We start from the raw sequence: 54353 nt of genomic DNA, 5'->3' as shown, positions 1-54353 counted from the left end.
CCCCTTGTGGGAGTGAGCCTGCTCGCGATGAGGGCGTTAAATTCAACGAATGCGCTGGCAGACAGACCGCTATCGCGAGCAGGCTCGCTCCCACAGTTGATGGGGGTGGCAGCTGATTTTTGTGCCCGCCGCAGACCCCTTGTGGGAGTGAGCCTGCTCGCGATGAGGGCGTTAAATTCAACGAATGCGCTGGCAGACAGACCGCTATCGCGAGCAGGCTCGCTCCCACAGGGGATCCGGTTTCTGCAGATGGAATGTTTGTTCATAAGGTACGTCCCGGTTCGCGGGTGATGTGCTGGCCGGGTTCGAGCTGCGTCGAGCAGGCGCGCACGCGTCGGCCATCGCCCAGTCGAACCCAGCAGTCCTGACAGGCGCCCATCAGGCAGAAACCGGCCCGGGGCTGGGCGCTGAAATCGCTGCCGCGCAGGTGTTCGCTGCTGGTCAGCACCGCCGTCAGCAGTGTGTCACCGAGCAACCCGCTGGCCGGTTGGCCGTCGAGGGTAAAGGTCACGGCCGGGCGGTCGCCTTCGGCCAGTCGTTTCAGCAGAGCCATGGCGCCCTCATTGTTTACCCACCAGAACCCGATCCAGGCCGTAGACCCGATCAAGCAAAATCATGGTCAGCGCAGTCAGCGCAATCACCAGGGCCGACACCGCCGCCATCATCGGATCGATGGATTCGGTGGCGTACACATACATGCGCACCGGCAGGGTTTGCGTGGCTGGCGAGGTGACGAAAATCGACAGCGTGACCTCGTCAAAACTGTTGATGAACGCCAGCAGCCAGCCTCCGGCAACCCCCGGCAGAATCATCGGCAAGGTGATTTCCCGAAACAGCGTGAAGCGTCCGGCACCCAGCGATTGCGCGGCGTGTTCGGCGCTGCGGTCCAGGCCGATGGCCGAGGCCAGCACCAGGCGCAACACGTACGGTGTAATCACCAGCACATGGGCGAAGATCAGCCAGGCAAAACTGCCGTTGACGCCCATCAGTGCAAACAAACGCAGCAATGCAACGCCCAGCACCAGGTGCGGAATGATGATCGGTGACAGGAACAGCCCGTTGAAAAAATCCCGTCCGGGAAACTCGAAGCGGGTGATCGCCAATGCCGCCGGCACCGCGATCAACGTCGCCAGGCTGGCGGCGCAGAACGCCAGGATCAGGCTGTTGTAAAACGCATCGATAAAGTCGGCACGCTCGAACACCGCACGGAACCAGCGCAAGGAAAACTCGGTGGTCGGCAGGCTCAGGGTATTTTCCGGGGTGAAGGCCACCAGGCACACCACCACCAGTGGCGCCAGCATGAACAGCACCACCAGGGTATGGAACAGCAGGGCGAAAGGACCGTTCTTGGACATGATGAGTTATCCCAATGACTTCTTGTAGCGGCCTTCGATCATCCGGTTCCACGACAGCATGATCAGCAGGTTGAGCAGCAACAGCGCGACAGCGATGGCAGCGCCCATCGGCCAGTTGAGCTCCGACAGGTATTGGTCGTAGATCAGCGTGGCGACCATCTTGATTCGACGCCCGCCCAGCAAGCCGGGAATGGCAAACGAGCTGGCCGCCAGCCCGAACACGATCAAGGTGCCGGACAACACGCCGGGCATGATCTGCGGCAACACCACCTGGCGCATCACGGTGAAGTGGCTGGCGCCCAACGACATCGCGGCCTGTTCCGCGGCGGGGTCGAGTTTCTGCAGCGAGGTCCAGACCGGAATGATCATGAACGGCAGCATCACGTGAACCAGTGCAATCACCACCGCGAACGGCGTGTACAACAGCTTCATCGGTGAGCCGCCGAACGCTTGCAAGGTCTGGTTGACCAGGCCGTCGGCACCGAGCAAAAGACTCCAGCCGAAGGCGCGCACCACCACCGAAATCAGCAGCGGGGTGAGGATCAGAATCAGGAAGATCGAGCGCCACGGCGCGCCCATGCGGCTGAGGATGTAGGCCTCGGGCACGCCGATCACCACGCAAAGAAAGGTGGTCAGGGCGCTGATCCACATCGTGCGCAGGAAGATTTCGTAGAAGTACGGATCGCCCAGCAAGCTGCTGTAGTGACCCAAGGTATAGGCGTCGCCGTTGATGCCCGAGCTGTAGTCGAAGACGTTGAATGACAGCACCAGCGTCAACAGCAGCGGGATGGCCAGCAGACTGATGTACAACGCCAGGGCTGGTGCCGACAACAGATAGCCTTGGCGTCCCTGGCGAATGGCGGCGAGCGTGCTCATGCCGGCACCTCGTCGACGGTCAGCACCCGCAGCAGTGTCGCATCCCAGTCGAGCCCGACGGCCGTGCCTTCGTTCAAGGGCGCCGAACCATCGTTGCGGCGCACCACGCTGAGTTCGCCCAGGGGCGTGGAAACGCCATACAACCATTGGCTGCCGAGAAAGAAGCGGCTGACGATGTGGCCTTGCAAACGGCCTTGGCCTTTTTCCCGCAAATCGATTTTTTCGGGGCGCAGACTCAAGGTCAGTTCGCCGCCGCTGTTCACTTGAACCACGCCAGCGCCGTCACGTTCGCCAGGCAGCAGATTGGCCTTGCCGACGAACCCGGAAATGAACTCGGTGCGCGGGTGCTCATACAGCGTGTAGGGCGCGTCGATCTGGGTGATGCGCCCGGCCTGCATCACCACCACGCGGTCGCTGATCGACAACGCTTCGGACTGGTCGTGGGTGACCATCAGCGTGGTGATCCCGACTTCACGTTGGATGCGGCGGATCTCGAATTGCATCTCTTCGCGCAGGTTGGCGTCGAGGTTCGACAGCGGCTCATCGAGCAGCAGCACCGGTGGCTCGATCACCAGCGCTCGGGCCAGGGCCACACGCTGGCGCTGGCCGCCGGAAAGCTCGCGCGGGTAACGCTCGGCATGCTGGTTCAGGCGCACCAGTTTCAATACCCGATCCACCCGCTGCTGCAACTCGGCCGTGGGCACTTTGCGCATCCGCAGGCCGAAGGCGACGTTGTCCTTGACGGTCATGTGCGGGAACAGCGCGTAGCTCTGGAACACCACCCCCAAGCCACGGCTGGCGGGTTTGGCATGGGTGATGTCGCGGCCGTCCAGGATGATGCGTCCGCTGCTGACTTCGACGAAGCCGGCGATCATCTGCAAGGTGGTGGTTTTGCCACAGCCGGAGGGGCCGAGCAGGGAGACGAACTCGCCTTTCTCGACCGAGAGGTTGGTGGCGACGACGGCGTCGATCTCGCCGTAACGTTTGCCGAGTCCTTCAAGTTGCACAAAAGCCATAACTGCGCTCCACCTGAGATTGTTATGCGTCGCCCGAAGGCGCGCTTTTTTGTATGGGCAGATACGAAAAGATCTTGCTGGGTGCGTTGGCGCTCGACTTCAGTCGGCTGCCGCTGTTGTTCGAATCGCCCCTGTCTGGACGCAGAGTAGGACGAAGACTAGGATGGCTCAATGGCCTATTTCACTGAAGCGATGACTATTTTCAGTTTCATTCAGTGAGTAAATTTATTGTCGAGAAATTCCATGACTGATTCCGATGAACGGAATGAAAACAAAAATGAAGTCGGTGTCGGCGCTGTCTCCAGATTGTTTGCGGTGCTGCGCAGCCTGGGTGACTCCGTCGAGGGCGGGGAGCGAGTGACGCAGCTCGCGCAGCGCATCGGTTTGTCGCAACCGACGACGCACCGTTTGCTGCGCAGCCTGATGGATGAGGGCATGGTCGAGCAGGATGCGCGCAGCAAACGCTATCGCCTGAGCCTGGAGTTCTTTGCCTTGGCCGCCCGCGCCGGCAACACCGGTAATCTGCGCGAACTGGTGCGCCCATCGTTGCTGCGGCTGTCGGCGTCTTTGGGGGATTCGTTGTTTTTACTGGCGCGCAGCGGTTTTGATGCGATCTGCCTGGACCGCAGCGAAGGACCGTTTCCGATTCGCACGTTTACCGGCGATATCGGCGGTCGGGTGGCGCTGGGTGTGGGGCAGGGCAGCCTGGCGATCCTGGCGTTTCTGCCGCAGGAGGAGCGCGAGACGGTGATTCACTACAACTTGCCGCGGCTCAAGGATTTTCACCTGTACGACGAGGTGTTCCTGCGCTCGGAGGTCGAAAATGTGCGCACGCTGGGTTACGCCGGGCGTAACACGGGCGTGCTGCAAGGCATGGCTGGGGTGGCGGTGCCGATTCTGGATCGCGAAGGGCGGGCGGTGGCCGCGTTGAGTGTGGCCACGGTCAGTGACCGATTGGGGCCGGATCGTCTGCCGACCGTGGTCGAGATGCTCAAGCGCGAAGCGGCGCTGATCGGGCCGCGAATCAACCCGTTTGATCCGCTGCTGCGCAGGCCTTCGCAGGTGTTTGGGCAGGGGTGAACACGGTGACAAGTTGATCGTTCCCACGCTCTGCGTGGGAATGCCTCACTGGACGCTCCGCGTCCAATGCGGGGGACGCAGAGCGTCCTGGGCTGCATTCCCACGCGGAGCGTGGGAACGATCAGTATCTGGAGTCAGAACTGGACAGTTTGTTTGAGCCTCTGCGCCGCCGGCAGGTTACTCGGGCTGACCATCGCGTAGTTGTAACCGGCGCCAGACCAGTACTCGGCCTGCAATTCGCCATCGCTGCGACTGCCCCGAGGCAGCAGGTTGTTCTTCGGTCCGGGCGGACGCACGTAGAAGCTGATCTTGTGGCCGCTCTGATCCTCATAAACAACCATCGCCGCCGGCCCTTGCTCGGTGCTGAGCAACCGGCCACTGACCGGTCTGAAACCTGAGTCCGACAGATCCGGCAGGCGATTGGCTCGAGAGAAATAACGGTCGAGCCAACCTTGCATGTCACCGTCGTCGCTGACCTTATAGTCCGCTGGCAGGATGCCTTGCTGGGCAATCAAGCGATAGGCTTGCATCGCATCGGTCATCGGCGCCGAAGCGCTGACCAGCGTCATTTCCCGCGCCTGCCACCCACTCAATCCGCCCACACCAACCGCGATCAACAGCACGGCAGCGCTGGCCAGATGTCGGCGTGTCTGACGTTTGAGGCGCTGGCGTATCAGCGCCGGGTCGAGTTCGGGGTTGGCTGTGTGATGCAAGGCGCCGCTCATGGCCGCGCGCAGTTGTTGGGCGTCCTGCTGCCAGGCGCGCACTTGCGCGGCCACTTCAGGGCTGCTGGCCAGGTAAGTCTCGACCAGGCGCCGGTCAGCGTCGTTGAGTTGGTGGTCGACGTAGGCGTGCAGGTCACGCTCGCTCGGGGGCATGCTGATCATTTGAGTATCCGCAGAGAAGGGCTGGTGATTTCGCCGTCGCTGAGTTGGCGCAAGGCCTGGCGGGCGCGGGACAGGCGGGACATCACGGTGCCGGTGGGGACGTCGAGAATGACAGCGACCTCTTTATAACTCAATCCTTCCACCGACACCCAGAGCAACAGCGCGCGCTGCTCGGTGGTGAGTTGATCGAAGGCTTGCAGCGTTGATTGGGCCATCACGGTGCGTTCGACTGAGGGCTGCGCATCGTCACGGCCAGTGAAGAATTCGAGCATGCGCGCGTAACGCCGGGAGCGCCGGTGGGCGTCGAGAAACTGTCGATAAAGGATCGAAAACAGCCAGGCGCGCAAGTCGCCTTCGGGACGCTTGTCGCCCCAACTCGAGAGGGCTCGTTCCAGGCTCGACTGCACCAGATCGTCAGCGCTGCTGGGGTTGCGCGTCAACGACACGGCGAAGCGCCGAAGCCTTGGAATTATTTCGCGCAACTGTTCGTCGATTTCGTTCATGAAAAGGGGCGTGTCTCTGTCTGTGAAGGGCGGCAGTGACAAGGAAGACGCCGGTCACAGCAGATTATTCCCTCTGCCGGAAAAGAAAATCCCATCGTGAGTTCCTGTAGGACTTTTCTCCGATGGTTGTCATCCCTGTAATGGCATCACGCGTCGCGGCTCAACCCTCACAGCAAGCGCAAACGGCACTCGGCCAGCCTGATCAACAGGCCCGACAGCATCGCCGGATGTGCGCTTTCACATTGAGCCCGATGAGATTTTCGATATGCAAGAACATGCAAAAACACTGAAGCCGGCATTGGCTTGTACCCCTTTGCTGATGTCACCTGTTGATCAGGATCGCTGGCAGCCATTCGGTCATGGGCCGACGGTTACGCCAGCGTTTTCCTTGATCCATCACGCCATTGAAGCGCAAGCCGCGACCAGCCCCCAAGCGATTGCTGCCCATTGGCAGGGGGAAACCATTACCTACAACGAGTTGAACAGGCAGGCCAATCGACTGGCTGGGTTGTTGATCAGCCAAGGTGTCAAACCAGGCGATCACGTTGCGTTGTTTGTAGAGCGCTCGATCCCCATGCTGGTGGGGATGTTGGCCGTATTGAAAGCGGGCGCGGCCTACATCCCTCAGCATGTGGGCATTACACCCGCGCCACAACTGCGCCACATCATGCAGGTTGCCGATTCACGTGTGGTGCTGACGCTGTCGAGTCTTCAATCACGGCTTCCCCTGACGCCAACGCAGCACTGCATTTGCCTCGATGAGTTCATGAGGTTGCCGTCAATCCTCTCAGACGAAGTGAACGTGGCCGGTTCGCTGTCGTCGACCCCGGATCAACTTTGCTTCGTTCTGTTTACTTCCGGTACCACCGGATTGCCCAACGGGGTTCGGGTCACCCACCGCAATGTCTGCAATATCCTGCTGACCGAACCTGGCAACCTCGGCATGAAGCCTGGGATGAAAGTCGGGCAGATTCTGAACATCGCTTTCGATATGGCCGCTTGGGAGACGCTCGGTTGCCTGGCCCACGGCGCGACATTGATGATCCGTGGCAAGGACATTGATCAGACCGCCGAGCAATGCGATGTGCTGATCGCCACGCCATCGATTCTCGGCACCCTCGATCCGGCGCGCTGCCAGCAGGTCAAAGTCGTGGCGGTTGCCGGGGAGCCATGCCCGCAACCCCTGGCTGATCGCTGGTCGTCGTTCTGCACATTCTTCAATGCCTGCGGCCCGACCGAGACCACCATCGTCAATACCATGCAGTGCTATCGGGTTGGAGAGGCACTGACCATTGGCAAACCTACGCCGAACAATACCGTGTACGTACTCGATGAAGCCGGTCAACCCTGTGCGGTCGGGGAACAAGGGGAAATGTGGGCTGGCGGCGTCTGTGTGACGGCGGGCTATCTGGGCAATGCCGCACTGACTGCCGAACGGTATCGCCCCGATCCATTTCTCGGTCAGGGCCGTATGATGTTTCGCACGCGCGACTTGGGACGCTGGACAGCACAAGGCGATCTTGAGCACTTGGGGCGCGTCGATGATCAGGTCAAGGTGCGCGGCTTTCGCGTTGAGCTCGACAGTGTTTCCGCGGTGCTGGAGTCGTGCGACGCCTGCGAGCGGGCGGTGACGCTAAAACTCGACCATCGCCATCTGGTGGCCTTTGTCAGTCCAGCGACGACGAATATCGATGAGGCCAGACGTCTCTGCGAGGAGCGGCTTGCCTACTATTGCGTACCTTCGTTGATCATCGCCCTGGACGTTATTCCGCTGACATCACGGGGCAAAGTCGACAAGCGACTGCTGCTGGACATGGCATTGGCGCATCAGGCCGGGTCTGACACCAGCACAGCCCCTGTGGTGAGCGCATGAGCGCCGCTCGCGGTTTACCCGCCAAGCGAGCACTGTGGCGACGGCTTGGAACGCTGCCGATGTTTTCCCATTACAACCGTCTTGTGGCGTTGGTACTGGGACTCAATGGTGCCGCGCTGCTGCACGGGCTGAATGCCGGGCAATGGTGGACACGCTCCGGTGTTGAACTGGAAACATTAGCCGGGCTGGTATTGGCGAACCTGTCGATGGCCATTCTGATTCGCCAGCAATACATCATCAATCTGCTGTTCTGGCTGGCAACCCGGGCTCCCACCTCGTGGCCGCTGGCGGTTCGTCGCTCGCTGGCCAAGGTGTATCACTTCGGTGGACTGCACAGTGGCGCAGCGTTGGCGGCCATTGGTTGGTTCGTGGCGTTACTCGGCTCATTGAGTTGGCATTGGATGGAGAGCCTGGGCGGTGTTTCACCCGCGCTTCTGTGGGTGAACGGCGGGCTGCTGGGCGTTTTGTTGGCGGTGGCGATCATGGCTCATCCACGGATTCGCGCGCGCTTTCACAATGGGTTCGAACGCACACACCGCTTCGGTGGCTGGACAGCGCTCGTGCTGTTCTGGGTCTCGACGCTGCTGTTTGCCCAGGATCAGAACCCGCAATCGCCGTTGCCGGAAGTGCTGGTGGCGTCGGTGCCATTCTGGATGCTGGTGGGGCTGACCTTCAGTATTGCCCTGCCGTGGATGCGTTTGCGCAAAGTGCCGGTGCAATTGATCAGAACTTCACCTCATGCAGTGATTGCCCGGTTCGGGCATGTCACGCCATTTGCAGGTTCGTCCAATGCCATCAGTCTCAATCCGCTTCTGGAATGGCACTCGTTCGCCAACATTCCCACCCCGGGAGAGGCCGGTTTCCGCCTGATTATTTCCCGAGCAGGAGACTGGACCGGCGAGTTTATCGAACAGCTGCCGACCCACGTCTGGGTCAAGGGCATCACCACCGCCGGCGTTGCGCACATCGAAACCTTGTTCAAATCGGTGGTGTACATCGCCACCGGCAGTGGCATCGGCCCGGTGCTTCCCCATCTGCTGGCCAGACAAGTTCCGATACGTCTGATCTGGTCGACCCGCAGTCCACGAAAAACCTACGGTAACGAACTGGTCGAGGAAATCCTGCGGGCCGAGCCCGATGCCTTGATCTGGGACACCGACCTGCTCGGCAAACCTGACCTGGTGCAACTGGCCTATGACGCGGTTCAAACGTTCGGAGCAGAGGCGGTGATCTGCATTTCCAATCAGGCGCTGACTCAGCGGGTGGTCGAGGAAATGGAAGGACGGGGCATTGCGGCCTACGGCGCTATCTGGGACTCCTGAGGCGTACGTGAGCGCCCGCCATCCAAGTATTCGACATTATTTAATGAGGTCACCATGTACACACTGATCGAACGTCATGATCGAGTCGTCCTGATTCGTCTCAATCGTCCGCAAGCGCGCAATGCACTGAGTTACGAGGTCATGCGCGAACTGCTGGACCACCTGCAACGCCTGGACAGGGATCCGTCGGTGGGGTGTTTTGTCATTACCGGAACGGCGGATTTTTTCGCGGCCGGCGCCGACATCAAGGAGATGAGCGAAAAGTCCTACCTGGACATGGTCCATGAAGACTTCTTTGCCGAGTGGGAAGCCTTTGCTGCTTTACGGACGCCCAAGCTGGCGGTTGTCGCCGGTTATGCCTTTGGCGGCGGTTGTGAGTTAGCCATGATGTGCGATTTGATCTTTGCTGCCGATACCGCGCGATTTGGCCAACCGGAAATCAAGTTGGGTGTGATGCCCGGGATGGGCGGCACCCAGCGCCTGACGCGCCTGATCGGTAAATCGAAAGCCATGGACATGATCCTGACGGGGCGCTCGATGTCGGCCCATGAGGCTGAGCGGGCAGGGCTGGTATCCAGAGTGATAGACGCAGCTGATCTGCTCGAACAATCCATGGCGGCGGCGCACACCATCGCCGGGTTCGCCAAAAGCGCCACCGTGGCCGCTCGCGAAGCCGTTGATCGCGCGCTGGAACTCGGGTTGCGCGAAGGCTTGTTGTTCGAGCGAAGGAGCTTTCATGGATTGTTTTCCACTCCCGGGCAAAAAGAAGGCATGGAGGCTTTTCTGGATAAGCGTGAGGCGTGTTTTAACCAGGTCTGACGGGGTTAGGGCATTCGTCGCACGCGTTGCTTTGAAAGAAACTACAGTTCAGAGGGAATAATCCTACGTGACGTTCGTCTCATAGCTCCTTCCCCCTGCGGCCTACGGCCCTGGAGTTTTTCATGGTTGATCGCTCAACACCGCCAACCGGGCCCTCCCGGCCACCGCTGAGTGCCGCGAGCCTGACGTTGCGACTGACTGGCATTGCTGTGGTGGTCGCCGCCATCGCCGGGGCATTTGCTTACGTCAACGGCACACTCGACCCACAGCGCCTGACGCCGAAAAAGCTGATCAATGTGCTGGAAACCAACAATGGCGTGCACCCCGGCTTCCGACGGAACCACTCCAAAGGCGTGTGCGTGATCGGGCATTTCGAGAGCAGTGGCGAGGCCCGCAGCTATTCGAGTGCTCAGGTGTTCAATGAAGCCCGAACCCCGGTGGTGGGGCGATTCGCGCTGCCGGCCGGCAATCCTTACGCGCCGGACAACAGCGTGCCGATTCGAAGCATGGCGCTGCGCTTCACCCAGGCCAATGGTCAGCAGTGGCGCACCGGGATGAACAGCATGCCGGTGTTCCCGGTGGGCACGCCCGAAGCGTTCTACCAATTGCAGCAGGCGCAGTCACCCGATCCGGCCACCGGCAAGCCCAATCCTGCCGCTGTGCCGGCGTTCTTCGGTGCGCATCCGGAAGCCGCACCCTTTCTGGCGTGGATCAAGACGGCCAAACCGTCAGCCAGTTACGTGACGGAAACCTATAACAGCGTCAATGCGTTTTACCTGGTGAACGCCGCCGGACAGCGGCAAGCGGTGCGCTGGAGCATGGTGCCGGTGGCGAAGGATGCAGCCGGCGCAACGGCGCCGGAGGGCGGCGACTTTCTGGAGAAAGACCTGGTGCAGCGCATTGCCGCGGGCCCATTGCGTTGGCAATTGAACATCACCCTGGCCAACCCCGGGGACCCGGTCAACGACGCCAGCAAGGCCTGGCCCGATGGCCGCAAGGTCCTGAACGCCGGCACCCTGGTTCTGGAAAGCACCCAGCCGCAACTCAATGGTGAGTGCCGAGATATCAATTACGACCCGCTCGTGCTGCCTGCCGGTATAGAAGGGTCCGACGACCCGCTGCTCGCAGCTCGTTCAGCCGGTTACGCCAGTTCCTACTTGCGTCGTACCAGTGAAGTCAACCAGTTGCCTGCCGCTAAACAGGAGGCTCAACAATGAGCGCTCAACCGAATCATTTCGCTCCTTTGGCGCGACTGCTGCACTGGCTGATGGCGTTGATGATCATTGCCATGCTGTTTATCGGTGCGGGCATGGTGGCCTCGGTGTCCGAACGACATGAATGGCTGATCCATCTGCACAAGCCTTTGGGTGTCGCGATTCTATTGTTGGTGATTGTGCGGCTGGTGGTGCGTTTCTCCACGCAGCAACCGCCGCTGCCGGCGGACCTGCCAGGCTGGCAAGTGTTGGCGGCGAAGGCCTCGCATGTCTTGTTGTACGCCCTGATGCTGATTTTGCCGCTGCTGGGCTGGGCGATGATTTCAGCCGCCGGCGACCCGGTGATGCTGAGCAGTTCGATCCAGTTGCCGTCGATCCTGCCCGCCAATGCGCAGGTGTTTGCGTTTCTGCGCAAGTCTCACCGGTATCTGGCATATCTGCTGTTTCTGACGGTGCTGGTGCATCTGGCGGCCGCGTTGTTTCACGGCTGGGTGCGTCGCGACGATGTGCTGGACAGCATGTTGAGAGGAAAGGATCGCGTCTGAGTGAGTCATGGCTGCATGCCCGGCATGCAGCCATCGAGGTCGATCAGCGCAGGGTGTCGACCATCTCGGCAACGGTCGTCAGTACGTCCTTGCCCAGTTGCTTCGAGCGCTTGCCCGACCAGCCGGTGAGCGCATTTGGCGCGTCATCGTTGTCCTTGAAAGGCATTTCCAGGGTTAGCGAGAGGCAATCGAATTTCTGGCCGACGCTGTTGCAGGCCAGCGTCATGTTGGCTTTGCCCGGCTCGTCACGGGTGTAACCGTGCTTGGTCTGGAAGTCCTTGGTCTGATGTTTCAGGTGATTGCGGAAATGCTCTTCGAGTTTTTCAATCCGCGGCGTATAGCCCGGGTTGCCTTCACAACCAGCGGTGAACACATAAGGGATTTCTTCGTCGCCGTGAATGTCGAGGAACAGATCGACGCCGTATTTTTCCATTTGTTGCTGAACAAACCACACTTCCGGGCTGATTTCCGGGCTAGCGCTCTGCCACGCACGGTTCAGGTCCTGGCCCATCGCATTGGTGCGCAGGTGGCCGTGGAAGGCGCCGTCGGGGTTCATGTTCGGCACCAGATACAGATCGGCGCTGGCCAGGAGTTTGTTCAGCACAGCATCGTCTTGCCGTTCCAGGCGTTCGATCACGCCCTCCATGAACCATTCGGCCATGTGTTCGCCGGGGTGTTGCTGGGCGATCATCCAGATCTTGCGCCGACCTTCGGTGCCGGTGCCTTTGCGCAATAACTGAATGTCTCGACCTTCTACGCTTTTGCCTGTGGCCAGCAGTTCCATGCCGGCCTTGGTCAGCGCCTGTTCGATCAGCCAGTCGTGACGGCCTCGGCTGTAAGGTTCGAAGTAAGCGAACCAGGCGTGGGTGGCCGTGGCTTCAAGGCTGAAACGCAGGCAGTCGCCTTCAAAGATGGTCGGCACGCGGAACCAGTTGACGTGGTCGTAGGACGCTACCGCCTGATAACCATCCCAAGCCTTGTTGTACGAAGACTTGCTGGCATTGTTCAGGCGAAACCAGTGCTCTTGACCGACGTGCAGACCGCTGGCCTTGAAGTGAAACCATTGGAAGTGTTGGCTGCGGGTGTCCGGCTTGATGGCCAGCAATGCTTGCAACGGGTTGCTGATGTCCAGCACTTCAATGTTGCCACTGTCGAAGTTGGCGCTGATGTCGAAGGAAGATTTGGCCACGCTCATAGTCGATTCCTGAATATGATTTATGGCTGATACTTTACACGCTGGGAAGGGAAATACCGGGGAAATTGTGGGGCGCAAAAGGGGGGGCGTCTTCCTTGACGCTGACGCAGCTTAGAGACTGTGTAATCGATTCTCAAGTGCTATTTTTCATAAGTTTCGGTCAATGATACCGGGCTTATTTCGCTGATGTGTGTTCTTTCGCTATCAATCGCCCATTCGAATTTACTGCACGTAACGTCTTCATTTAACTGAAGCCAACGTCAAAATAACGGGCAAAAAAAAACCCGGCAAAAGAGCCGGGTCAAAAACCGTGATTAGCCTGATGAGGAGATAGTCCAGAAGACCGACCTAAGGTCTCTTGACCATCCACTGATCTCGCGACCAGCTGCATGCAATAATAATCATTCTCGTTTGCAAGTCAAATGATTTTATCTGCTCGATTGGAAAATTCTTTCCCGCCTCTGATCAGGCAAGTCCGTCTCATAGCGCCTGAGCGCCTTGCAGAGACCGATCTATCATCGCCTTGGCCATGTCGATCATGTGCACCGTTGAAAACGCCAGGTCACGGCTCGCGCCATTCAGGTTGTTGGCTGATTCGTACGCGGTGGCCGCTGCGCATCGCAACAGGTCCGAGGCATGAACCAGTGCTTCTTCTGCGCTGATGTCCGGTTTCACGTCGAAGAAACGCTCCTCGACGGCCGCCTCTGACACAGCTGGTTTCAAGTAATAGTCCAACGCTCGCTGCGCTGCGGCATAGCCTTTGGTGGAGGTTAGGGTGGTGTCGATTTGCAGGTCCGACAAGTCGTTGCTGGGGTTGGTCATGACGATGGCAAGCTCCGTGAAAGATTCAGATCCGTGAATCAATCCTAGTACGATCTGTATTTGTGACCGGAATTTAAATACTACAATTTGTGTTTTGTTGGTCGGAGTACCCCACGTATCGTGCCGCACATGGATAAATGGATTGAGTTGGTCAAAGCCAAGATGAGTGAGCTCAAAGTCACTCAGGAAGTACTCGCCGACCGCCTGGGGATGTCCCAGGGTGGCGTGGGTCATTGGCTGAATAAACGCCGTCAACCGAGCATCGAAGACATGAACCGTGTCTTGCGGGCGCTCGGGATGGAATTTCTGGAAGTGGCGATGGTGATCCGCGAGCCTGTGGTCCTGCTGGACGATGAGGTCTCGCTGACACACAAGTACAACCCGTACTTCCGATACCCGGTCAGCGGCTGGCGAGAGCCTGCCCGATTGCATGAGGGTGAGCTGCCGGAATACGGCAAGCCACGGTTTGAACTCACGGATTACCATGCGCAGGGCAAGGCGTTCTGGCTGGTGGTGGTCGGCGACGCGATGACTGCACCCACCGGCATCAGCATCGCCGAAGGCATGATGATTCTGGTGGACCCGGCCATCGTGCCGGAACCTGGAAAACTGGTCATCGCCCAATGGCCAGACAGCGACGAGGCGACCTTTCGCAAGCTGATCGAAGAGGGCGGGCAGCGTTATCTGGTCCCGCTCAATCCGACGTATCCGAAAGCCCTGTACACCGAGGAATGCAGAATCCTTGGCGTGGTGGTTCAGGCAACGGCCAGATTCTAATCAGATCGGTCCTCGCAGAGCGTAGGACCGATCTTCATTTCAAGCTTCTTCCAGCTCGACCAATGCACTGCCTTCGCTGACCATCTCGCCTTCCTGGCAATACAGCGCCTTGATCACCCCGGCGTGTGGCGCACGAATGCTGTGCTCCATCTTCATCGCTTCCAGCACCACCAGTTGCGCCCCGGCTTCAACGGTTTGCCCGGCCTCTACCAGCACGCGCACGATGCTGCCGTTCATGGGCGCGCTCAGCCCGCCCTGATGGCTGTGGCTGGCTTCGACGGCGCTGATCGGGTCGTAGGACTCGATACGACGCAACTCCCCGTTCCATTGCAAATACACCACATCGCCCCGGCGGATTGCCCGATGCTGGCGGCGTACGCCGTCATGCTCGGTCAGCAGTTGCTCGCCCTTGAGTTGTGCGGTGTGGGCATCAACGTTACCCAGTGTCAGCGCCCGGTCCTGGCCCTCGCAGGTTAAATGCAAGGTGATTTCTCGCGGCAGACCGGCACGCAGACCGTTGCTGATGCTCCACGGCGAACTCACATCATCGGCGCGCACAGAGCGCGGCAGGCTCTGGGCAAACGCTTGAGCGGCGGCTTGCCAGAATTCGTCGCCCAGATCCGCAGGTGCCGGCAGCAATTGCTCCTGATAACGCGGGATGAACCCGGTATCCAGCTCTGCCGCAGCGAACGCCGGGTGAGCGATGATCCGACGCAGGAAGTTGATGTTGGTCTTGAGCCCGCCGATGGCAAACTCATCAAGCATGCTCAACAAGCGCAAGCGCGCCTGCTCACGGTCCTCGCCCCAGGCAATCAGCTTGCCGAGCATCGGATCGTAGAACGGCGACACCTCGTCGCCTTCTTCAACACCGCTGTCGACCCGACGTCCCGGTCCTGGCGCAGATTCGCGGTACAGCTCCAGGCGTCCGGTCGCCGGCAGGAAATCGTTGCCCGGGTCTTCGGCATACAGGCGAACTTCGATGGCGTGTCCGATCAGCGGAACCTGCTCTTGCGTCATCGGTAACGGTTCGCCGCGTGCCACGCGAATTTGCCAGGCCACCAGGTCGAGGCCGGTGATGGCTTCGGTGACCGGGTGCTCGACCTGCAGGCGCGTGTTCATCTCCATGAAGAAAAACTCGCCGCGCGAATCCAGCAAAAACTCCACGGTGCCGGCACCGACATAACCGATGGCCTGTGCCGAACGCACCGCCGCTTCACCCATCGCACGACGCAACTCCGGGCTCAAGCCTGGTGCGGGTGCTTCTTCAACGACTTTCTGGTGCCGACGCTGGATCGAGCAGTCTCGCTCATTGAGGTACAAACAGTTGCCATGCTGATCGGCGAAGACCTGGATTTCCACGTGACGCGGTTTGAGCAAATATTTCTCGACCAGCATCCGCGAATCGCCAAACGAGGATTTAGCTTCACGCTGGGCCGAGGCAAGGGCTTCGGCCAGTTGGCTGACGTCCTCGACGACTTTCATGCCCTTGCCGCCGCCACCGGCCGTGGCTTTGAGCAACACCGGGTAACCGATGCGTTCGCAAGCATCGCGGAAGGTGTCGAAATCCTGAGCTTCGCCGTGGTAGCCAGGCACCAACGGCACACCGGCGGTTTCCATCAAGGCTTTGGCGGCGGACTTGCTGCCCATCGCATCGATGGCGGAGGCTGGCGGGCCGAGGAAAATCAGGCCTGCTTCTTCAATCGCACGGGCGAACCCGGCGTTCTCCGACAAGAAGCCATAACCCGGATGAATCGCCTGGGCGCCGCTGGCTTTGGCGGCAGCAATCAGTTTGTCGATTTGCAGGTAACTGTCGGCGGCTTTGCTGCCACCGAGGTCGACGCGGATATCCGCTTCGCGGCTGTGTCGGGCATCGCGGTCGGTGGCGCTGTGCACGGCCACGGTGGTCAGGCCCAGGGCCTTGGCGGTACGCATCACCCGGCAGGCAATCTCGCCGCGGTTGGCCACCAGCAGGGAAGTAATGACAGGTGCGCTCATCAACGCGGCTCCTTGGTGGTGGTTGCTTGCCAACTCGGCGGACGCTTTTGCAGAAAGGCACGCAAGCCTTCCTGACCTTCGGGGCTGACGCGGATTCTGGCGATGGCGTTTTCGGTATAGCGGCGCAGCGCCGGGGTCAGTGCGCCGTTGCCGACTTCACGCAGCAGGTCCTTGCTGACCCGCATGGCGGCGGGGCTGTTGAGCAGCAAGTTGTCGATCCACTGTTCGACGTTCTGTTCCAGCTCGACGGCCGGAAAGCTCTCCGACAACAGGCCGATTTCCCGTGCCCGTTGACCGCCGAAGCGCTCGGCGGTCAGCGCATAACGGCGCGCGGCTCGTTCGCCGATGGCTTGCACCACGAACGGACTGATGACGGCCGGCGCCAGGCCGATGCGCACTTCCGACAGGCAAAACTGTGCCTCGTCCGTGCCGATTGCCATGTCGCAGCAACTGATCAGACCCAGTGCGCCGCCGAATGCCGCGCCTTGGACCACGGCCAATGTCGGGATCTTCAGCTTGGCGAGGTTGTACATCAACTCCGCCAGTTCCCGCGCGTCGTCGAGGTTGGTGTGGTAATCGAGCTCGGCCGATTGCTGCATCCAGGCCAGGTCGGCGCCGGCACTGAAATGCTTGCCGCGCCCCCGCACCAGCAAGAACCGCAGGCTGGCATCGGTCGCAACCTTGTCTAGCGCGAGGATCAGTTCACGGATCATCTCGGCGTTGAAGGCGTTGTTCTTTTCTTCGCGGCTGAGCCACAGGGTCGCGAAACCCCGCGGGTCGGTCAGCAGCTCAAGGGTGTTGAAGTCGCTCATGGTTTTCTCCCGATCACATCCGGAACACGCCGAAGCGGCTCGGTTCGATTGGCGCGTTCAACGACGCGGACAAGGCCAGGGCCAGCACGTCGCGGGTTTGCGCCGGGTCGATGACGCCGTCGTCCCACAACCGTGCGCTGGAATAGTAAGGGTGGCCCTGTTCTTCATATTGATCGAGGATCGGTTGTTTGATTTCGGCTTCCTGTTCGGCGCTGAAACCCTGGCCACTGCGCTCGGCCTGCTCGCGTTTGACCTGCACCAATACGCCGGCCGCTTGCTCGGCGCCCATCACGCCGATGCGTGCGTTCGGCCACATCCACAGGAAGCGCGGGTCGTAGGCACGCCCGCACATGCCGTAGTTGCCGGCACCAAAACTGCCGCCGATGATCACGGTGAATTTCGGCACCTTGGCGCACGCCACGGCAGTCACCAGTTTCGCGCCGTGCTTGGCGATGCCGCCGGCCTCGTATTTCTGGCCGACCATGAAGCCGGTGATGTTTTGCAGGAACAGCAACGGAATGCCGCGCTGACAGGCCAGCTCGATGAAGTGCGCGCCTTTCTGCGCGGCTTCGGCGAACAGGATGCCGTTGTTGGCGAGGATCGCGATCGGGTAGCCGTGCAGGTGGGCAAAGCCGCACACCAGCGTGGTTCCGAACAGCGCTTTGAATTCGTCGAACACCGAACCGTCGACCAGCCGCGAGATGACTTCGCGCACGTCGAACGGTTGCTTGGCGTCCGCCGAGACCACGCCGTATAACTCGTCGCTGCTGTAGAGCGGGGCGATGGGCGTACGTTGTTGCAGTTCACCGAGCTTGCGCCAGTTGAGGTTGGCAACACTGCGTCGGGCAATGGCCAGGGCGTGTTCGTCGCTTTCGGCATAGTGATCGGCGACCCCGGAAATCTTGCAGTGCACATCGGCTCCGCCGAGGTCTTCGGCGCTGACCACTTCACCGGTCGCGGCTTTCACCAGCGGTGGGCCGGCGAGGAAAATCGTTGCTTGCTGGCGCACCATGATCGCTTCGTCCGCCATGGCCGGCACGTAGGCGCCACCGGCGGTGCACGAACCCATCACCACCGCGATCTGTGGGATGCCCATGGCGCTCATGTTGGCCTGGTTGAAGAAGATCCGGCCGAAGTGTTCGCGGTCCGGAAACACCTCGTCCTGACGCGGCAGGTTGGCGCCGCCGGAATCCACCAGATAGATGCACGGCAAGCGATTCTGTTGGGCAATGGTCTGGGCGCGCAGGTGTTTTTTCACGGTCAGCGGGTAATACGAGCCGCCTTTTACCGTAGCGTCGTTGGCGACGATCATGCACTCGACGCCTTCCACGCGGCCGATCCCGGCAATCACGCCAGCGGCCGGAACGTCTTCGCCGTAGACCGCATAGGCCGCCAGTTGGCTGATTTCGAGGAATGGCGAGCCTGGATCGAGCAGGCGATTGATCCGCTCACGGGGCAGCAATTTGCCCCGCGAGGTGTGGCGTTCTTGCGCCTTCGGGCCGCCACCTTGCTGCACTTGGGCGAGCAGGGTGTGCAGGGCGTCGACCTGTTTGAGCATCGCCGCGCTGTTGGCCGCGAACTCCGCTGAACGAGGGTTGAGCTGGGTATGCAGAATCATGGCTTACTCCGTAAGCAGCTGTAAGCGGCAAGTTACAAGCGGCAAGTCAAAGCTGTTCTCTTGCAGCTTGAAACTTGCCATTTGCAGCTGACGAAATTCATTTCGTCTCGTTGAACAGTTCGCGACCGATCAGCATGCGACGGATTTCACTGGTGCCGGCACCGATTTCATACAGCTTGGCGTCACGCAGCAGACGTCCGGCCGGGAATTCGTTGATGTAGCCGTTGCCACCGAGAATCTGGATCGCGTCGAGGGCCATTTGCGTGGCGCGTTCGGCGCTATAGAGGATCACGCCAGCGGCGTCCTTGCGGGTGGTTTCGCCGCGCTCGCACGCCTGGGCCACGGCATACAGGTAGGCGCGGCTGGCGTTGAGTTGGGTGTACATGTCGGCGACCTTGCCCTGGATCAGCTGGAATTCGCCGATGCTCTGGCCGAACTGCTTGCGGTCGTGGATGTACGGGACGATCAGGTCCATGCAAGCCTGCATGATCCCGGTCGGGCCGCCGGACAGCACGACGCGCTCGTAGTCGAGGCCGCTCATCAGCACTTTCACGCCGCCGTTGAGGATGCCGAGGATGTTTTCTTCCGGTACTTCGACGTCGTCGAAGAACAATTCGCAGGTGTTGGAGCCGCGCATGCCCAGCTTGTCGAACTTGTTGCTGCGGCTGAAGCCTTTCCAGTCACGTTCGACGATAAACGCAGTGATGCCGTGCGGGCCTTTTTCCAGGTCGGTCTTGGCGTAGATCACGTAGGTATTGGCGTCCGGACCGTTGGTGATCCAGGTTTTGCTGCCGTTGAGCACGTAGTGATCGCCGCGTTTATCGGCACGCAATTTCATCGACACCACGTCGGATCCGGCATTCGGCTCACTCATGGCCAGGGCGCCGATGTGCTCGCCGCTGATCAGTTTTGGCAGGTACTTGGTTTTCTGTTCGTGATTGCCGTTGCGGTTGATCTGGTTCACGCACAGGTTGGAGTGGGCGCCGTAGGACAGGGCGACCGAGGCTGAGCCACGGCTGATTTCTTCCATGGCCACGACGTGGGCCAGATAGCCCAGGCCAGCGCCGCCGTATTCTTCCGCCACGGTGATGCCCAGCAGGCCCATGTCGCCAAATTTGCGCCACAAGTCGGCGGGGAACAGGTTGTCGATGTCGATCTGGGCCGCGCGCGGCGCGATCTCTTTGGCGACAAAGGACTGAACCTGATCGCGCAGCATGTCGATGGTTTCACCGAGGGCAAAGTTCAGGGATGGGTAGCTCATGGGTCACCTTTTGGCTTTTTTGTAGGGTGGGGAGGGCAGTTATTCAGCTCTCACCTTTACGTTAACGTAAGTCTGTGACGAATGGCTGTCAATCACCCTTTACGTTAACGTCAACTTGAGCGAGAGTAGAGGCACATTTTCTGTATCAACCCACTAATAAAGACAATAGGGGTCGTCATGGATCAACCCAGTGCAAACCCGCAGCGCAGCTACACCCGTGGATCCCAGGATAAAGCCTTGCTGGCGATGACCATCGGCGAGAAGTTCGACCAGACCGTCGCGCAGTATCCGACCGGGGAGGCGCTGGTCGTGCGCCACCAACAGTTGCGCTACACCTGGCAGCAGCTCGCTGAAGCCGTCGACCTGCACGCCAAGGCTCTGTTGGCGCTGGGGTTGCAGGCCGGTGACAGGCTCGGCATCTGGGCACCGAACTGCGCGCAGTGGTGCATCAGCCAGTTCGCCAGCGCGAAAATCGGCGTGATCCTGGTCAACATCAACCCGGCGTATCGCAGCTCCGAACTCGAATATGTGTTGAAGCAATCCGGCTGCCAATGGCTGGTCTGCGCGGGTTCGTTCAAGACCTCCAATTATCACGGCATGCTCCAGGGCCTGGTGCCGGAGCTGGCTGAGCAATCCATCGGAAAATTGCACAGCGAGCGCCTGCCCGAGTTGCGCGGTCTCATCAGTCTGGACGCACAGCCGCCATCGGGCTTCCTGCCGTGGTCGCAACTGGCCGATCTGGCGAGCAGTGTGTCGACAGAGCAATTGCACGCGCGTCAGGACAGTTTGCATTTCGACCAGCCGGTGAACATCCAATACACCTCCGGCACCACGGGCTTCCCGAAAGGCGCGACCCTCAGTCACTACAATATTCTCAACAACGGTTACATGGTCGGCGAAAGCCTCGGCTTGACGGCCAGCGATCGACTGGTGATTCCGGTGCCGCTGTATCACTGCTTCGGCATGGTCATGGGCAACCTCGGTTGCATCACCCACGGCAGCACCATGATTTACCCCAACGACGCGTTCGATCCGCTGCTGACCCTGACGACAGTGGCGGAAGAAAAGGCCACGGCGCTCTACGGCGTGCCGACCATGTTCATCGCCATGCTCGATCAGCCGCAGCGTGCCGAGTTTGATCTGTCGAGCCTGCGCACCGGGATCATGGCTGGAGCGACGTGTCCGATTGAGGTGATGCGCCGGGTCATCAGCGAAATGCACATGAGCGAAGTGCAGATTGCCTACGGCATGACAGAGACCAGTCCGGTGTCATTGCAGACCGGGCCGTCTGACGATCTGGAATTGCGCGTCACCACGGTCGGCCGCACCCAGCCGCAACTGGAAAGCAAGATCATCGACGAAGCGGGCAATCTGGTGCCGCGCGGCACCATCGGTGAACTGTGCACACGCGGCTACAGCGTGATGCTCGGCTACTGGAACAACCCGCAAGGCACCGTCGAAGCCATCGATCAGGCCGGCTGGATGCACACCGGCGACCTGGCGAGCATGAACGAGGAAGGCTACGTCTGCATTGCCGGGCGCAACAAGGACATGATCATTCGCGGCGGTGAGAATATTTACCCGCGTGAGCTGGAAGAGTTTTTCTTTACCCACCCGGCGGTGGCCGATGTGCAGGTGATCGGGATTCCGTGCTCGCGCTATGGCGAGGAGATTGTTGCCTGGATCAAGTTCCACCCGGGCCACAGCGCCACGGAACAAGAGCTGCAGGCCTGGTGCAAAGAGCGCATCGCGCACTTCAAGACGCCGCGTTACTTCAAGTTCGTGGAAGAGTTTCCGATGACGGTAACCGGCAAGATCCAGAAATTCCGCATGCGCGAGATCAGTATCGAGGAGTTACGCGAAAAGCAGGCCTGACAATTTCGTCCCTGTGGGAGCCAGCCTGCTGGCTCCCACAGGGACGGTGGTGAAAGCCCGAATCGCAGAAAGCACAAAGGGGAGCCGAAGCTCCCCTTTAATTTTGTCGTTGCGCATGCTCTTTTTTTATTATTGAGGGGCGGTCTGTTGTTGTTTTTAGGGACCGTGACCCTTTACCGCTGTTTTTGTCGATCCCCATCCGGGATCAAGAGCAAACGTATTTTTTTGAGCGCTGATCTACTTTTTCGCTGAGCGATCCAACCAGTTCGGGAGCTACCTGAAGGTAGTTTTATTGTTCTCTGCCCGGTTGCGGGTTACTCCGAAAAGCACCCTGAAAAGCACATCCTCTCCAAAAAAATCTGTTAGCTGCGTCTCTGCCGTGTTGTTTTTGTTATGTCAGAGTCGTTACGTCTTATTTTTATTAGGTTTGCTGCTTTTTTTGTTCTTGTTATGCCATAGAGATAGCAGAAGCCGTGCCAACTTTTTAAAAGCCTTTAAAATCAAGGCTTTGAATTTTTTGTAGGGATTCTCCCTCAGGCAAACCCCTACAATTTGTTTCCGTGTTACTCGCTTATCCCCCACATTTCAGATGAAGCGGTAACACCTGGACACATCACTGGGCGCTGCGAGCCTTGGCCACGCGCGAACCGGTCGGACGTCCCAGTACGGAGCAAATCTGCTGGCCGGCCAGAATCAAGGCGTCCAGGTCTATTCCGGTGTCGATGCCCAGACCGTTGAGCAGGTAAACCACGTCTTCGGTGGCGACGTTACCGCTGGCGCCCTTGGCGTACGGGCAGCCGCCGAGGCCGGCGATGGAGCTGTCGAACACTGCGATGCCTTCCAGCAGGCTGGCGTAGATGTTGGCCATGGCCTGGCCATAGGTGTCGTGGAAATGTCCGGCCAGTTTTTCCCGCGGCACCTGGGCCGAGACCACTTCGAACATCTTGCGGGTCGCGCCAGCGGTGCCGGTGCCGATGGTGTCGCCCAGGGAGACCTCATAGCAGCCCATGGCGTAGAGCTCGCGGGCGACCCGGGCGACTTGCTCAGGCGCAACGTTACCTTCGTAAGGACAGCCCAACACGCAGGACACATAACCGCGCACGCTCACGCCGTGTTGTTTCGCCGCGTCCATGATTGGCACGAACCGCTCAAGACTTTCGCTGATCGAGCAGTTGATATTGCGTTGGGAAAACGCTTCGGAGGCCGCCGCGAACACCGCGACTTCCTTGACCCCCGCCGCAATCGCATCTTCAAACCCGCGCAGGTTGGGGGCGAGTGCGCCATAGGTCACGCCGGGCTTGCGCTGGATCTGCGCGAAAACTTCGGCGGAACCGGCCATTTGCGGCACCCACTTGGGCGAGACGAAACTGCCGACTTCAATGTAGCCAAGGCCTGCGGCGGTCAGTGCGTCGACCAGTTGCACCTTGTCGGCAACGCTGATCGGTTGGGCTTCGTTTTGCAGGCCGTCGCGGGGACCGACTTCGACCAGGCGTACGTGGGTGGGTAGAGACATGGGATTCGACCTGTGCTGATTGTCTGAATGTTCAGAAAACCCTGTGGGAGCGAGCCTGCTCGCGATGAGGGCGTGACATTCAACATTGATGTTGGCTGACAGTCCGCCATCGCGAGCAGGCTCGCTCCCACAGGGGACTGTGTTGATCTACTGAACCACTTGCTGGCTCTTGATCGTTTGCTCCAGCGCCTGGGTGCAGCGCTCTTGCGCGGTGTCCAGTTCCAGCTTCATCTGCTCGATATCAAGCATCTGCTGCTCCAGCTGTTCGCGGCGCTCGGCGATCTTGCTCAACATGGTTTGCAATTGTTTCTGATTGCCGCCGGTGGGGTCGTAGAGTTCGATCAGCTCGCGGCATTCAGCCAGGGAGAAGCCAATGCGCTTGCCCCGCAGGATCAGCTTCAGGCTGACCTTGTCGCGCGGGGTATAAACGCGCTCCTGGCCACGACGCTCAGGGCTGAGCAGGCCTTGCTCTTCATAAAAGCGAATGGCCCGCGTGGTGATGTCGAGCTCGCGGGCGAGGTCGGAAATGCTATAGGTCTGGCTGCTCATGGAAGCGCTCGAAAAAGGTCATGGCGCTAAGCTAATGTCAGGTTGACGTTTACGTCAAGGGGCTTGGATCTTTGGTGTTGCCGTTGGCCTCATCGCGGGCAAGCCCGCTCCCACAGGGATCGCGCTATACCTGTGGGAGCGGGCTTGCCCGCGAAGAACGATAACGCCGTGCAAAGTCCTACACCTTATCGAGCTTCTTCTCATGCGCCGTCACTTGTTGGCACAACTCGATCATCTGTTCGCGCATCCAGCGGTTGGCCGGGTCCTGGTCGGTGCTTTCGTGCCAGTAAAGGTGGGTTTCCACCGGCGGAACGTCGTTGACCGGCAGGTTCACCGAATACAGCTCATGGCGACGAGCGAAACGCTCGGGCACGGTCATGACCATGTCGGTCTGCTGCAACACCTGTGAGGCCATCAGGTAATGCTGGGAACGCAGGGCGATCTTGCGCTGGATGCCCATTTTCCCAAGGGCCAGGTCAACGTGGCCCAATCCGCTGCGACGGCTGGAAATATGAATGTGGGTCAGTGACAGATAGTCGTCGAGGGTGAATTTTTCCTTGCCTGCCAGCGGATGGCCCTTGCGCATGGCGCACACGTAACGGTCCTCCATCAGCTTGACGTGGCGCACCTGCGGGTCGGTGTTGAGTGGTGCATCGACGGCAAAGTCGAGCCGTCCGGCCGCCAGCTCCTTGGTGGTCTCGCGGCGTTTCGACAGGAAACTCTCGATGATCACTGTCGGCGCCAGGCGGCGCAGGCGCTGGAACAGCGGCGGCAGAATCACCGCCTCGGTGAGGTCCGTCATGCTGATGCGATACGTCTTGACCGCCTGCAGCGGGTTGAAAATCCGGCTTTCCTGCACGGACACGCGCAGCAGCGAGAGGGCGTTACGCACCGGCCCGATGATGTTCTGGGCCATTGGTGTGGGCACCATGCCTTGCGCGGTGCGCACGAACAACGGGTCGTTGAAGGTCTCGCGCAGGCGGGCCAGGGCGTTCGATACCGCAGGCTGAGTAATGCCGACAATCTGCCCGGCACGGGTCAGATTGGCTTCGGTGTAGATCGCGTCGAAGACGATGAAAAGGTTGAGGTCGACCTTGCTCAGATTCATTGCGCGGCACTCTTATTGTTTGGGGCTTTTTGTTGTGGCCGGAGGCCTTTGCGATCACCCGATCATATATCGGTGATGAATGTTAATACACGCCGAGAATAGGCTAGGTAAATTTTCGTAGCTGTTCTAGCATCGATTGCATGACCTAAACAACCTCTTCCCAAGAAGGTAATTGCTCATGGATTTCGCTTATTCGCCCAAGGTTCAGGAACTGCGTGAGCGCGTGACCGCGTTCATGGACACTTACGTTTATCCCGCCGAAGCGGTGTTCGAGCGCCAGGTTGCCGAAGGCGATCGCTGGCAGCCGACCGCGATCATGGAAGAGCTCAAACTCAAGGCCAAGGCTGAAGGCCTGTGGAATTTGTTTCTGCCTGAGTCCGAACTCGGTGCAGGCCTGACCAACCTCGAATACGCGCCACTGGCGGAGATCATGGGCCGCTCGCTGCTTGGTCCAGAGCCGTTCAACTGCTCCGCGCCAGACACCGGCAACATGGAAGTCCTGGTGCGTTACGCCAATGAAGAACAGAAACAACGCTGGCTCGAGCCGCTGTTGCGCGGTGAGATCCGCTCGGCGTTCGCCATGACCGAACCGGACGTGGCATCGTCCGACGCTACCAACATGGCTGCCCGCGCCGTGCGTGATGGCGACGAGTGGGTGATCAACGGCAAGAAATGGTGGACCTCAGGCGCTTGCGATCCGCGCTGCAAGATCCTGATCTTCATGGGCCTGAGCAATCCGGATGCACCGCGCCACGCCCAGCACTCGATGATTCTGGTGCCGGTGGATACCCCGGGCGTGAAGATCGTTCGTCCGTTGCCAGTGTTCGGTTACGACGATGCACCGCACGGTCACGCTGAAGTGCTGTTTGAAAATGTGCGCGTGCCGTACGAAAACGTCCTGTTGGGTGAAGGACGCGGCTTCGAAATCGCTCAGGGTCGTCTTGGCCCAGGCCGTATTCACCACTGCATGCGCTCGATCGGCATGGCTGAGCGTGCGCTGGAATTGATGTGCAAACGTGCGGTGAACCGCACCGCATTCGGTAAACCGCTGGCCCGTCTGGGCGGCAACATCGACAAGATCGCCGACTCTCGCATGGAGATCGACATGGCGCGTCTGCTGACGTTGAAAGCGGCTTACATGATGGACACTGTCGGCAACAAGATTGCGAAAAGCGAAATTGCGCAGATCAAAGTGGTCGCGCCGAACGTCGCCTTGCGGGTTATCGACCGGTCGATCCAGATGCATGGCGGGGCAGGGGTGTCCAACGATTTCCCGCTGGCCTACATGTACGCGATGCAACGCACCCTGCGCCTGGCCGACGGCCCGGACGAAGTGCACCGCGCGGCGATTGGCAAGTTCGAGATCGGCAAGTACGTGCCCAAAGAGATGATGCGTAGCGGGCAGTAAGACCGCGCTATCGTTTATCGTCGGAACGCCGCCCGGAGCCGGTTCGCCCGCACATTTGATCTCCAGCATTCACTCGATCAATGTGGGAGCGAGCCTGCTCGCGATGGCGTCCGCCTGTTCAACACACCAACATCTGACTCAATACACCCAAACCTCAACCCGCCGATTCTTGATCCGCCCCTCATCCGCGTTGTTTGTCGCCACCGGCATCTCGGCGCCAAAACCGCGTATCTCGCGAAACACCACGCCGCCTTTCACCAGTTCGCGCCGCACCGCCATGGCCCGCAATTTCGACAACAGATCGGCGCGCGCCGGGTCACTCTTTGCATCGCCAAATCCCACCAGCGTCACTTGCCGAGCGGTCTTGTCGTGCTGCTTTATATAGTCGAGTACCCGCGACAAGTCCTGTCGGGCCTTGTTGTCGAGGGTCGCGCTGCCTTCCTCAAAGCGAAAATTCACCGACAGGCGTTGTGCATGACGACTGAGCGCCTGGTAGGCCTCGGGCATCAGGGCGTTTGGTGTCACGGTCATGGCCTGCACGGTCTGGGCAATGAAGCCGTTGGCCGCGACAATCGCCTGGCCTTCGCTGCTTTGCGCAAACGTCACCAGCGCTTGGGCCCAGGGATTTTTCCCCTGCGGCGGCAAGTAAAAGAACAGCCGCCGGGACAGCGGATAGTCTTCCGTGGCAATCAGGTTATTTAGCGGCAGCATGGCCTGGGATTGCCCATCGGCAATCGCCACGGCTTTGGCCTTGAGCACATAAGGCAAACCGATGAAGCCAATGCCTTGTGGGTCCTGGCTGACCGCGTCGGATAACTGCTCGCTGGATTCGAAGCGTTTCGCGGCGCTATTCAGGGTTTTCCCACGACGACTGAGGACCAACTCCTTGAAGGTGTCGTAGGTGCCCGATTGGTCATCGCGCGCGTACAGATGAATCGTCCCGCCACGACCGCCCAACTCTTCCCAGGTTTTAGCCTCGCCGCTGAAGATGCGCGCCAGTTGTTCGGTGTCGAGTTGATTCAGCGGGTTTTGCGGATGGAGGATGATTGCCAGGCCATCGATGGCAATGACTTGCTCGGCGTCGGGGCTTTTAAAGTCGCCGAGCGTTTCGAGTTCCAGGCGTTCGCTGTCCTTGATCGGACGCGACGAGGCGGCGAGATCGGCCGAGGCGTTTTTCAGGGCGCTGAACCCGGTGCTCGAACCATGGGCCGCGACATCCACCGCCACCCGTTGTCCTTGAACGGTTTCGCCGACGACACGCAGTTCGTTGGCTTTGTCCAGGACTTCGCGATGAACCTTGAGCAGGCCCTGTTCGCGCATTAACCCCTCGACCAGCGCCGGCCCCAGCGCCGCACCGATGGTGTTGGAGCCCTGGATGCGCAAGACCGGACCATTGTCGGAGACCGGCAAATCGCTAGCCGAAGTCGTCAATGGCAAACCGGCGCACAGCATCAACAGGAACAAAACGCGCAGCGTCATGCCGGCACCTTATATAGCCAAGGAAAGTGCCGGGAGAATAAGTCAGTAAAGCTTCCGAAAGATGACAGTGATCGTTCCCACGCTCTGCGTGGGAATGCCTCCAGGGACGCTCCGCGTCCAGTGACGCGGAGCGTCACGGGCTACATTCCCACGCAGAGCGTGGGAACGATCATTTGAAGGCGGGGGGGATCAGCTCAACTCAAGCCAGATCGGCGCGTGATCCGAGGGCTTTTCCATGCCGCGCAATTCGTAATCCACACCCGCATCCTTCACCCGTGGCAACAAGCCATGAGACGCCATGATCAGGTCAATCCGCAGTCCGCGCTTGGGCTCGTCTTCGAAGCCGCGGCTGCGATAGTCGAACCAGCTGAAACGGTCGGCCACGTCTGGGTTCAAGTGGCGGAAACTGTCCACCAGGCCCCAGTTCTTCAGGCGGGCCATCCACTCGCGTTCTTCCGGCAGGAAGCTGCATTTGCCGGTCTTGAGCCAGCGTTTCATGTTGTCCGGGCCGATGCCGATGTCGCAGTCTTCCGGGGAAATGTTCACATCGCCCATCACCACTACCGGCTGTTCATTGGTGAACTGCGATTCCAGCAACAGTTGCAGGTCGCTGTAGAAACGCTCCTTGGCCGGGAACTTGGTGGGGTGATCGCGGCTTTCGCCCTGTGGGAAATAGCCGTTCATGATGGTCACCGGCACGCCATCGGCATCGGCGAACGTGCCCCAGATGAAGCGCCGTTGAGCGTCTTCTTCATCGGTGGCGAAACCCTTGTGCAGCGAGAGCGGTTCTTTACGCGAGAGCAGGGCGACGCCGTAATGGCCTTTCTGCCCGTGGAAATACACGTGATAGCCCAGCGCCTGAACCTCGGCCAGCGGGAACTGGTCGTCGTGAACCTTGGTTTCCTGCAGCCCGATGACGTCCGGCTGATGCTTTTCGATCAGCGCCGCCAGCTGATGCGGACGAGCGCGCAGCCCGTTGATGTTGAAGGAGACGATCTTCATGGTCGGCAGTCCTGGCAAAAGGGCGATGCTAGCTGACCTGTAGGAATCGGGCCAGTGTTGCGGCAGGGGAGTTACCTTGTTCTGTCAGACATGTGGCGTCTTTACTGGGCTGACTGATTTCTCAAGTCTGGTCTATACCTTGTGGGAGCGAGCTTGCTCGCGATGACGGCTTACGCAACGGCACTGATTTGGATCAGCAAGGAACTGTGCCGGCGCTATAGGCTCGTAACCAGAAGAGCGCAGTCATTTGAACAGCGCCCCGGGGAGAAATACCGTTATGCCCGAAACCTCGACCGCCATTGCCGATATCCACATGCTCGACAGCGGCTACGCCCACGAAGCACGCTCCCTTCTTTACCACGCCTACCGACACGAGCCGACTTTCGGTTACCTGTTCGAAGCCGAACGCCCCGGCTATGAACATCGTGTGCGAGCGACCGTGCGCGAGCTGGTCAAACAACATTTTCTGCAGGATTTGCCGGCCATCGGCCTGCTGGTCAACGACCGGCTGATCGGCATCGCCCTGATTGCACCGCCGCAACGCCGGCTGGGCATTACCGAAAGTTGGGCGTGGCGCCTGCGCATGGTGCTCAGCACCGGGTTTCGGTGCACCCGTCGCTACCTCGATTACCACGCCGCGGTGGCCGCCTGTGTGCCGACTGACTCGGTACACGTCCTGCCGTTGCTGGGGATCCATCCGCAGTTCCAGGGCCAGCATTTCGGCGAGCAACTGCTGCAAGCGGTGCACAACTGGTGCGCGGTGGATGAAAACTCCCAGGGCGTGATCCTCGACACCGGGAATCCTCGTTATCTGGAGTTCTATAAGCGTCAGGGCTATGAGGAAATCGGCGAGGTCGCCGTAGGACCGGTTCGCGAGCACGTGTTTTTCCACGCCAATCCCCAGGTGTTACAAACAGCAACGGCATAAAGGTAGAACTTTGACTCCACGCCAGGCTCTATCACGCTCCCAAGCTCGTGATAGCATCCGCGCCTATGAAGTTTCCAGGAAGATTCACCAGTGGCGTGCTGATGCTGTTAACCAGCTGCGCGGCGCTGGCGCAAAGTGAATTGGATGTGCGGATCAAACCGTCCAACGATGAACTGAAGGCCAATATAGAGGGCTATATCGGCAGCCTCGGCGATCGTGACGAGCAAGCGTTGCTGCGCTTCAGTCGCGGCGCCGAGGAGCAGGCGCGCAAGGCTGCCCAGGCCTTGGGTTATTACCAGCCGCACATCGACAGTGACGTGAAGGGCGGCAAGAACCCACGCCTGGTGCTCAATATCGATCCCGGCGAGCCGGTGCATTTACGCAATGTAACGATTCGCATCGACGGCCCTGCCGCGTCCCTCAAGGCCTTTCGTGTCCCCCGAAGCCATGCGTTGCAAACCGGCGCGGTGCTCAACCACGGTAACTATGAAGACGCCAAGCGGCTGATTCAGAACCAGGCGTCGCGCTACGGCTTTTTTAGCGGTCATTTCACCCGCCAGACACTGTCAGTGGACCCGCGAGCGGGCGTCGCCGACATCGAGCTGATTTTTGACAGCGGCCCGCGTTATGCCCTGGGCAAGGTCAGTTTCGAAGGTGACACGCCTTTCCACGAAGACCTGCTGCAGCGTATGGTGCCGTTCAAGCAAGGCGCACCTTACGATTCCGAACTGATCGCCGAACTCAATCAGGCCATGCAGGCCAGCGGCTATTTCGAGAGCGTGCGGGTGGATGCGGCACCCACGGCGGCCAAGGACGATGTGATTCCGGTCGACGTCAAAATTGAAACCCGCAAGCCGCGGACCATGGGCCTGGGGCTGGGTTTTTCCACTGACGTCGGCCCACGGGTCAAGGCTAACTGGACCCGGCACTGGGTCAATCCGCAGGGGCACAGCTATGGCTGGGAGACAGAAATCTCGGCGCCGCGGCAGAACGTTGGTGTGTTCTACGACATTCCCCTGGACCCGCCGCTGACCGACAAACTGCGCTTCGCCGGGGGTTATCAGAACGAAGAAATCGCCGACAAGGACTCTCTGAGCAAACTGCTGACACTCGGGCCGGAGTGGCACAGCAAGTTGCCCAGTGGCTGGCAGCGCGTGGTCTCGCTCAAATGGCAGCGTGAGGAATACCGGCTCGGCGACGATTCGGGGCTCAGCACCTTGCTGATGCCGGGCATCACCTATTCGTATTTGAAAAGCGACAACCGCATCGATCCGCACAACGGCTATCGCCTGCAGTTCGAGACCAAAGTGGCCAAGGAAGGCCTGGGTTCGGACACCAACCTGGTGTACGGCACCGCGCTGGTGAAAGGTCTGACCACGGTCTTCGATAAACACCGTTTCCTTGGTCGGGTGCAGGTCGGCGGTAGCGCCACCAACGGCTACAAATCGGTGCCGCCGTCGTTGCGCTTCTTCGCCGGTGGTGATCAGAGTGTGCGCGGATACGACTATCAGAGCTTGTCTCCGGAAAACTCCGACGGCGACCGTATCGGTGGCCGCTACATGGTCGCCGGCAGCGTCGAGTATCAGTATTCCATCGCCGAAAAATGGCGGGTCGCGACCTTTGTTGACCAGGGCAACTCCTTTAATACACTCGACCTGCCGAACCTCAAGACCGGCGTTGGTGTCGGCGTTCGCTGGGTTTCGCCAGTGGGGCCGATTCGTCTCGACCTGGCCCACGCGCTAGACGACGACGGCGGCATTCGCTTGCACTTTTCCATGGGGCCTGAGCTGTGAAGCGTGGTTTGAAAATAACGCTGCTGGCGATTCTGGCGCTGCTGATGCTGGTCGTCCTGGCGGTGAGCACAGTATTGGGCACGGCGACGGGCAGCCGTTGGGCGCTCGGTTTTGTGCCGGGTTTGACCGTCGAGAATTTCCAGGGCCGTTTGGGCGGACAGTGGAGTGCAGATCATCTGTTGTGGCAGCAGGACAGCAGCCAGGTTGAGCTCAGCAAGCCGATTTTCGCCTGGTCGCCGCTGTGCCTGATGCGCATGACGTTGTGCATCGAGCAATTGAAGGCCGATCAGGTCAGCCTGCAATTGCCGCCGGGCACCGAAGAAGCCAGCAGTGGACCCATCGCACTGCCGGATCTGAAATTGCCACTGACCATCGAACTGGGCGATGTGCAGGTCGGCAGCCTGCTGTTCAATGGCAGCGAAGAACTCAAAGGCTTGCAACTGGCTGCACACTGGACCGCGCAAGGCTTGCAGATTGATTCGGTGAAGTTGCAACGTGACGAACTCAGCCTGAATCTGTCCGGCCTGTTGCAACCCAGCGGCAATTGGCCGCTGAAGGCCGAAGGCACACTGGCCCTGCCGGCCCCCCAGCCCTGGAGCCTGGCCCTGAAGGTCGACGGTGACTTGCTGAAAACCCTCAACCTGAAAGCTGACAGCCGCGGTTACCTCAACGGGCAATTGAGCGGCGAAGTACAACCGCTGACCGAGAATCTGCCCGCAAAAGTGCACATCACCGCCGACGGCTTCAAGCCCAGCGCTGATCTGCCGGACACCTTGCAACTCAATCAACTGGAACTCACCGGCGACGGTGACCTGAAAAACGGTTACCAATTGCTCGGCAAAGCGACATTGCCTGCAGAAAAAGGCCCGGTCGCCTTGTTGCTGCAAGGCAAGGTCGACGCCCAGGGCGCACAGATTGCCGCGCTCGACCTGACCGCCAACGACAAGCAAAGCCTCAAGCTCACCGGGCAACTGGATTGGAGCAAAGGCCTGAGCGCCGACGCGAAAATAGACTGGCAGGATTTCCCGTGGCATCGCCTCTATCCGTTGATCGATGAGCCAGAAGTTGCGTTGCGCAGCTTCAACGGACAAGTCTCCTACACCGATGGCAAATACCTGGGCAGCTTCAAAGCGGCGCTGGATGGGCCGGCGGGCGCGTTCAATCTGAGCAGCCCGTTCAGCGGCGACCTGACAAAAATCTATCTGCAACAAATCCAGCTCGAAGCCGGGCAGGGCAAGGCCGAGGGGCATCTGAACCTGCAATTTGCCGATGGCATTGCCTGGGACACCGCCCTGGATCTGTCGGCGATCAACCCGGCGTACTGGGTCGCGGAGTTGCCGGGCACACTGGCCGGACCGCTGCGCAGCAAAGGCGAGATGAAGAATGACAAGCTAACCCTGAACGCCGACCTCGACCTCAAAGGCAAACTGCGCGGCCAGCCGGCGGTGATTCAGGCCAAGGCCGATGGCGGCGGCGATCAATGGAACCTCAACGCGCTGCAAATCCGCCTCGGCGACAACAGCATTAGCGGCAAGGGCAGCCTGCAGCAGAAACTGGCCGGCCAGCTAGATATCAAGCTGCCGCGCCTGGCCCAACTCTGGCCACAACTGCGCGGCCAGATCAACGGTCGCCTGGATGTCGCCGGCACGCTCAAGGCACCGCAAGGCAAACTCGGGCTGCAAGGCACGCAACTGGCCTTCAAGGACAATCGCCTGCAAAGCCTCAACGTGGACGCGAACCTCGACAGCGCGCAACGAGCGAAAATCGACCTCAAGGGCAGTGGCATTCAGGCCGGCGACACCGCACTGGGAACGCTGACCGCCAGCGGTCAGGGCGATATCAAAAACCAGAAACTCACCCTCGATCTGCAAGGGCCGAAACTGAAACTGGCGCTCGGCCTCGACGGTGCGCTGGACAAGGGCAACTGGCGCGGTCGCCTGGCCAGTGGTGATATCCAGGCCGGTGGTCAGGACTGGAAGCTGCAAGGCCCGGCCAGGCTCGAACGATTGGTCGACGGCAAAATCAATATTGGCGCCCATTGCTGGATGTCCGGCCCGGCCAGCCTGTGCGGTGAAGACCAGCGCCTGATGCCTGAACCGAAGCTGCGTTACCACCTCAAGCAATTCCCGATCGAAAGCCTCGCGCAGTGGTTGCCAAAGGATTTCGCCTGGAACGGCAAGCTCAACGCCGACCTGCAACTGGACTTGCCGGCCAGCGGCCCGAACGGCCAGATCAGCATCGATGCCAGCGGCGGCACCTTGCGCATGAAGGAAAAGGATCAGTGGCTGGACTTCCCTTACCAGACCCTGCTGCTGACCAGCAAACTCACGCCCAAACGCATCGACACCGACCTCAATTTCGTCGGCGGCAAGCTCGGCGAATTGCGGGTGCAGGCGCAGATCAATCCGTTGCCCGCTAACAAACCGCTGACCGGCTCGTTCCGCCTCAGTGGCCTGGACCTGTCCGTCGCGCGGCCGTTTGTGCCGATGGTCGAGAAACTCACCGGCCGCCTCAATGGCAGCGGCACGCTCTCCGGCACGCTGCTGGCGCCCCTGGTCAATGGCAACCTGCTGCTCAGCGACGGTGAAGTGTCCGGGCCGGAACTGCCGATGGAGTTGCAAGCCTTGCAACTACAAGCGGTGATTGCCGGCGAGACCGTGCAACTGAACGGCGGCTGGAAAAGCGGCAAGACCGGGCAGGGCACTCTCAATGGCAACGTCGCCTGGGGCCAAGCGCTGGTGGTGGACCTGGCTCTCAAAGGCACACAGATGCCGGTCAGCGTCGAGCCATACGCCAAGCTCGAAGTGGCGCCGGACCTGAAAATCTCGATGAAGGGCGACGAACTGGCGATTGCCGGCAAAGTGCTGGTGCCAAGGGGCGATATCACCGTGCGCGAACTGCCTCCGTCGACGGTCAAGCTGTCCGGGGACACGGTGATCGTTGGCCAGCAGACCGAAGAGGGCAAACCGCCGCTGGCGATGAAAATGGACATCGACGTGGCGGTCGGTCAGGACAAACTCAGCTTTGCCGGGTTTGGCCTGACTGCCAACCTGCAAGGTCATGTGCACATTGGTGACAACATGGATACTCGCGGCGAGCTCTGGCTCAACGATGGCCGTTATCGCGCCTACGGCCAGCGACTGACGGTACGCCGGGCGCGTTTGCTGTTTGCCGGCCCCATCGATCAGCCGTACCTGGACATCGAAGCGATTCGCCAGACCGACGACATCATCGCCGGCATTCGCCTCAGCGGCAGCGCCGAGCAGCCCACCACGCAGATTTTCTCCGAACCGGCCATGAGCCAGGAACAGGCCTTGTCCTATCTGGTATTGGGGCGTCCGTTGAGCAGCAACGGTGAAGACAACAACATGCTGGCCCAGGCGGCGCTTGGGCTGGGCCTGATGGGCAGTTCCGGGGTGACCAGCGGGCTGGCAAAGAATCTGGGGATTCAGGACTTCCAGCTCGATACCGAGGGCAGCGGCAACACCACCAGCGTCGTGGCCAGCGGCAACCTCTCGGAAAAACTCAGCCTGCGCTATGGCGTCGGCGTGTTCGAGCCGGCCAACACGATTGCCTTGCGCTACAAGCTGAGCAAAAAGGTCTACCTCGAAGCCGCCGGCGGCGTGGCCAGTTCGCTGGACATCTTCTACAAGCGGGATTTCTGACACCTCGATCCTTTCAGATAGACCGGGTCGCTGCCATCGTCCTGCGCCAGATCCTGGGTCTGAATGGTCAGTGCCAGGCGCTTGCCCATGGCGTTCACGACCCCGTCGGCCCCGCGTTACGCCTGTGCTCAAATCCGTTGAGCGGGAGGGGCGTAATCGGATGCCGCAATTGACATAAAAATGTCATTTTTTAATCGCATGAACGCCATGTTCGCTGAGTAATGTTCTCGCCAATGAGATCGATCTCAAGCGAGCGACAATGACTGATTTGAAAGAAGTTGCACGACTGGCAGGTGTATCGCGGGCGACTGCCGCGCGGACCTTCGCCTCCCCTGAAGTGGTGCGTCCGGCGACCCGCGAGCAAGTGTTCGCCGCTGCCCGCGAACTGGGTTTTCGGCCCAATCGCCTCGGCCGTCAACTGCGTTTGCAAACCACCAACCTGATCGGGGTGGTGGTCCCCAATCTCCTCAATCCGGTGTTCGCCGAGCAATTCCAGGCAATGGAGCGGGCCGCGCGTTTGCGTGGCTACAATTTGTTGCTGGCGACCACCGATTACAACAGCGAGCGTGAAAGCGCGGTGGTCGAGGAGTTGTTGCGCCAGCGGGTTGACGGGCTGGTGCTGACCGTCACCGATGCCGAAAGCAACCGCGTGCTGCAAAGCCTCGCCAGCGAGGACACGCCGTTTGTGTTGGCTTATCACCAACCGAGCAATCCCGATTACAGCGCGGTGTCGGTCGACAACCGCGCCGGGATGGCACTGGCCACGCGTTACTTGCTGGACGCGGGGCATCGGCGCATTGGCATGGTCGCCGGCCCGGCCTTGCAGTCTGACCGTGCCCGTCTGCGTTACGCCGGTTATGGCGACGCGATGCGTGAACACGGCCTCGACAGCTTGCCGGTGATCGAAATGCCCGCCCATACCCAAGCCGATTTCGCCGCCCTTGAACCTTTTTTGTCCGGACCACAGGCGCCCAGCGCGTTGGTTTGTTCCAACGATTTGCTGGCGATCAGCCTGATCGCCGAACTGCGCCGACACGGCTGGAATGTGCCTGGGCAACTGTCAGTGATCGGTTTCGACGGTATCGCCCTGGGCACGCAAATGCATCCCACGCTGTGCAGCGTGGTGCAGCCAATTGCAACGCTGGCCAGCACGGTCATTGACCAATTGCTGGCACAAATTGCTGGCGCTGCCCCGGTTTCCCATTGCCTGCCTTGCCATGTCCGGCCAGGCGAAAGTACTCAACCCTACGAGGAGAAACTCGATGACCCGCTTCACTAAAACCCTGGCAGCGTTATGGCTGTGCGGTGTGGCCAGCCTGGCCCAGGCCACTGAAACGGCGATTTGCTACAACTGTCCACCGGAATGGGCAGATTGGGGCACTCAACTCAAGGCCATTGCCGACACCACAGGTGTGCAGGTACCGCTGGACAATAAAAACTCTGGCCAGGCCCTGGCGCAGTTGGTTGCCGAGCACGCCGCGCCAGTGGCGGACGTGGTGTATTACGGCGTGACATTCGGTCTACAGGCACAAAAAGCCGGAGTCGTCGGGACTTATAAACCCAAAGGCTGGGAGCAGATTCCGACGGGGTTGAAAGACCCGCAGGGGCACTGGTTTGCAATTCATTCCGGCACGTTGGGAATCATGGTCAACGTCGATGCGCTGGGTGGCTTGCCGGTTCCGCAGAGCTGGGCTGATCTGCTCAAGCCTGAGTACAAAGGCATGGTCGGCTACCTCGACCCATCCAGTGCATTCGTCGGTTACGTGTCCGCGGTCGCCATTAATCAGGCGATGGGAGGAACCCTGGATAACTTTGCGCCGGCCATTGATTACTTCCAGAAACTGGCGAAAAACGCGCCCATCGTGCCGAAACAAACCGCGTATGCGCGGGTGCTTTCCGGTGAGCTGCCGATTCTGGTCGACTACGACTTCAACGCTTACCGTGCGCGCTACAAAGACAAGGCGAACGTCGCTTTCGTGATCCCCAGGGAAGGCAGCATCAGCGTGCCTTACGTGATGAGCGTGGTCGACAACGCACCGCATCGCGCCAACGCCGAAAAGGTCCTGGATTTTGTGCTGTCCGACCAGGGGCAGGCGTTGTGGGCGAAGGCATATCTGCGTCCGGTTCGTGAGATGAAGATGCCGGCCGACGTCGCCGCGCAGTTCCTTCCGGACAGTGACTATGCCCGCGCCGGCGTGGTCGATTACGAAAAAATGGCGGCGGTGCAGGAAGCCTTTGCTGCGCGCTATCTGAGTGAGGTCAAGTAAGTGACGACTGTGCCGCTCAACGTGCAGGACGTCTCGTCCCGCCACGATGTTTTGCAGCGCTTGCGCCCAACGGCTGTCTGGGCGCTGGCCCCGGCGGCAGCGGTTCTGCTCGCGTTCTGGCTGTTGCCGCTGGCGCATTTGATTGTGCTGGGTGGGCAGGGGCGCGAGGGCAGCGACAGTGGCTATTGGCAAGTGCTCAGTAGTGTGCAATACCTTGGCAGCCTGGTGCAGACCTGTCTCCTTGCGGCGTTGGTGACACTGGCGGCGTTGTTGGTCGGTGGCATCAGCGGGGTGTTTCTCGCTCGCCAACAGTTCTTCGGGCGCTCGGCGTTGGTTGCGCTGCTGACGTTTCCGCTGGCGTTTCCCGGGGTGGTGGTCGGCTTTCTGGTGATTCTGCTGGCCGGTCGACAAGGCCTGTTCGCTTCGCTCGGTCTGGAGCTGGCGGGCGAGCGCTGGATTTTCGCTTACTCGCTGACGGGGCTGTTCATCGGTTATCTGTACTTCTCGATTCCGCGGGTGATTCTCACAGTGATGGCCGCGTGTGAAAGCCTGGATCGCAGTCTGGAAGAAGCCGCGCACTCACTCGGCGCCGGACATTGGCGGGTGGTGTGCGACGTGATCGTGCCGGGGTTGGCCCCCGCGCTGGTGTCCTGCGGCGCTATTTGTTTCGCGACGTCGATGGGCGCTTTCGGCACTGCGTTCACCTTGGGCACGCGGCTGAACGTGACCCCCGTGGCCATCTATAACGTGTTCACCAACTACGCCAATTTCACCGTGGCCGCTGCGCTGTCGGTCATCCTCGGAGCAGTCACCTGGGCGGTGCTGTTGCTGGCACGGCGCGTGGCTAAACAGTCGGGGACGGTTTTGTGAAACGAACAACGCTGTTTATCGCACAGCTGGTTTTTACCCTGCTGGTCTGTGCCTTCATGTTGGTGCCGGTGCTGATGTCGTTGCTGGCGGGGCTGACGCGCAATTACTTCGTCGGGGTGTCCAGTGGCCTGACGTTCGACTGGTTGATTCAGGTCTGGCAAAGCTACTCGCCGACGGTCTGGTTATCACTGCGGTTGGCGGTTGCCTGTGCCGTGTGTGTTTGCGTGATCGGCGTGCCGGCGGCTTATGCCCTGGTGCGGATGAACAACCGCTTCAGCCGTGCATTCGAAGAGCTGATGGTGTTACCCGTGGCCATGCCGGGCTTGGCCAGTGCCTTGGCGTTGCTGCTGACCTATGGGCAATTCGGCGAGTTTCGCAGCAGTTGGCTGTTTATCCTGGTGGGTCATGTGCTGTTTACCTTGCCATTTCTGGTGCGCCCAGTAATGGCGGTGATGCAGCGCCAGCAATTGCCGACGCTCGAAGAGGCGGCGGCGAGCCTCGGTGCCGGGCCGATCAAGCGTTTCTTCAGTGTGGTGGTGCCCAATTGTCGGGCCGGGATACTGGCCGGAGTGCTGATGGTCGTCACCCTGTCGCTGGGTGAGTTCAACCTGACCTGGATGCTCCACACACCGATGACCAAGACCTTGCCGGTGGGCCTGGCCGACAGCTATGCCTCGGCGCGGCTGGAAGTGGCCAGCGCCTACACCCTCATATTTCTGTTGATGATCGTGCCGCTGCTGATTGCGTTGCAGGCCATCAGCGCCCGTCTTTCTCGTGGAGAGCGTCGATGACTGGAACCACTATTCGCCTGCAGGGTTGCCGCAAGGCGTTCTCTGACGGCACCGTAGCTGTAGACGATTTGAACCTGACGATCGAGGCCGGGGAAACCTTGGCGATCCTTGGCCCGTCCGGTTGCGGTAAAACCACCACGTTGCGCATGATCGCCGGCCTTGAGCGCCCGGATGTCGGGCAGATTTTCTTTGCCAACAGTGACGTCACACACCTACCCATCGAGCGCCGCGACGTGGGCATGGTGTTTCAGAATTACGCGTTGTTTCCGAACCTGGACGTGGCCGGCAATATTGTTTACGGCCTGAAGATAAGAGGCCTGTCGCCCGCCGAACGCAACAAGCGTTGCGCCGAGTTACTGGAACTGGTCGGCCTGCAGGATCACGGCAAACGCCGCATTCACGAGTTGTCCGGCGGCCAGCGTCAGCGGGTGGCACTCGCCCGTGCGTTGGCCCCCCGGCCTCGGGTGTTGCTGCTTGATGAGCCGTTGGCAGCGCTGGATGCGCAGTTGCGCGAACGGCTGCGCAGCGAGCTGGATCAACTGCTGCGCAGCTTGCGCATTACCTCGGTGTTTGTGACGCACGACCAGGGCGAGGCCATGGCGCTGGGGGACCGGATCCTGGTCATGGAGCGCGGACGCATCGCACAACTGGCCACGCCACGAGCCATCTATCAGCAACCCGCCAACGCGTTTGTCGCCAGTTTCGTCGGCAACCTCAATGCGTTCCCGGTGATCGAACCGACCGCCCATGGCTTGAAGGTCAGCGGTGGCGAGTTGCCCTGGAAGGGCATCCCTGTGCCGACGACGGTTTACTGCCGTCCTGAGCATTTGCGGGTGATGGACGGTGCAGGGCATGTGCGCGGTCGTCTGGTCGGGCAGTTTTTCCAGGGGGCGCAAAGTCGCCTGTTGGTGGACGTCGGGGCCGGGCAGCCATTGCTGGTCGACAGCGCTGACGGCGTCATTCATGCCACCGGCGCGCTGATTGCCCTGGCCATCGAGCCACACGTGTTGTTCACCCTGCATTCGTGATGTTTTTTGTTTAAGAGCACTTATTTTGAACAGTCCGTTTCTTATTGCGCAGATCAGCGATTTGCACCTTAAAGCCGATCAAAAGCTGACCTACGGTGTGGTCGATTGTCTGGGCGCGTTGCGGCGCGCGGTGGATCATTTGAATGCCAGCCAACCGCGCCCTGACATCGTGGTCATCAGCGGCGACCTGGTGGATTTCGGCCGTGCCGATGAATACGCGGTGCTCAAGCGCGAACTGGCGCGATTGCACATGCCTGTCTATCTGGTTCCCGGCAATCACGATGATCGCGAGCAGCTATTGGTGGGATTTACCCATCACACTTATTTGCCGACTAACGCCAACGCGCCGCTCGATTGGGTGGTCGAGGAGCACCCGGTACGCCTGATCGGTCTGGACTCGACCCGGCCGGGCGCCCATGGCGGTCAATTGCTGGACAGCCAGTTGCGCTGGCTCGAAGAGCAATTGTCCCGTCGCCCCCATGTACCGACGCTGTTGATTCTCCATCATCCACCCTTTATCACCGGCATCGGCCACATGGACCACGAGCCGTTTATCAATACCGCCGCGTTGGAAGCGCTCGTCGCTCGCCATCCGCAGGTAGAGCGCTTGCTTTGTGGGCATCTGCATCGGCCGATGCAGCGCCGCTTCGGCGGCTCGCTGAGTTGTGTGTGCCCCGGCACTTCCCACCAGATCGTGCTGGATCTGGAGGCATTCGCGCCCGCACATTTCAATCTGGAGCCGGCGGGGTACCTGGTGCATCGCTGGCATCCGCAACAAGGTCTGGTGACCCACAACGCCGTGTTCGGTGAATACGCCGGGCCTTATCCGTTTTATGACGTTCATGGATTGATCGACTGATAAGACCAGGACGATGACGATGCTGTCCTTATTTAGCTTGGGGAGGTTTTAACGACGGCCACTTAGCACTGTTTACACGACGTTTATGTCAATGATGACTTAATGCTCGGGCTTATCCATTGGTGGGCCCGTTGCTTCCTGCTGTCTTTTTACTGCGCACAGAACATGGTTTCTGCGCTGGAGTTCGCCCTGATGAAAGCCTCGTTTCAAGTATTAAGTTTTTTGACCGGCGGTTTGGGCATGGCCCTGAGTCCCTTGGCGTCTGCTGATTTCATTAATGACAGCAAAGCCAACTTGAACTTGCGTAACTTCTATTTCAATAACGATAACCGCGACGGTGCCGCCGCGCCGTCGAAAACCGAAGAATGGGGCCAAGGCTTCATGCTCAACTATCAGTCGGGGTTCACCGACGGGACGGTGGGTTTCGGTCTGGATGCGATCGGTTTGCTTGGGATCAAGCTCGACAGCGGTGAAGGACGGCATGTCGGCAGTTCAATGATTCCCAGTGATGGCGATAAGGCCGCGGATCAATGGGCGCGTGCCGGCGCGACGGCAAAGATGCGGTTCTCCAAGACCGAGTTGCGCTACGGCACCTTGCAGCCAAAGTTGCCGATTCTGGTGGCGAACGATGGTCGACTGCTGCCGCAAACCTTTGAAGGCGGTCAGGTCACCAGCAACGAACTCGATAATCTGACCTTTACCGCCGGCCAACTTGAGCATGCCACTGGCCGCGGTTCCAGCGACAGTGCCGGCCTGGCGGTAGCGGGTGCCAACCAGGAAAGCAACAAGTTCACCTTCGCCGGCGCTGATTACAAACTGACTAAAGACCTGACTGCCCAGTATTACTACGCCAACCTTGAAGACTATTACCAACAGCATTTCGCCGGTGTATTGCATGTACTGCCGTTGGGTGAGTACGGCTCGCTGAAAACCGACTTGCGATATTTCAAGACCACTTCCGATGGCAAGAACAGCAGTGCCGCCGGGCGTGCCAGTGGTTACAAGTTAGGTGGTTATACCAAAGGCGGGACGGGTGAAATCGACAACGATACCTGGAGTGCGGCATTCATTTACTCGTTAGGCGGCCATGCCATTACAGCGGGTTATCAAAGCGTCTCCGATGACAGCAACTTTGCTCAACTCAATCAAGGCGGTCTGGTCGACAAAGGCGAGGGCGGCGCCAGTCTTTATCTGTACACCGACCGCACCATTCAAACCTTCATCCAGGCCGGCGAACGGACCGCTTTCGCGCAATATGCCTACGACTTCGCCGCCGCGGGAGTTCCGGGTCTGAAGGCGTCGGTCATGTATCTCAAGGGCAACAACATCCAGACGACAAGCGGCCAGGACGCGAGCGAATGGGAGCGAGATATCTCCCTGGATTATGTGATTCAAAGTGGCGCATTGAAGAACGTCGGTTTCGGCTGGCGCAACGCGATGTCACGCAGCGATATCGCCCGCAATCAGGATCAGAATCGCCTGATCGTGAGCTATTCCATTCCCCTGATGTAAGCCCGCCTTCAAGCCCATCGGCGAACAGGTTCACGATCATGTGGGTGAACCTGTTCCTGCCGACGATTGACCCCTCTATCCCCCCGCCGCCGATCAGCTAAATACAAAGCAACCTAACTATTACGTTGACATTCGCTGCCTAGGCAGTAACATCTCGTCATACATTCTCTGCCTAGGCAGCTAATTGGTGGTCAGATGAAACATTTCACGCCAGACGAATTCCAGAATTGCCATCTCGGCCTCCTGCTCGGGCGCGCTGCGCTGCTCAAGGACCGGATCATCGACACGCACATGGAGCCCCACGGCATCACTGCCGCGCAGTTCAAAGTGCTGATCATCATGGCCCAGTTCGGTGTCGATACGCCGGCCGAGCTGTGCCGGCACCTGTCGCTGGACAGCGGTTCGATGACCCGCATGCTCGATCGTCTGGAACAGAAAGGTTTCCTCGCTCGCCAGCGTTCCGAGGCGGATCGCCGTCAAGTGCAACTGGTGCTGACCGAAGACGGCCAGAAGCTCGCCGACCGGCTGCCCCACATCGGTGCCGACGCCATGAATGAACTGGCTGGCGCGATCACACCGGATGAGCTGAAAACCCTGGAACAGATCCTCAAGAAAATATTGGTGGCGGCGGGTGACTCGATCACCTTGCTGCGGGTAGGTGACAAATGAGCAGTAAAACCCTGCGTGCCGGTTTGAGCCTGGTGCTGGTGGCCATGACCCTGGCCGGATGCGCCAGCTATAGCGGCCTGACCACCGAGGGCGTCAGCCTCGATGCGAAAAACCTCAAGGCCGGACAATCCCTCACCGGCGTAACCCTGTCGCCGGCGGCCTGGCCGAAAAGCGACTGGTGGACCAGCCTGGGCGATCCGCAACTCGATGGTCTGATCCGCGAAGCCCTGCACGACAGCCCCGACATGCAAATCGCCGACGCCCGTGCGCATCAGGCCAGCGCCGCTGCCTATGCCGCCGACGCTGCGCGCATGCCGACCCTCGACGCCAGCGCCGGTGTCAGCCGTTCGCGTCTGTCCCGCGATCAAGACCCGAGCGGGCAGGGCGGCACTTACTCCACCGTGCGCAATATCGGCGCCAGTTTCAATTACAACTTCGACCTCTGGGGCGGTCAGCGTGACGCCTGGGAAGCGGCGCTGGGCCAGGCCCGTGCGGCCGAAGTCGATCAGCAGGCCGCGCAGCTGACGTTGTCGGCCGATGTGGCCCGTGCCTATAGCGATCTGGGCCAGGCGCACATCATTTATGACCTGGCCAATGAAGACCTCAAACGTACTCGGCAAATGCTCGACCTGAGCCAGCGTCGCTTGAGTTCGGGGATCGACAGTCAGTACCAGTTCCAGCAAACCGAAAGCCTGGAAGCGAGCTCCGAAGCCAGCCTGATCGACGCCGAAAAACGCCTGCAAAGCGCGAAAATTGCCCTGGCCGTGCTGCTGGGCAAAGGCCCTGACCGCGGTAACGAAATTGCCCGGCCGAAAGTCCTTCAGGCCAGCGCCGTTGCGTTGCCGTCGGTGTTGCCGGCCGAATTGCTCGGTCGTCGCCCTGATCTGGTGGCTGCACGCTGGCGGGTCGAAGCCGCGAGCAAGAACATCGCCGCAGGCAAAACCCAGTTCTATCCCAACTTGAACTTGAGCGCGGCGGCGGGTGCCGAATCTTTACTGGGCGATGCGATGTTTGGTTCGGCGAGCCGTTTCTTCAACATCGCGCCAACCATTTCCGTGCCGATTTTCGATGGCGGCCGCCTGCGCGCCAACCTCGACTCCCGCGACGCCGATTACGACCTCGCTGTGGCGCAGTACAACAAAAGCCTGGTGAAAGCGCTGGGTGATGTCAGCGACACCATCAACCAGTTGCGCGATATCGGCCGGCAGATCGGGGCACAGCAACACGCCACCGACATTGCCCAGGATTCTTACAACACCGTGGTCCAGCGGTACGGTTCCGGCATCGGCAACTACCTGGACGTGCTCAGCATCGAGCAGCAATTGCTCCAGGCCCAGCGTCAGCTGGCCAACCTGAATGCCGAGCAGATCGACTTATCGATCCAACTGATGCAAGCGCTGGGCGGCGGCTTCCAAGGCGAAACCCTGACCGCAGCCAACGCAACCCCAGCCACGCAGCACAACTAATTCAAGGTATTTGTCATGGCCACTGCCGATACATCTCAAGCCCCGGACAATGCTCAAGACACGAGCAATCCGCGCAAACGCAAAATCATGCTGGTGGTGCTCGCCATCGTGGTAATCCTCGCCGGTATCGGTGTCTGGGGTTATCACGAGTTCTACGGGCGCTGGAATGAAAGCACCGACGACGCCTATGTGAACGGCAACGTGGTGGAAATCACCCCGCTGGTCACCGGCACCGTTGTCAGCATCGGTGCTGACGACGGCGACCTGGTCCATGAAGGCCAGGTGCTGATCAACTTTGACCCGAACGATGCCCAAGTCGGTCTGCAAAGTGCACAGGCCAACCTGGCCCGCACCGTGCGTCAGGTTCGCGGCCTCTACAGCAACGTCGACGGCATGAAAGCCCAGGTCAACGCCCAACAAGCAGAAGTGCAAAAGGCGCAAGACAACTTCAATCGGCGGAAAAACCTTGCCGCTGGCGGGGCGATTTCCCAGGAAGAACTGTCCCACGCTCGCGACGACCTGACCTCGGCACAAAACGCCCTGGCCAACGCCAAGCAACAACTGAAAACCACCAGCGCGTTGGTGGACGACACCGTGGTGTCGTCGCATCCAGACGTGATGGCGGCTGCCGCGCAGCTGCGTCAGGCTTACCTGAACAATTCGCGCAGCACCTTGATCGCGCCGGTCACCGGTTATGTGGCCAAGCGCTCCGTGCAACTGGGCCAGCGGGTTCAGCCAGGCACTGCGCTGATGGCGGTGATTCCGCTGGATCAGCTGTGGATCGACGCCAACTTCAAGGAAACCCAACTGCGTGACATGCGCATCGGCCAGCCTGTGGACATTGAGACCGACCTGTACGGCAGCGACGTCAAGTTCAGCGGCACCATCGACAGCCTCGGCGCCGGGACCGGCAGCGCGTTCGCCTTGCTGCCAGCGCAGAACGCCACCGGCAACTGGATCAAGATCGTCCAGCGCGTACCGGTGCGGATCCACATCAATGCCGAAGAACTGGCCAAGCATCCGCTGCGGGTCGGCCTCTCGACTCAGGTCGATGTGAACCTGCATGACCAGAGCGGCCCGGTGCTGGCGCAACAGCCGCCGCAAAAGGCTTCGTTCAGCACCAACGTGTATGACCGTCAGTTGGCCGAGGCCGACACGATGATCACTCAGTTGATCCACGACAACAGCGCAGCGGTCAGCAAAACCGTTCAACGCTGATTCGCCATGACACCGCCCTTGTGGGAGCGAGCTTGCTCGCGATAGCGGTGTGTCAGTTAACAACGATGTCGACTGATCCACCGCTATCGCGAGCAGGCTCGCTCCCACAGGGTCAGCTGCGTCTGTAACAGACGTAGCTCCAACCAGGTTTCAAAGGATTCGCGATGAGCAATAACGCGTCTTTCACCCCGCCCAGCCTGCTGCTCAGTACCATCGGCCTGTCGCTGGCGACCTTCATGCAAGTGCTCGACACCACCATCGCCAACGTGGCGCTGCCGACCATTTCCGGAAACCTGGGCGTGAGCTCGGAGCAGGGCACTTGGGTGATCACCTCATTTGCCGTGAGCAACGCCATTGCCTTGCCGCTGACCGGTTGGCTGAGTCGGCGTTTCGGTGAGGTGAAGCTGTTTCTCTGGGCGACCATCCTGTTCGTACTGGCTTCGTTTCTGTGCGGTATCTCGACTTCAATGCCGGAGCTGATCGGGTTTCGGGTGCTGCAAGGTCTGGTTGCCGGGCCGTTGTACCCGATGACCCAGACGTTGCTGATCGCGGTCTATCCGCCCGCCAGACGCGGCATGGCCCTGGCGTTGCTGGCGATGGTCACGGTGGTGGCGCCGATTGCCGGGCCGATCCTTGGCGGCTGGATCACCGACAGTTACAGCTGGCCGTGGATTTTCTTTATCAACGTGCCGATCGGGATCTTTGCGGCAATGGTAGTGCGCCAGCAACTGAAAACGCGCCCGGTGGAAACCAGCCGTCAACCGATGGACTACGTCGGCTTGATCACGCTGATCATTGGCGTCGGCGCGTTGCAGGTGATCCTCGACAAGGGCAACGACCTGGATTGGTTCGAGTCGAACTTCATCCTCATCGGCGCGGCGATTTCGGTGATTGCCCTGGCGGTGTTTATCATCTGGGAAATGACCGACAAACACCCGGTGGTCAACCTGCGCCTGTTTGCCTATCGCAACTTCCGCATCGGCACGCTGGTGCTGGTGTTGGGCTACGCCGGCTTCTTCGGCATTAACCTGATTCTGCCGCAATGGTTGCAAACGCAAATGGGCTACACAGCGACATGGGCCGGTCTGGCAGTAGCGCCCATCGGGATTCTGCCGGTGCTGATGTCTCCGTTTGTCGGCAAATACGCGCACAAATTCGATCTGCGGTTGCTGGCCGGGCTGGCCTTCCTGGCGATTGGCCTTAGCTGCTTCATGCGTGCCGGGTTCACCAACGAGGTGGACTTCCAGCACATCGCGTTGGTGCAACTGTTCATGGGTATTGGCGTGGCGCTGTTCTTCATGCCGACCTTGAGCATTCTGATGTCGGACTTGCCTCCGAGCCAGATCGCCGATGGTGCAGGCCTGGCGACGTTCCTGCGAACACTGGGCGGCAGCTTCGCGGCGTCGTTGACGACGTGGATCTGGATTCGCCGGGCGAACCAGCATCATGCGTATTTGAGTGAAAGTATCAGCACCTATGAGCCGGCGACCCGCGAGGCGCTGAACAATCTGGGCGGCGCGGGCAATCCGGCGTACGCGCAGCTCGATCACGTGCTGACCAGTCAGGCGTACATGTTGTCGACGGTGGATTACTTCACGTTGCTGGGGTGGGCATTCATGGGGTTGATCGTGATTGTCTGGCTGGCAAAACCACCGTTCGCCGCTAAAGCAGGCCCGGCCGCCAGCGGTCACTGATTCAGCAAGATCGTTCCCACGCTCCGCGTGGGAATGCAGCCCGGGACGCTCTGCGTCCCTTCCGAAGCCGAACGCGGAGCGTCCGTTGAGGCATTCCCACGCAGAGCGTGGGAACGATCGGGTCTATCAGGTCTATCAGGTCGACGGTGCTGCCAGTTGCGGCGGCGGGGCGAAATCGAAAGGCGCCAGTGCAAACCCTTGCTCATCCACCTGCAATGCCCACCCCTGGCGGTCCCAATCTCCCAGCACAATGCGCTTGGCCGCTTGTTCGCCAATCTGCAACTTGTGAATCGCCGGGCGATGGGTGTGCCCGTGAATCAAGGTCTTTACGCCATATTCCTGCATGATCCGCGGCACTTCCTGTGGCGTGACATCGACAATGTCATTGGCTTTCATCCGCGTCTGCGCACGGCTTTCACTGCGCAGCTTGCGCGCCAGTTTATGCCGGGTGCCCAAGGGCAGGTGGCGCAGGATGAACAGGGTGACGGGGTTGCGCAGGTAGCGACGCAGCTTCATATAGGCTTCGTCGCGGGTGCAGAGGCTGTCGCCGTGCATCAGGAGCACTGGCTCGCCGTAAAGCTGTACGACGCTCGGGTCTTTCAACAACGTGCAGCCGGCCTGTTTGCAAAAGGCCTTGCCGAGCAAGAAGTCGCGATTGCCGTGCATCAGAAAAATGGCCGTGCCGCTGTCGCTGAGATCGCGCAGGGCCTGGCAGATGGAACGCTGAAAGGGCGTCATGGCATCGTCGCCAATCCACACTTCGAAAAAGTCGCCCAGGATGTACAACGCACTCGCCGAGCGGGCACGTCCGGCGAGCAAATCCAGAAACGCCCGGGTAATGTCCGGGCGCTCCTCTTCCAGATGCAAGTCTGAAATCAGCAGTATCACGCTTCGATGATCTCGGCTTTCTCGATGATCACGTCGTCTGCAGGTACGTCTTGGTGGCCAGCTTTGGAGGTGGTGGAAACGCCTTTGATCTTGTCGACAACGTCGGTGCCTTCAACGACTTTGGCGAATACGGCGTAGCCCCAGCCCTGAGTGGTCTTGGCGCTGTGGTTCAGGAAGCTGTTGTCAGCCACGTTGATGAAGAACTGGGCGGAAGCCGAATGCGGCTCCATGGTACGGGCCATGGCAACGCTGTATTTCACGTTCGGCAGGCCGTTGTCGGCTTCGTTCTGGATGCTTGGGCGCTTGTCTTTCTTTTCTTTCATGCCTGGCTCAAAACCGCCGCCCTGGATCATGAAGTTACCGATGACGCGGTGGAAAACGGTGTTTTCGTAGTGACCGGCTTTGACGTACTCGATGAAGTTGGCAACGGTCAGCGGTGCCTTTTCAGCGTTCAGTTCCAGGACGATGTCGCCATGGTTGGTGGTCAGTTTGACTTGGGTCATGATCGGTACTCTATCAATGAATTCGTGGGTTTCGAGGCATTGAAGCCCTCAACCGGTCCGGCCAGATTCGGCCAAGGTGCGCAGTTTAGCGTGCCGGGCGCGAATTTCGAGGCTGTTTTTCATTTGCATCCGATTAAATGCAGCCGTTTTCGGGCCTGCTCTGTCAGCGACTTGACGGCATCGGCTATGATAAGCCCCTTTGATTTAACAGCCGCTTTGATTTGGCCAACTGGCCGCGCACTTGTACGTTCAAGGATCCTATGAGCAAGCCCACTGTCGACCCTACCTCGAATTCCAAGACCGGCCCTGCCGTGCCGGTCAATTTCCTGCGCCCGATCATCCAGGCGGACCTGGACTCGGGTAAGCACACGCAGATCGTCACTCGTTTCCCGCCTGAGCCCAACGGTTACCTGCACATCGGTCACGCCAAGTCGATTTGCGTGAACTTCGGCCTGGCCCAGGAATTTGGCGGCGTCACGCACCTGCGTTTCGACGACACCAACCCGGCCAAGGAAGACCAGGAATACATCGACGCGATCGAAAGCGACGTCAAATGGCTGGGCTTTGAATGGTCCGGTGAAGTGCGCTACGCCTCGCAGTATTTCGACCAGTTGCACGACTGGGCCGTCGAGCTGATCAAGGCCGGCAAGGCCTACGTCGACGACCTGAGCCCTGAACAGGCCAAGGAATACCGTGGCAGCCTGACCGAGCCGGGCAAGAACAGCCCGTTCCGTGACCGCTCCGTGGAAGAAAACCTCGACTGGTTCGCCCGCATGCGTGCCGGCGAATTCCCGGACGGCGCTCGTGTGCTGCGGGCCAAGATCGACATGGCGTCGCCGAACATGAACCTGCGCGATCCGATCATGTATCGCATCCGTCACGCGCATCACCACCAGACCGGCGACAAATGGTGCATCTACCCGAACTATGACTTCACCCACGGTCAGTCGGACGCCATCGAAGGCATCACCCACTCGATCTGCACCCTGGAATTCGAAAGCCACCGTCCGTTGTACGACTGGTTCCTCGACAGCCTGCCGGTGCCGGCGCACCCGCGCCAGTACGAGTTCAGCCGTCTGAACCTGAACTACACGATCACCAGCAAGCGCAAGCTCAAGCAACTGGTCGATGAAAAGCACGTCAATGGCTGGGACGATCCGCGCATGTCCACGCTGTCGGGCTTCCGCCGCCGTGGCTACACCCCGGCATCGATCCGCAACTTCTGCGACATGATCGGCACCAACCGTTCCGACGGCGTCGTCGACTTCGGCATGCTCGAATTCAGCATCCGTCAGGACCTGGACGCGAACGCCCCGCGCGCCATGTGCGTGCTGCGTCCGTTGAAAGTCGTGATCACCAACTACCCGCAAGACCAGGTCGAGAACCTCGAACTGCCACGTCATCCGCAGAAAGAAGAACTAGGCGTGCGCAAGCTGCCGTTCGCCCGTGAAATCTACATCGACCGCGATGACTTCATGGAAGAGCCGCCAAAAGGCTACAAGCGCCTGGAGCCGAACGGCGAAGTGCGTCTGCGCGGCAGCTACGTGATCCGTGCCGACGAAGCGATCAAGGACGCCGATGGCAACATCGTCGAACTGCGTTGCACCTACGACCCGGAAACCCTCGGCAAGAACCCTGAAGGCCGCAAGGTCAAAGGCGTGGTGCACTGGGTGCCGGCAGCTGCAAGCGTCGAGTGCGAAGTGCGTCTGTACGATCGTCTGTTCCGCTCTGCGAACCCGGAGAAGGCCGAAGACAGCGCCAGTTTCCTGGACAACATCAACCCTGACTCACTGCAGGTCCTCACCGGTTGTCGTGCTGAACCCTCGCTGGGCAATGCACAGCCGGAAGACCGTTTCCAGTTCGAGCGCGAAGGCTACTTCGTCGCGGATATCAAGGACTCGAAACCGGGCGCACCGGTATTCAACCGTACCGTGACCCTGCGTGATTCGTGGGGCCAGTGATTCAAGGAACCTAAAGTGCTGACGATCTACAACACGCTCACCAAGAGCAAAGAAGTCTTCAAGCCCCTGGATGGCAACAAGGTGCGCATGTACGTGTGCGGGATGACCGTGTACGACTACTGCCACCTGGGCCACGGCCGCAGCATGGTTGCGTTCGACCTGGTGACCCGCTGGTTGCGGTTTAGCGGCTATGACCTGACTTATGTGCGCAACATCACCGACATTGACGACAAGATCATCAATCGGGCCAACGAGAACGGCGAGTCGTTCGAAGCCTTGACCGAGCGCATGATCGCGGCGATGCACGAAGACGAAGCGCGCCTGAACATCAAGAAGCCGGACATGGAACCGCGCGCCACCGGGCATATTCCTGGCATGCACGCGATGATCCAGACCCTGATCGACAAGGGTTACGCCTACGCACCGGGCAATGGCGACGTGTACTACCGCGTCGCCAAGTTCATGGGCTACGGCAAGCTGTCGCGCAAGAAGATCGAAGACCTGCGCATTGGCGCGCGGATCGAAGTCGACGAGTCCAAACAGGATCCGCTGGACTTCGTGCTGTGGAAAGGCGCCAAGCCGGGTGAGCCAAGCTGGCCATCGCCGTGGGGCGACGGTCGTCCGGGCTGGCACATTGAATGCTCGGTGATGTCGACCTGCTGCCTGGGCGAGACCTTCGACATTCATGGCGGCGGCAGCGACCTGGAGTTTCCGCACCACGAAAACGAAATCGCCCAGAGCGAAGCGGCGACCGGCAAGACCTACGCCAACGCGTGGATGCATTGCGGCATGATTCGCATCAATGGCGAGAAGATGTCCAAGTCCTTGAACAACTTCTTCACCATTCGCGACGTGCTGGAAAAGTACCACCCGGAAGTCGTGCGTTACCTGCTGGTGTCGAGCCATTACCGCAGCGCGATCAACTATTCGGAAGACAACCTCAAGGACGCCAAAGGCGCACTCGAGCGTTTCTACCACGCCTTGAAAGGCCTGCCGAACGTGGCGCCTGCTGGTGGCGAAGCCTTTGTCGAGCGTTTCACCCAGGTGATGAACGACGACTTCGGCACACCGGAAGCCTGCGCGGTGCTGTTCGAGATGGTTCGCGAGATCAACCGTCTGCGCGAGAGCGATCTTGAGGCGGCGGCCGGTCTGGCGGCGCGCTTGAAAGAGCTGGCCAGCGTGCTGGGTGTGTTGCAGCTTGAGGCGGATGACTTCCTGCAGGCCGGTGCCGAAGGGCGGGTCGATGCGGCTGAAGTCGATGCACTGATTCAGGCTCGCCTGAATGCGCGCGCCAACAAGGACTGGGCCGAATCCGACCGCATCCGCGACCAGCTCACCGCGATGGGCGTGGTGCTGGAAGACGGCAAGGGCGGCACGACCTGGCGTCTGGCTGACTGATTGTCCGATCCGTAAAAAACAAAACCCGCCTTGTGCGGGTTTTGTTTTTTCTGGGGGGGGTCAGCTCAGCAGACCGGTGCTGACCGCGACAATCAGGAAGATCCCGAGCACTGCGCGGTAGATGACAAACGGCCAAGTGGAGAACTTCTCCAGAAAACGCATCAGGCCCCAGATGGCGAAAAATGCCGAAATGCTGGCGATCACCAGGCCGAAAATCAGATGCGCCCAGGCTTGCGCGGGCAGATCGGCATGGAACAACACCCACAGCTCCTTCAAACCGGCCAGGGCGATGGCGGGCAGCCCCAGCAAAAAGGAGAACCGTGCAGCCTCTTCTCGTTTGAAGTTGAGGAACAGCGCGGCTGTGAGTGTAGAGCCCGAACGCGACACCCCGGGAATCAGCGCGCCGATCTGCGCAATACCGACGATCAGCGCATCGCGCAGGCGCATTTCGCCTACGGTGCGGCGATGCTGGCAACTGAGTTCGGCGGCCGCCAACAACACCGCCATGACCACGCAGGAAATCCCGATCACCATCAGCCCGCGCAACGGCGAGTTGCACGCGTTGAGCGTCGAAGACAACGCGATGCCGGCAATGCCGATAGGAATGGTCGCCAGTACGATGGCCACCGCCAGGACAAACCACTGGTTGCTGTAATCGCGTTGGCGTACGGCGCCGATACTGCCGCTAACGAGTTGGCTGACATCACGCCAGAAATAACTGACCACCGCCGCCAGTGCGGCCAACTGCATGGCCGCGGAAAACGCCGAGCCGGGATCCGGCCAGCCGAGCAGGGCGGGCACGATGCGCATGTGCGCGGTGGAGGACACGGGCAACAACTCAGTGATGCCCTGAACGATGCCCAGGAAGCCGATTTGCAGGTAATCCAGTGAGGCGAAGCCGATATCGAGGCCGGTAGAACAGATGTTGGTCAAAGCGCTTATCCTGTGAGGATCAGGAGGAGGGAAGTTCTGAATCAAAGACATGAGGTAAAAAGCTGAAACATTTCGTCACAGAGTAGTCTGTTCGGTCAATGGTTTAGTTGATGGTTTTGCGGTGATTGAACTGGCGTCTTTGCGAGCAAGCCCGCTCCCACAGGGGAATGGTGTTATCCATAAAGATCAAATCGACGAAAATCCAGTGTGGGAGCGGGCTTGCTCGCGAAGAGGCCCGCCAAGCCAACCCGTCACTCAGCCTGACGCAACCGCTTGTATAGGGTATTTCGGCTCACCCCCAACCGCCGCGCCAGATGGGAAATATTCCCCCCGGCCGCCTGCAACAACCGATTCAAATCCTCGGCATCATTCAAGTCAGCCGCCAGCGGCTCCGTTGTTTCAACCGGCTCCATCTCCAGATCCACAAAGAAATCATCCGGCAAATGCTCCGGCCGCACCGGCTGTTCCTCGGCCATGGCCAGCGCTACCTGCATCACGCTGCTGACCTGGCGTAAATTCCCCGGCCACGGATGACGACCGAACAATTCCATCACCTCGCGACTCAACCCGGCCCATTGCGAGGGTTCTCGGTGTTGCTCCCACAAGCGTTTGAACAGCGCCTGCTTGTCACTGCGTTCCCGTAGCGGCGGCAACTCCAGGGTCAAGCCGCCGATGCGGTAATACAGGTCTTCGCGAAAGCGCCCCAGTTGCACTTGCTCGCGCAACGAGCGGTTAGTCGCCGAGATGATCCGTAGATCCACCGGGAACAACTCGCTGCTGCCCACCGGTTGCACGCAACGTTCCTGCAACACCCTCAACAGCCGTGCCTGGGTCGGCAGCGGCATGTCGCCGATTTCATCGAGGAACAACGTTCCTTTGTCGGCCTTGCGGATCAGTCCGATGCTGCCTTTCTGGTTGGCGCCGGTGAATGCGCCTTTCTCGTAGCCAAACAGCTCGGACTCCACCAGTTCGGCGGGGATCGCGGCACAGTTCACGGCAATGAACG

Annotated in this window: 46 protein-coding genes (1 of these 46 only partly in view); 25 read left to right on the top strand and 21 right to left on the bottom strand. The window is 60.0% G+C overall.

Going from position 1 to position 54353, the window contains the following annotated elements; all coding sequences use genetic code 11:
• Positions 1-262 precede the first annotated feature (262 nt).
• From HNR03_RS25315 to HNR03_RS25300, 4 genes are read right to left on the bottom strand one after another with little or no spacing between them, the layout of a single operon-like run.
• A complete protein-coding gene (locus tag HNR03_RS25315; RefSeq protein ID WP_259156559.1) occupies positions 263-553 on the bottom strand; it encodes a (2Fe-2S)-binding protein in 291 nt (96 codons plus the stop codon).
• A gap of 7 nt (positions 554-560) precedes the next feature.
• The gene (locus tag HNR03_RS25310; protein WP_090185829.1) at positions 561-1355 is read right to left on the bottom strand and encodes an ABC transporter permease; all 795 of its coding nucleotides are present in this window, start codon (positions 1353-1355) and stop codon (positions 561-563) included.
• Positions 1356-1361: 6 nt separating this feature from the next.
• Positions 1362-2231 (bottom strand): ABC transporter permease, encoded by an 870-nt coding sequence (locus HNR03_RS25305; protein WP_259156558.1) that lies wholly within the window; start codon positions 2229-2231, stop codon positions 1362-1364.
• Positions 2228-3247 carry an ABC transporter ATP-binding protein gene (locus tag HNR03_RS25300; RefSeq protein ID WP_259156557.1) on the bottom strand — a complete coding sequence of 340 codons (1020 nt, stop codon included), beginning with the start codon at positions 3245-3247 and terminating at the stop codon, positions 2228-2230. The genes HNR03_RS25305 and HNR03_RS25300 overlap by 4 nt, the downstream gene beginning before the upstream one ends.
• Positions 3248-3490: 243 nt before the next feature.
• Between HNR03_RS25300 and HNR03_RS25295 the strand changes: the two genes are divergently transcribed.
• Positions 3491-4327 (top strand): IclR family transcriptional regulator, encoded by an 837-nt coding sequence (locus HNR03_RS25295; protein ID WP_259156556.1) that lies wholly within the window; start codon positions 3491-3493, stop codon positions 4325-4327.
• A gap of 134 nt (positions 4328-4461) precedes the next feature.
• Here the strand turns inward: HNR03_RS25295 and HNR03_RS25290 are convergent, their stop codons facing one another.
• Together HNR03_RS25290 and HNR03_RS25285 are read right to left on the bottom strand one after the other, a co-directional pair.
• Positions 4462-5214 carry an anti-sigma factor gene (locus HNR03_RS25290; RefSeq protein WP_259156555.1) on the bottom strand — a complete coding sequence of 251 codons (753 nt, stop codon included), beginning with the start codon at positions 5212-5214 and terminating at the stop codon, positions 4462-4464.
• Entirely contained in the window at positions 5211-5717 is a 507-nt protein-coding gene (locus tag HNR03_RS25285; protein ID WP_090185816.1) for a sigma-70 family RNA polymerase sigma factor, read from the bottom strand. Before HNR03_RS25285 ends, HNR03_RS25290 begins: the two co-directional genes overlap by 4 nt.
• A gap of 319 nt (positions 5718-6036) precedes the next feature.
• Here HNR03_RS25285 and HNR03_RS25280 point away from each other — a divergent pair, with 319 nt between their 5' ends.
• The 5 genes from HNR03_RS25280 to HNR03_RS25260 all read left to right on the top strand — a co-directional run bounded on the left by HNR03_RS25280 (position 6037) and on the right by HNR03_RS25260 (position 11490).
• Complete coding sequence (locus HNR03_RS25280; RefSeq protein WP_259156609.1) at positions 6037-7590, top strand: amino acid adenylation domain-containing protein; 1554 nt, start codon at positions 6037-6039, stop codon at positions 7588-7590.
• A complete protein-coding gene (locus tag HNR03_RS25275) occupies positions 7587-8912 on the top strand; it encodes a hypothetical protein (protein ID WP_259156554.1) in 1326 nt (441 codons plus the stop codon). Before HNR03_RS25280 ends, HNR03_RS25275 begins: the two co-directional genes overlap by 4 nt.
• 54 nt (positions 8913-8966) lie before the next feature.
• Entirely contained in the window at positions 8967-9731 is a 765-nt protein-coding gene (locus HNR03_RS25270; protein WP_259156553.1) for an enoyl-CoA hydratase-related protein, read from the top strand.
• Positions 9732-9853: 122 nt separating this feature from the next.
• Positions 9854-10948 carry a catalase family peroxidase gene (locus tag HNR03_RS25265; protein ID WP_259156552.1) on the top strand — a complete coding sequence of 365 codons (1095 nt, stop codon included), beginning with the start codon at positions 9854-9856 and terminating at the stop codon, positions 10946-10948.
• Positions 10945-11490, top strand: coding sequence for a cytochrome b (locus tag HNR03_RS25260; protein WP_259156551.1), 546 nt, complete (start codon positions 10945-10947; stop codon positions 11488-11490). The genes HNR03_RS25265 and HNR03_RS25260 overlap by 4 nt, the downstream gene beginning before the upstream one ends.
• Before the next feature lie 43 nt (positions 11491-11533).
• On the opposite strand, the gene HNR03_RS25255 is transcribed toward HNR03_RS25260, so the two are convergent.
• Positions 11534-12685, bottom strand: a complete 1152-nt coding sequence (locus tag HNR03_RS25255) for a M14-type cytosolic carboxypeptidase (protein ID WP_259156550.1) — start codon at positions 12683-12685, stop codon at positions 11534-11536.
• A gap of 480 nt (positions 12686-13165) precedes the next feature.
• The gene (locus HNR03_RS25250; protein WP_222587653.1) at positions 13166-13507 is read right to left on the bottom strand and encodes a DUF6124 family protein; all 342 of its coding nucleotides are present in this window, start codon (positions 13505-13507) and stop codon (positions 13166-13168) included.
• 129 nt (positions 13508-13636) lie between these two features.
• On the opposite strand from HNR03_RS25250, the gene HNR03_RS25245 reads away from it, so the two are divergent.
• Positions 13637-14284 carry a LexA family transcriptional regulator gene (locus HNR03_RS25245; RefSeq protein ID WP_259156549.1) on the top strand — a complete coding sequence of 216 codons (648 nt, stop codon included), beginning with the start codon at positions 13637-13639 and terminating at the stop codon, positions 14282-14284.
• A gap of 39 nt (positions 14285-14323) precedes the next feature.
• On the opposite strand, the gene HNR03_RS25240 is transcribed toward HNR03_RS25245, so the two are convergent.
• From HNR03_RS25240 to HNR03_RS25225, 4 genes are all read right to left on the bottom strand, one after another.
• Positions 14324-16279 (bottom strand): acetyl/propionyl/methylcrotonyl-CoA carboxylase subunit alpha, encoded by a 1956-nt coding sequence (locus tag HNR03_RS25240; protein WP_259156548.1) that lies wholly within the window; start codon positions 16277-16279, stop codon positions 14324-14326.
• Positions 16279-17091: a gamma-carboxygeranoyl-CoA hydratase gene (locus tag HNR03_RS25235; protein WP_222587650.1), complete on the bottom strand. Its 813-nt coding sequence runs from the start codon at positions 17089-17091 to the stop codon at positions 16279-16281. Before HNR03_RS25235 ends, HNR03_RS25240 begins: the two co-directional genes overlap by 1 nt.
• A 13-nt stretch (positions 17092-17104) precedes the next feature.
• Positions 17105-18709 (bottom strand): carboxyl transferase domain-containing protein, encoded by a 1605-nt coding sequence (locus HNR03_RS25230; RefSeq protein WP_259156547.1) that lies wholly within the window; start codon positions 18707-18709, stop codon positions 17105-17107.
• Between the two features lie 97 nt (positions 18710-18806).
• Entirely contained in the window at positions 18807-19970 is a 1164-nt protein-coding gene (locus HNR03_RS25225) for an isovaleryl-CoA dehydrogenase (RefSeq protein ID WP_259156546.1), read from the bottom strand.
• Positions 19971-20147: 177 nt separating this feature from the next.
• Between HNR03_RS25225 and HNR03_RS25220 the strand changes: the two genes are divergently transcribed.
• Positions 20148-21845 (top strand): AMP-binding protein, encoded by a 1698-nt coding sequence (locus tag HNR03_RS25220; protein WP_259156545.1) that lies wholly within the window; start codon positions 20148-20150, stop codon positions 21843-21845.
• Positions 21846-22458: 613 nt separating this feature from the next.
• Here the strand turns inward: HNR03_RS25220 and HNR03_RS25215 are convergent.
• From HNR03_RS25215 to HNR03_RS25205, 3 genes are all read right to left on the bottom strand, one after another.
• The gene (locus tag HNR03_RS25215; RefSeq protein WP_222587646.1) at positions 22459-23358 is read right to left on the bottom strand and encodes a hydroxymethylglutaryl-CoA lyase; all 900 of its coding nucleotides are present in this window, start codon (positions 23356-23358) and stop codon (positions 22459-22461) included.
• A gap of 147 nt (positions 23359-23505) precedes the next feature.
• The gene (locus tag HNR03_RS25210; RefSeq protein WP_208669066.1) at positions 23506-23907 is read right to left on the bottom strand and encodes a MerR family DNA-binding transcriptional regulator; all 402 of its coding nucleotides are present in this window, start codon (positions 23905-23907) and stop codon (positions 23506-23508) included.
• A 178-nt stretch (positions 23908-24085) separates the two neighbouring features.
• Positions 24086-25015 carry a LysR family transcriptional regulator gene (locus HNR03_RS25205; RefSeq protein ID WP_090185769.1) on the bottom strand — a complete coding sequence of 310 codons (930 nt, stop codon included), beginning with the start codon at positions 25013-25015 and terminating at the stop codon, positions 24086-24088.
• A gap of 178 nt (positions 25016-25193) precedes the next feature.
• On the opposite strand from HNR03_RS25205, the gene HNR03_RS25200 reads away from it, so the two are divergent.
• Positions 25194-26423 carry an acyl-CoA dehydrogenase gene (locus HNR03_RS25200; protein ID WP_259156544.1) on the top strand — a complete coding sequence of 410 codons (1230 nt, stop codon included), beginning with the start codon at positions 25194-25196 and terminating at the stop codon, positions 26421-26423.
• Positions 26424-26561: 138 nt separating this feature from the next.
• Here the strand turns inward: HNR03_RS25200 and HNR03_RS25195 are convergent, their stop codons facing one another.
• Both HNR03_RS25195 and xthA read right to left on the bottom strand, forming a co-directional pair.
• Entirely contained in the window at positions 26562-27902 is a 1341-nt protein-coding gene (locus HNR03_RS25195) for a phosphate ABC transporter substrate-binding/OmpA family protein (protein ID WP_259156543.1), read from the bottom strand.
• Positions 27903-28091: 189 nt separating this feature from the next.
• On the bottom strand, positions 28092-28904 hold the full coding sequence (gene xthA, locus HNR03_RS25190) for an exodeoxyribonuclease III (RefSeq protein WP_259156542.1): 813 nt from the start codon (positions 28902-28904) through the stop codon (positions 28092-28094).
• Between the two features lie 277 nt (positions 28905-29181).
• Between xthA and HNR03_RS25185 the strand changes: the two genes are divergently transcribed.
• The 14 genes from HNR03_RS25185 (at position 29182) to HNR03_RS25120 (ending at position 47664) form a co-directional block, all read left to right on the top strand.
• On the top strand, positions 29182-29832 hold the full coding sequence (locus HNR03_RS25185; RefSeq protein ID WP_222587642.1) for an N-acetyltransferase: 651 nt from the start codon (positions 29182-29184) through the stop codon (positions 29830-29832).
• A 65-nt stretch (positions 29833-29897) separates the two neighbouring features.
• The gene (locus HNR03_RS25180) at positions 29898-31625 is read left to right on the top strand and encodes an autotransporter assembly complex family protein (protein ID WP_259156541.1); all 1728 of its coding nucleotides are present in this window, start codon (positions 29898-29900) and stop codon (positions 31623-31625) included.
• Positions 31622-35290, top strand: a complete 3669-nt coding sequence (locus HNR03_RS25175; protein ID WP_259156540.1) for a translocation/assembly module TamB domain-containing protein — start codon at positions 31622-31624, stop codon at positions 35288-35290. Before HNR03_RS25180 ends, HNR03_RS25175 begins: the two co-directional genes overlap by 4 nt.
• Positions 35291-35549: 259 nt before the next feature.
• Entirely contained in the window at positions 35550-36569 is a 1020-nt protein-coding gene (locus HNR03_RS25170) for a substrate-binding domain-containing protein (protein ID WP_064618828.1), read from the top strand.
• The gene (locus HNR03_RS25165; RefSeq protein ID WP_259156538.1) at positions 36553-37557 is read left to right on the top strand and encodes an ABC transporter substrate-binding protein; all 1005 of its coding nucleotides are present in this window, start codon (positions 36553-36555) and stop codon (positions 37555-37557) included. Before HNR03_RS25170 ends, HNR03_RS25165 begins: the two co-directional genes overlap by 17 nt.
• Entirely contained in the window at positions 37558-38427 is an 870-nt protein-coding gene (locus tag HNR03_RS25160) for an iron ABC transporter permease (RefSeq protein ID WP_259156536.1), read from the top strand.
• Positions 38424-39218 carry an ABC transporter permease gene (locus HNR03_RS25155; protein ID WP_018925473.1) on the top strand — a complete coding sequence of 265 codons (795 nt, stop codon included), beginning with the start codon at positions 38424-38426 and terminating at the stop codon, positions 39216-39218. Before HNR03_RS25160 ends, HNR03_RS25155 begins: the two co-directional genes overlap by 4 nt.
• A complete protein-coding gene (locus HNR03_RS25150) occupies positions 39215-40246 on the top strand; it encodes an ABC transporter ATP-binding protein (protein ID WP_259156532.1) in 1032 nt (343 codons plus the stop codon). Before HNR03_RS25155 ends, HNR03_RS25150 begins: the two co-directional genes overlap by 4 nt.
• A 25-nt stretch (positions 40247-40271) precedes the next feature.
• The gene (locus HNR03_RS25145) at positions 40272-41105 is read left to right on the top strand and encodes a phosphodiesterase (RefSeq protein WP_259156530.1); all 834 of its coding nucleotides are present in this window, start codon (positions 40272-40274) and stop codon (positions 41103-41105) included.
• Positions 41106-41297: 192 nt separating this feature from the next.
• Positions 41298-42617 (top strand): OprD family porin, encoded by a 1320-nt coding sequence (locus tag HNR03_RS25140; protein ID WP_259156528.1) that lies wholly within the window; start codon positions 41298-41300, stop codon positions 42615-42617.
• A 195-nt stretch (positions 42618-42812) separates the two neighbouring features.
• A complete protein-coding gene (locus HNR03_RS25135; protein WP_259156527.1) occupies positions 42813-43286 on the top strand; it encodes a MarR family winged helix-turn-helix transcriptional regulator in 474 nt (157 codons plus the stop codon).
• Complete coding sequence (locus HNR03_RS25130) at positions 43283-44752, top strand: efflux transporter outer membrane subunit (RefSeq protein WP_259156525.1); 1470 nt, start codon at positions 43283-43285, stop codon at positions 44750-44752. Before HNR03_RS25135 ends, HNR03_RS25130 begins: the two co-directional genes overlap by 4 nt.
• Positions 44753-44767: 15 nt before the next feature.
• Positions 44768-45970, top strand: a complete 1203-nt coding sequence (locus HNR03_RS25125; RefSeq protein ID WP_259156523.1) for an efflux RND transporter periplasmic adaptor subunit — start codon at positions 44768-44770, stop codon at positions 45968-45970.
• A 164-nt stretch (positions 45971-46134) separates the two neighbouring features.
• A complete protein-coding gene (locus HNR03_RS25120) occupies positions 46135-47664 on the top strand; it encodes a DHA2 family efflux MFS transporter permease subunit (protein ID WP_259156522.1) in 1530 nt (509 codons plus the stop codon).
• Between the two features lie 135 nt (positions 47665-47799).
• Here the strand turns inward: HNR03_RS25120 and lpxH are convergent, their stop codons facing one another.
• Positions 47800-48552, bottom strand: a complete 753-nt coding sequence (gene lpxH / locus HNR03_RS25115; protein WP_259156520.1) for a UDP-2,3-diacylglucosamine diphosphatase — start codon at positions 48550-48552, stop codon at positions 47800-47802.
• The gene (locus HNR03_RS25110) at positions 48549-49055 is read right to left on the bottom strand and encodes a peptidylprolyl isomerase (RefSeq protein WP_090185718.1); all 507 of its coding nucleotides are present in this window, start codon (positions 49053-49055) and stop codon (positions 48549-48551) included. The genes lpxH and HNR03_RS25110 overlap by 4 nt, the downstream gene beginning before the upstream one ends.
• 260 nt (positions 49056-49315) lie before the next feature.
• Here HNR03_RS25110 and HNR03_RS25105 point away from each other — a divergent pair, with 260 nt between their 5' ends.
• Complete coding sequence (locus HNR03_RS25105; protein ID WP_222587634.1) at positions 49316-51016, top strand: glutamine--tRNA ligase/YqeY domain fusion protein; 1701 nt, start codon at positions 49316-49318, stop codon at positions 51014-51016.
• 15 nt (positions 51017-51031) lie between these two features.
• Positions 51032-52414 (top strand): cysteine--tRNA ligase, encoded by a 1383-nt coding sequence (cysS, locus tag HNR03_RS25100; RefSeq protein ID WP_090185713.1) that lies wholly within the window; start codon positions 51032-51034, stop codon positions 52412-52414.
• 60 nt (positions 52415-52474) lie between these two features.
• Here cysS and uppP read toward each other — a convergent pair whose 3' ends face one another.
• Together uppP and HNR03_RS25090 are read right to left on the bottom strand one after the other, a co-directional pair.
• On the bottom strand, positions 52475-53347 hold the full coding sequence (uppP, locus tag HNR03_RS25095) for an undecaprenyl-diphosphatase UppP (RefSeq protein ID WP_222587632.1): 873 nt from the start codon (positions 53345-53347) through the stop codon (positions 52475-52477).
• A 251-nt stretch (positions 53348-53598) separates the two neighbouring features.
• On the bottom strand, positions 53599-54353 hold the 3' end of the coding sequence (locus HNR03_RS25090; protein WP_259156511.1) for a sigma-54-dependent Fis family transcriptional regulator. The gene runs 1108 nt beyond the window's last position; only the last 755 of its 1863 coding nucleotides appear in the window; its start codon lies off the right edge, out of view; its stop codon occupies positions 53599-53601.

The organism is Pseudomonas sp. JAI111 (assembly GCF_024809425.1).
In the GTDB taxonomy this organism is placed as follows: Bacteria; Pseudomonadota; Gammaproteobacteria; order Pseudomonadales; family Pseudomonadaceae; genus Aquipseudomonas.
The sequence above is the reverse complement of the archived record's forward strand: the minus strand, read 5'-3'. Positions and strand labels throughout refer to the sequence as shown.

Coding starts and splice junctions, on each gene's coding strand:
- HNR03_RS25315 (WP_259156559.1), bottom strand. CDS start 553: ATGGCTCTGCTGAAACGACTGGCCGAAGGCGACCGCCCGGCCGTGACC.
- HNR03_RS25310 (WP_090185829.1), bottom strand. CDS start 1,355: ATGTCCAAGAACGGTCCTTTCGCCCTGCTGTTCCATACCCTGGTGGTG.
- HNR03_RS25305 (WP_259156558.1), bottom strand. CDS start 2,231: ATGAGCACGCTCGCCGCCATTCGCCAGGGACGCCAAGGCTATCTGTTG.
- HNR03_RS25300 (WP_259156557.1), bottom strand. CDS start 3,247: ATGGCTTTTGTGCAACTTGAAGGACTCGGCAAACGTTACGGCGAGATC.
- HNR03_RS25295 (WP_259156556.1), top strand. CDS start 3,491: ATGACTGATTCCGATGAACGGAATGAAAACAAAAATGAAGTCGGTGTC.
- HNR03_RS25290 (WP_259156555.1), bottom strand. CDS start 5,214: ATGATCAGCATGCCCCCGAGCGAGCGTGACCTGCACGCCTACGTCGAC.
- HNR03_RS25285 (WP_090185816.1), bottom strand. CDS start 5,717: ATGAACGAAATCGACGAACAGTTGCGCGAAATAATTCCAAGGCTTCGG.
- HNR03_RS25280 (WP_259156609.1), top strand. CDS start 6,037: ATGTCACCTGTTGATCAGGATCGCTGGCAGCCATTCGGTCATGGGCCG.
- HNR03_RS25275 (WP_259156554.1), top strand. CDS start 7,587: ATGAGCGCCGCTCGCGGTTTACCCGCCAAGCGAGCACTGTGGCGACGG.
- HNR03_RS25270 (WP_259156553.1), top strand. CDS start 8,967: ATGTACACACTGATCGAACGTCATGATCGAGTCGTCCTGATTCGTCTC.
- HNR03_RS25265 (WP_259156552.1), top strand. CDS start 9,854: ATGGTTGATCGCTCAACACCGCCAACCGGGCCCTCCCGGCCACCGCTG.
- HNR03_RS25260 (WP_259156551.1), top strand. CDS start 10,945: ATGAGCGCTCAACCGAATCATTTCGCTCCTTTGGCGCGACTGCTGCAC.
- HNR03_RS25255 (WP_259156550.1), bottom strand. CDS start 12,685: ATGAGCGTGGCCAAATCTTCCTTCGACATCAGCGCCAACTTCGACAGT.
- HNR03_RS25250 (WP_222587653.1), bottom strand. CDS start 13,507: ATGACCAACCCCAGCAACGACTTGTCGGACCTGCAAATCGACACCACC.
- HNR03_RS25245 (WP_259156549.1), top strand. CDS start 13,637: ATGGATAAATGGATTGAGTTGGTCAAAGCCAAGATGAGTGAGCTCAAA.
- HNR03_RS25240 (WP_259156548.1), bottom strand. CDS start 16,279: ATGAGCGCACCTGTCATTACTTCCCTGCTGGTGGCCAACCGCGGCGAG.
- HNR03_RS25235 (WP_222587650.1), bottom strand. CDS start 17,091: ATGAGCGACTTCAACACCCTTGAGCTGCTGACCGACCCGCGGGGTTTC.
- HNR03_RS25230 (WP_259156547.1), bottom strand. CDS start 18,709: ATGATTCTGCATACCCAGCTCAACCCTCGTTCAGCGGAGTTCGCGGCC.
- HNR03_RS25225 (WP_259156546.1), bottom strand. CDS start 19,970: ATGAGCTACCCATCCCTGAACTTTGCCCTCGGTGAAACCATCGACATG.
- HNR03_RS25220 (WP_259156545.1), top strand. CDS start 20,148: ATGGATCAACCCAGTGCAAACCCGCAGCGCAGCTACACCCGTGGATCC.
- HNR03_RS25215 (WP_222587646.1), bottom strand. CDS start 23,358: ATGTCTCTACCCACCCACGTACGCCTGGTCGAAGTCGGTCCCCGCGAC.
- HNR03_RS25210 (WP_208669066.1), bottom strand. CDS start 23,907: ATGAGCAGCCAGACCTATAGCATTTCCGACCTCGCCCGCGAGCTCGAC.
- HNR03_RS25205 (WP_090185769.1), bottom strand. CDS start 25,015: ATGAATCTGAGCAAGGTCGACCTCAACCTTTTCATCGTCTTCGACGCG.
- HNR03_RS25200 (WP_259156544.1), top strand. CDS start 25,194: ATGGATTTCGCTTATTCGCCCAAGGTTCAGGAACTGCGTGAGCGCGTG.
- HNR03_RS25195 (WP_259156543.1), bottom strand. CDS start 27,902: ATGACGCTGCGCGTTTTGTTCCTGTTGATGCTGTGCGCCGGTTTGCCA.
- xthA (WP_259156542.1), bottom strand. CDS start 28,904: ATGAAGATCGTCTCCTTCAACATCAACGGGCTGCGCGCTCGTCCGCAT.
- HNR03_RS25185 (WP_222587642.1), top strand. CDS start 29,182: ATGCCCGAAACCTCGACCGCCATTGCCGATATCCACATGCTCGACAGC.
- HNR03_RS25180 (WP_259156541.1), top strand. CDS start 29,898: ATGAAGTTTCCAGGAAGATTCACCAGTGGCGTGCTGATGCTGTTAACC.
- HNR03_RS25170 (WP_064618828.1), top strand. CDS start 35,550: ATGACTGATTTGAAAGAAGTTGCACGACTGGCAGGTGTATCGCGGGCG.
- HNR03_RS25165 (WP_259156538.1), top strand. CDS start 36,553: ATGACCCGCTTCACTAAAACCCTGGCAGCGTTATGGCTGTGCGGTGTG.
- HNR03_RS25150 (WP_259156532.1), top strand. CDS start 39,215: ATGACTGGAACCACTATTCGCCTGCAGGGTTGCCGCAAGGCGTTCTCT.
- HNR03_RS25140 (WP_259156528.1), top strand. CDS start 41,298: ATGAAAGCCTCGTTTCAAGTATTAAGTTTTTTGACCGGCGGTTTGGGC.
- HNR03_RS25135 (WP_259156527.1), top strand. CDS start 42,813: ATGAAACATTTCACGCCAGACGAATTCCAGAATTGCCATCTCGGCCTC.
- HNR03_RS25130 (WP_259156525.1), top strand. CDS start 43,283: ATGAGCAGTAAAACCCTGCGTGCCGGTTTGAGCCTGGTGCTGGTGGCC.
- HNR03_RS25125 (WP_259156523.1), top strand. CDS start 44,768: ATGGCCACTGCCGATACATCTCAAGCCCCGGACAATGCTCAAGACACG.
- HNR03_RS25120 (WP_259156522.1), top strand. CDS start 46,135: ATGAGCAATAACGCGTCTTTCACCCCGCCCAGCCTGCTGCTCAGTACC.
- HNR03_RS25110 (WP_090185718.1), bottom strand. CDS start 49,055: ATGACCCAAGTCAAACTGACCACCAACCATGGCGACATCGTCCTGGAA.
- HNR03_RS25105 (WP_222587634.1), top strand. CDS start 49,316: ATGAGCAAGCCCACTGTCGACCCTACCTCGAATTCCAAGACCGGCCCT.